52 protein-coding genes and 1 tRNA gene (2 of these 53 cut by a window edge) are annotated in these 57671 nt (G+C 39.1%); 20 read left to right on the forward strand and 33 right to left on the reverse strand.

Features of this window, described 5'->3' with window-relative positions:
• The 5 genes from rpsB to pnuC all read right to left on the reverse strand — a co-directional run.
• Positions 1-551, reverse strand: partial view of a 30S ribosomal protein S2 gene (gene rpsB, locus ACFSR6_RS11475; protein WP_183767340.1) — the 5' portion only. Its footprint begins 283 nt before the window's first position; 551 of the gene's 834 nt are visible here — the first part of the coding sequence; it begins with the start codon at positions 549-551; the stop codon falls past the left edge of the window.
• A gap of 18 nt (positions 552-569) precedes the next feature.
• A complete protein-coding gene (gene rpsI, locus ACFSR6_RS11480; RefSeq protein WP_183767342.1) occupies positions 570-956 on the reverse strand; it encodes a 30S ribosomal protein S9 in 387 nt (128 codons plus the stop codon).
• A 3-nt stretch (positions 957-959) separates the two neighbouring features.
• Positions 960-1403, reverse strand: a complete 444-nt coding sequence (gene rplM, locus ACFSR6_RS11485; RefSeq protein WP_183767344.1) for a 50S ribosomal protein L13 — start codon at positions 1401-1403, stop codon at positions 960-962.
• A gap of 283 nt (positions 1404-1686) precedes the next feature.
• Positions 1687-2226 (reverse strand): ORF6N domain-containing protein, encoded by a 540-nt coding sequence (locus ACFSR6_RS11490; RefSeq protein WP_379078858.1) that lies wholly within the window; start codon positions 2224-2226, stop codon positions 1687-1689.
• Between the two features lie 87 nt (positions 2227-2313).
• Complete coding sequence (gene pnuC, locus ACFSR6_RS11495) at positions 2314-2976, reverse strand: nicotinamide riboside transporter PnuC (RefSeq protein WP_379078861.1); 663 nt, start codon at positions 2974-2976, stop codon at positions 2314-2316.
• A gap of 140 nt (positions 2977-3116) precedes the next feature.
• Here pnuC and ACFSR6_RS11500 point away from each other — a divergent pair, with 140 nt between their 5' ends.
• Entirely contained in the window at positions 3117-4196 is a 1080-nt protein-coding gene (locus ACFSR6_RS11500; RefSeq protein WP_379078864.1) for a mechanosensitive ion channel family protein, read from the forward strand.
• Between the two features lie 56 nt (positions 4197-4252).
• Here ACFSR6_RS11500 and ACFSR6_RS11505 read toward each other — a convergent pair whose 3' ends face one another.
• From ACFSR6_RS11505 to ACFSR6_RS11560, 12 genes are all read right to left on the reverse strand, one after another.
• On the reverse strand, positions 4253-6541 hold the full coding sequence (locus tag ACFSR6_RS11505; RefSeq protein WP_379078867.1) for a Tex family protein: 2289 nt from the start codon (positions 6539-6541) through the stop codon (positions 4253-4255).
• 137 nt (positions 6542-6678) lie between these two features.
• Complete coding sequence (locus ACFSR6_RS11510; protein ID WP_379078870.1) at positions 6679-7050, reverse strand: iron chaperone; 372 nt, start codon at positions 7048-7050, stop codon at positions 6679-6681.
• 43 nt (positions 7051-7093) lie between these two features.
• Positions 7094-7663 carry a pentapeptide repeat-containing protein gene (locus tag ACFSR6_RS11515; RefSeq protein ID WP_379078873.1) on the reverse strand — a complete coding sequence of 190 codons (570 nt, stop codon included), beginning with the start codon at positions 7661-7663 and terminating at the stop codon, positions 7094-7096.
• Between the two features lie 25 nt (positions 7664-7688).
• Positions 7689-8165, reverse strand: coding sequence for a hypothetical protein (locus ACFSR6_RS11520; RefSeq protein WP_379078876.1), 477 nt, complete (start codon positions 8163-8165; stop codon positions 7689-7691).
• Positions 8166-8500: 335 nt separating this feature from the next.
• Positions 8501-9487 (reverse strand): pyruvate dehydrogenase complex E1 component subunit beta, encoded by a 987-nt coding sequence (locus ACFSR6_RS11525; protein ID WP_183767358.1) that lies wholly within the window; start codon positions 9485-9487, stop codon positions 8501-8503.
• 389 nt (positions 9488-9876) lie between these two features.
• The gene (locus ACFSR6_RS11530; RefSeq protein ID WP_379078879.1) at positions 9877-10434 is read right to left on the reverse strand and encodes a GNAT family N-acetyltransferase; all 558 of its coding nucleotides are present in this window, start codon (positions 10432-10434) and stop codon (positions 9877-9879) included.
• 175 nt (positions 10435-10609) lie between these two features.
• Positions 10610-13465 (reverse strand): PD-(D/E)XK nuclease family protein, encoded by a 2856-nt coding sequence (locus tag ACFSR6_RS11535; protein ID WP_379078882.1) that lies wholly within the window; start codon positions 13463-13465, stop codon positions 10610-10612.
• 9 nt (positions 13466-13474) lie between these two features.
• A complete protein-coding gene (locus ACFSR6_RS11540; RefSeq protein ID WP_379078884.1) occupies positions 13475-14545 on the reverse strand; it encodes a PDDEXK nuclease domain-containing protein in 1071 nt (356 codons plus the stop codon).
• Between the two features lies 1 nt (position 14546).
• Complete coding sequence (locus ACFSR6_RS11545; RefSeq protein ID WP_379078887.1) at positions 14547-17765, reverse strand: UvrD-helicase domain-containing protein; 3219 nt, start codon at positions 17763-17765, stop codon at positions 14547-14549.
• A gap of 69 nt (positions 17766-17834) precedes the next feature.
• Positions 17835-18359, reverse strand: coding sequence for an endonuclease domain-containing protein (locus ACFSR6_RS11550; protein WP_379078890.1), 525 nt, complete (start codon positions 18357-18359; stop codon positions 17835-17837).
• A gap of 131 nt (positions 18360-18490) precedes the next feature.
• Positions 18491-19285, reverse strand: coding sequence for a tRNA threonylcarbamoyladenosine dehydratase (locus ACFSR6_RS11555; RefSeq protein WP_379078892.1), 795 nt, complete (start codon positions 19283-19285; stop codon positions 18491-18493).
• 128 nt (positions 19286-19413) lie between these two features.
• Positions 19414-20073 (reverse strand): TatD family hydrolase, encoded by a 660-nt coding sequence (locus ACFSR6_RS11560; protein ID WP_379078895.1) that lies wholly within the window; start codon positions 20071-20073, stop codon positions 19414-19416.
• Positions 20074-20327: 254 nt separating this feature from the next.
• On the opposite strand from ACFSR6_RS11560, the gene ACFSR6_RS11565 reads away from it, so the two are divergent.
• Entirely contained in the window at positions 20328-20861 is a 534-nt protein-coding gene (locus ACFSR6_RS11565; protein WP_379078897.1) for a thioredoxin family protein, read from the forward strand.
• Between the two features lie 62 nt (positions 20862-20923).
• Here ACFSR6_RS11565 and ACFSR6_RS11570 read toward each other — a convergent pair whose 3' ends face one another.
• The 7 genes from ACFSR6_RS11570 to ACFSR6_RS11600 all read right to left on the reverse strand — a co-directional run bounded on the left by ACFSR6_RS11570 (position 20924) and on the right by ACFSR6_RS11600 (position 26873).
• Entirely contained in the window at positions 20924-21133 is a 210-nt protein-coding gene (locus ACFSR6_RS11570; protein ID WP_379078900.1) for a hypothetical protein, read from the reverse strand.
• Positions 21134-21287: 154 nt separating this feature from the next.
• Complete coding sequence (locus tag ACFSR6_RS11575; RefSeq protein WP_379079632.1) at positions 21288-22907, reverse strand: glycoside hydrolase family 3 protein; 1620 nt, start codon at positions 22905-22907, stop codon at positions 21288-21290.
• Positions 22908-23108: 201 nt separating this feature from the next.
• Positions 23109-23684 (reverse strand): nicotinate (nicotinamide) nucleotide adenylyltransferase, encoded by a 576-nt coding sequence (nadD, locus tag ACFSR6_RS11580; RefSeq protein WP_379078903.1) that lies wholly within the window; start codon positions 23682-23684, stop codon positions 23109-23111.
• Positions 23685-23745: 61 nt separating this feature from the next.
• Entirely contained in the window at positions 23746-24000 is a 255-nt protein-coding gene (locus ACFSR6_RS11585; RefSeq protein WP_456238602.1) for a four helix bundle protein, read from the reverse strand.
• A 234-nt stretch (positions 24001-24234) separates the two neighbouring features.
• A complete protein-coding gene (gmk, locus tag ACFSR6_RS11590; RefSeq protein ID WP_379078906.1) occupies positions 24235-24801 on the reverse strand; it encodes a guanylate kinase in 567 nt (188 codons plus the stop codon).
• Between the two features lie 58 nt (positions 24802-24859).
• Entirely contained in the window at positions 24860-25723 is an 864-nt protein-coding gene (locus ACFSR6_RS11595) for a YicC/YloC family endoribonuclease (RefSeq protein WP_379079634.1), read from the reverse strand.
• Between the two features lie 421 nt (positions 25724-26144).
• Positions 26145-26873, reverse strand: coding sequence for a lysophospholipid acyltransferase family protein (locus ACFSR6_RS11600; protein ID WP_379078909.1), 729 nt, complete (start codon positions 26871-26873; stop codon positions 26145-26147).
• A 222-nt stretch (positions 26874-27095) separates the two neighbouring features.
• Here ACFSR6_RS11600 and ACFSR6_RS11605 point away from each other — a divergent pair, with 222 nt between their 5' ends.
• Complete coding sequence (locus ACFSR6_RS11605; RefSeq protein ID WP_379078911.1) at positions 27096-27812, forward strand: hypothetical protein; 717 nt, start codon at positions 27096-27098, stop codon at positions 27810-27812.
• Between the two features lie 6 nt (positions 27813-27818).
• Entirely contained in the window at positions 27819-28529 is a 711-nt protein-coding gene (locus ACFSR6_RS11610) for a hypothetical protein (RefSeq protein ID WP_379078914.1), read from the forward strand.
• A 162-nt stretch (positions 28530-28691) separates the two neighbouring features.
• Here ACFSR6_RS11610 and rnc read toward each other — a convergent pair whose 3' ends face one another.
• The 3 genes from rnc to ACFSR6_RS11625 all read right to left on the reverse strand — a co-directional run bounded on the left by rnc (position 28692) and on the right by ACFSR6_RS11625 (position 31027).
• The gene (rnc, locus tag ACFSR6_RS11615) at positions 28692-29420 is read right to left on the reverse strand and encodes a ribonuclease III (RefSeq protein ID WP_379078916.1); all 729 of its coding nucleotides are present in this window, start codon (positions 29418-29420) and stop codon (positions 28692-28694) included.
• Between the two features lie 95 nt (positions 29421-29515).
• Entirely contained in the window at positions 29516-30769 is a 1254-nt protein-coding gene (fabF, locus tag ACFSR6_RS11620; protein WP_183767391.1) for a beta-ketoacyl-ACP synthase II, read from the reverse strand.
• Between the two features lie 21 nt (positions 30770-30790).
• Positions 30791-31027: an acyl carrier protein gene (locus ACFSR6_RS11625; RefSeq protein ID WP_008508386.1), complete on the reverse strand. Its 237-nt coding sequence runs from the start codon at positions 31025-31027 to the stop codon at positions 30791-30793.
• A 158-nt stretch (positions 31028-31185) separates the two neighbouring features.
• Here ACFSR6_RS11625 and ACFSR6_RS11630 point away from each other — a divergent pair, with 158 nt between their 5' ends.
• The 6 genes from ACFSR6_RS11630 to ACFSR6_RS11655 all read left to right on the forward strand — a co-directional run bounded on the left by ACFSR6_RS11630 (position 31186) and on the right by ACFSR6_RS11655 (position 37903).
• Positions 31186-31605, forward strand: a complete 420-nt coding sequence (locus ACFSR6_RS11630) for an IPExxxVDY family protein (protein WP_379078919.1) — start codon at positions 31186-31188, stop codon at positions 31603-31605.
• A gap of 151 nt (positions 31606-31756) precedes the next feature.
• The gene (pyk, locus tag ACFSR6_RS11635; RefSeq protein ID WP_379078922.1) at positions 31757-33187 is read left to right on the forward strand and encodes a pyruvate kinase; all 1431 of its coding nucleotides are present in this window, start codon (positions 31757-31759) and stop codon (positions 33185-33187) included.
• A gap of 90 nt (positions 33188-33277) precedes the next feature.
• Positions 33278-33364: transfer RNA gene (locus tag ACFSR6_RS11640), tRNA-Ser, on the forward strand.
• A 733-nt stretch (positions 33365-34097) separates the two neighbouring features.
• On the forward strand, positions 34098-35858 hold the full coding sequence (locus tag ACFSR6_RS11645; RefSeq protein ID WP_379078924.1) for a serine hydrolase domain-containing protein: 1761 nt from the start codon (positions 34098-34100) through the stop codon (positions 35856-35858).
• A gap of 203 nt (positions 35859-36061) precedes the next feature.
• Positions 36062-36607: a helix-turn-helix domain-containing protein gene (locus tag ACFSR6_RS11650; protein ID WP_379078927.1), complete on the forward strand. Its 546-nt coding sequence runs from the start codon at positions 36062-36064 to the stop codon at positions 36605-36607.
• 384 nt (positions 36608-36991) lie between these two features.
• Positions 36992-37903, forward strand: coding sequence for a retropepsin-like aspartic protease (locus tag ACFSR6_RS11655; RefSeq protein WP_379078930.1), 912 nt, complete (start codon positions 36992-36994; stop codon positions 37901-37903).
• A gap of 286 nt (positions 37904-38189) precedes the next feature.
• On the opposite strand, the gene ACFSR6_RS11660 is transcribed toward ACFSR6_RS11655, so the two are convergent.
• Positions 38190-39488, reverse strand: coding sequence for a S41 family peptidase (locus tag ACFSR6_RS11660; protein ID WP_379078932.1), 1299 nt, complete (start codon positions 39486-39488; stop codon positions 38190-38192).
• 142 nt (positions 39489-39630) lie between these two features.
• On the opposite strand from ACFSR6_RS11660, the gene ACFSR6_RS11665 reads away from it, so the two are divergent.
• Positions 39631-40290, forward strand: a complete 660-nt coding sequence (locus ACFSR6_RS11665; protein ID WP_379078935.1) for a winged helix-turn-helix domain-containing protein — start codon at positions 39631-39633, stop codon at positions 40288-40290.
• Between the two features lie 395 nt (positions 40291-40685).
• On the opposite strand, the gene ACFSR6_RS11670 is transcribed toward ACFSR6_RS11665, so the two are convergent.
• Both ACFSR6_RS11670 and ACFSR6_RS11675 read right to left on the reverse strand, forming a co-directional pair.
• On the reverse strand, positions 40686-42347 hold the full coding sequence (locus ACFSR6_RS11670) for a hypothetical protein (RefSeq protein WP_379078938.1): 1662 nt from the start codon (positions 42345-42347) through the stop codon (positions 40686-40688).
• A gap of 70 nt (positions 42348-42417) precedes the next feature.
• Positions 42418-43260, reverse strand: a complete 843-nt coding sequence (locus ACFSR6_RS11675) for a helix-turn-helix domain-containing protein (protein ID WP_379078940.1) — start codon at positions 43258-43260, stop codon at positions 42418-42420.
• A 289-nt stretch (positions 43261-43549) separates the two neighbouring features.
• Here ACFSR6_RS11675 and ACFSR6_RS11680 point away from each other — a divergent pair, with 289 nt between their 5' ends.
• The 7 genes from ACFSR6_RS11680 (at position 43550) to ACFSR6_RS11710 (ending at position 53368) form a co-directional block, all read left to right on the forward strand.
• On the forward strand, positions 43550-44119 hold the full coding sequence (locus ACFSR6_RS11680; RefSeq protein ID WP_379078943.1) for a helix-turn-helix domain-containing protein: 570 nt from the start codon (positions 43550-43552) through the stop codon (positions 44117-44119).
• 85 nt (positions 44120-44204) lie between these two features.
• Positions 44205-45095, forward strand: a complete 891-nt coding sequence (locus ACFSR6_RS11685; RefSeq protein WP_379078945.1) for an alkaline phosphatase — start codon at positions 44205-44207, stop codon at positions 45093-45095.
• A 97-nt stretch (positions 45096-45192) separates the two neighbouring features.
• Positions 45193-45873, forward strand: a complete 681-nt coding sequence (locus ACFSR6_RS11690; protein ID WP_379078948.1) for an HAD-IA family hydrolase — start codon at positions 45193-45195, stop codon at positions 45871-45873.
• On the forward strand, positions 45873-47198 hold the full coding sequence (locus ACFSR6_RS11695) for a DUF5690 family protein (RefSeq protein ID WP_379078950.1): 1326 nt from the start codon (positions 45873-45875) through the stop codon (positions 47196-47198). Before ACFSR6_RS11690 ends, ACFSR6_RS11695 begins: the two co-directional genes overlap by 1 nt.
• 85 nt (positions 47199-47283) lie before the next feature.
• The gene (locus ACFSR6_RS11700; RefSeq protein ID WP_379078952.1) at positions 47284-48447 is read left to right on the forward strand and encodes a TIGR03364 family FAD-dependent oxidoreductase; all 1164 of its coding nucleotides are present in this window, start codon (positions 47284-47286) and stop codon (positions 48445-48447) included.
• Between the two features lie 106 nt (positions 48448-48553).
• Positions 48554-51784, forward strand: a complete 3231-nt coding sequence (locus ACFSR6_RS11705) for a SusC/RagA family TonB-linked outer membrane protein (RefSeq protein WP_379078955.1) — start codon at positions 48554-48556, stop codon at positions 51782-51784.
• Positions 51785-51802: 18 nt separating this feature from the next.
• On the forward strand, positions 51803-53368 hold the full coding sequence (locus tag ACFSR6_RS11710; protein ID WP_379078958.1) for a SusD/RagB family nutrient-binding outer membrane lipoprotein: 1566 nt from the start codon (positions 51803-51805) through the stop codon (positions 53366-53368).
• Positions 53369-53458: 90 nt separating this feature from the next.
• On the opposite strand, the gene ACFSR6_RS11715 is transcribed toward ACFSR6_RS11710, so the two are convergent.
• The 3 genes from ACFSR6_RS11715 to ACFSR6_RS11725 all read right to left on the reverse strand — a co-directional run bounded on the left by ACFSR6_RS11715 (position 53459) and on the right by ACFSR6_RS11725 (position 55914).
• Positions 53459-54841, reverse strand: coding sequence for a serine hydrolase (locus ACFSR6_RS11715; protein ID WP_379078961.1), 1383 nt, complete (start codon positions 54839-54841; stop codon positions 53459-53461).
• Between the two features lie 50 nt (positions 54842-54891).
• Positions 54892-55254, reverse strand: a complete 363-nt coding sequence (locus tag ACFSR6_RS11720; RefSeq protein WP_379078964.1) for a response regulator transcription factor — start codon at positions 55252-55254, stop codon at positions 54892-54894.
• A 222-nt stretch (positions 55255-55476) separates the two neighbouring features.
• Entirely contained in the window at positions 55477-55914 is a 438-nt protein-coding gene (locus tag ACFSR6_RS11725) for a winged helix-turn-helix transcriptional regulator (protein ID WP_379078967.1), read from the reverse strand.
• A gap of 261 nt (positions 55915-56175) precedes the next feature.
• On the opposite strand from ACFSR6_RS11725, the gene ACFSR6_RS11730 reads away from it, so the two are divergent.
• Positions 56176-57111, forward strand: coding sequence for an aromatic alcohol reductase (locus tag ACFSR6_RS11730; protein ID WP_379078970.1), 936 nt, complete (start codon positions 56176-56178; stop codon positions 57109-57111).
• A gap of 300 nt (positions 57112-57411) precedes the next feature.
• Positions 57412-57671 carry the 5' portion of a phosphoenolpyruvate synthase gene (ppsA, locus tag ACFSR6_RS11735; protein ID WP_379078973.1) on the forward strand. Its footprint extends 2362 nt past the window's final position, so the window shows 260 of its 2622 coding nt (coding positions 1-260); its start codon is at positions 57412-57414; its stop codon lies beyond the right edge, outside the window.

Below are 57671 nucleotides of genomic sequence, written 5' to 3' on the forward strand. Positions count from 1 at the left end.
AAAGTAGGGATGTTTAATTTTAACGCTTCTGTTACCGCGATATGCTCTTTCTTAACATCGATTAAGAATAAAGCTGCAGGTAAACGGTTTAAATCAGCAATACCACCTAAAAGGGATTCTAATTTAACACGCTCACGTTGGATCATTAAACGCTCTTTTTTAGAAAGGATAGCATAAGTACCGTCTTTAGTCATTTTATCGATGTTAGACATCTTTTTGATTGACTTGCGAACAGTAGCAAAGTTAGTTAACATACCACCTAACCAACGCTCGGTTACGAAAGGCATATTTACTTTTTTAGCTTGCTCAGCTACGATTCCTTTAGCTTGTTTCTTTGTTGATACGAATAAAACTTTACGTCCTGATTTTACGATTTGTTTAATCGCAGCCGCAGCTTCTTCAGTTTTAGTTAATGTTTTATTTAAATCTATAATGTGAATTCCATTACGCTCCATGAAAATGTAAGGAGCCATTTTTGGATTCCATTTACGGGTAAGGTGACCAAAGTGTACACCTGCATCCAATAAGTCTTGATAAGTTGTTCTTGCCATTGTCTTTGCCTCCTGTGATTAACGTTTACTGAATTGGAATTTCTTACGGGCTTTAGCACGTCCTGGTTTTTTACGCTCAACCATACGCATATCACGCGTCATTAGGCCTTTAGCACGTAATGCAGGTTTTTTCTCCGCATCTAGTTCAACAATCGCTTTAGCAATAGCTAAACGAACAGCTTCTGCTTGTCCTTTTACTCCGCCACCTTGTACGTTTACGGTAATATCGTAACGGCCAACTAGTTCAGCAACTTCTAAACTTTGGTTTACGATATATTGTAAAGGTAAAGTAGGGAAATATTCTTTGTGATCTTTACCGTTAACGGTAATTGCGCCAGCACCATCTTTTAAGTAGATACGTGCTACAGCTGTTTTTCTTCTTCCTGAAGTGTTAGTAACTGACATTTCTTAAAGTTTAATGGTTTTTGGAGATTGAGCTGCATGAGGGTGGTTTGCACCAGCATACACAAAAAGATTAGTGTATAATTTTTTACCCAATTTAGTTTTCGGTAACATACCACGTACCGCTTTCTCGATTACACGTTGAGGGTGTTTCGCCATTAACTCTTTTGGAGAGATAAAACGTTGACCACCTGGATAACCAGTGTAAGAAACATACTGCTTTTCGCTGAATTTGTTTCCTGTCAATTTAACCTTGTCTGCATTGATAACAATTACATTATCACCGCAGTCTACGTGTGGGGTGTACTCAGGCTTGTTTTTACCACGGATGATCATAGCGATCTTCGATGACAAGCGCCCCAAAATCTCGCCTTCCGCATCAACAACAACCCACTGTTTGTTTACAGTTTTAGCATTGGCCGAGACAGTTTTGTAACTTAACGTATTCACTTGCTTGTATTTAATTTATTAAACAATTTATTATTCCCATTAAAATTGGGACTGCAAAGATAGAGAGAATACTTTTATTATCAAATAGTTGGAAAGAAAAATTTTTATCGTAATAATAGCTTATTAACTGTCATGCTGAACTTATTTCAGCATCTGCACACTCGCATGACAACTTTCTTGCTCCAATGTCATTAAAGTGCTCAAAGTATAGAGTTTTGTTGAAGCAGGTCTTGAAGTCGCAATTTGCGACTTCAAAAATCTATATAGTCTCTTTTGCACCAAATCACAGATCGTCTGGCATAAAACCAATTCTTTTCCTTAGCTTGCTTTTCTGATCGATCAGTTTATCTAAGTAGCCAAAAACCAGTTCGATATTTTTATCATGGTTGCTTAGTTTCTTTTTTATTTCTTCTATTTCCAGTTTAAGCTCAGTATTTTCTGAAAGCAACCGGCGGATACGAGTAAAGATTCTTACAATTTGAATGTTTACCTGGATAGCTTGCTTACTGCTCAATACACTCGAAAGCATCAGGATACCATGTTCGGTAAAAACATGTGGTAAATAGGTTCTTCCACCCCTTCCTTTTTTTGAGGTCACAATTTGTGACCTCAATATTTCCCATTCGTCAGCGGTTAGCTGGAACATGAAATCAGTAGGGAAGCGTTCAATGTTTCTACGGATGCTTTGATTTAAAACTTTAGTCTCCACACCATACAGCGCTGCCAGGTCACTGTCGAGCATTACTTTGTGGCCCCTCAGTTCGTAAATTTTATTAACCAGAATATTGTCAGGGATGATAGGAAGCAATTGTTTAGCTGTCATATCATGTTGGAGTTTACCTGAAGATACGAATCAAATCACGCTTATCAAAGAAACAAATTAAATAATTTCTTCAAAGGAGGAGGGCAACTAGTTTGATTTGCTGTAACTTCTATATTCCTTAATCCAGTTCCATAATGCAAAGCCGGCAATGATGGTAAAGATAAAATATTCGACCCCCATAAATTTAATGCCCTTTAAGAAGTAGAGATAAGTGGCTACGATATCAATCATCAGCCAGATAATCCAGCACTCTATCCTTTTCTGGATCATTAAAAAAGTAGTGATCACACTCATTACAAAAATAAAAGAATCAACAAATGGGTAGGCGCTGGGTAAATTAAACAATAAGGGTAGCCAATGGTGGAGTTTGCTGGCTAAAGTACCGATAAGCAATGTGCCAATAACACCCAGAGTAAATAAAATCAGGAACTGCTTTAGCGGCATAAAACTGATTTTGAGCTCTTTGTTTTTATCTTCTTCTTCCGGTTTAGGATTGGCCCACCTCCACCAACCCATAATATTGGTAATGAAAAAGAAAACCATGAGGAACATATCGGGGTAAAGCTGGGTTTGGTAATATAAAAAGGCTGAGAGAAACACATTAATAATACCCGCAGGCCAGCTCCATATACTGGCTTTTGCAGAGAGGATCACCGAGATGATTCCGGTTATTACGGCAAAGAACTCGAGATAGCTCATTTTGTAATCCAGAACCGTAAAAAATATACTTTGGGCATTGAAAAAATCCATAAGCTGATAATTTCATAAATGTAAACCCTAAAATATGTAAAATTTAATGGGCCTCACTGATGTATCAATAAACAAAAATTAAATGGTGGATGTTAATTCATTAGTTAATGCCTTTCGGTTGTATTAATAATCCAGTTTCTATGCAGTACTTAGATCATTTATACGGTTCACCCATTCCCTTGTTTTTGAAAAATATCATTATTGGCTTGTTTGCTGTTTTACTGGGTATGTCCATTAAGTTTGTTGTTCATAAAATCTTTATCTTACTCTCGCGCTGGTGGAATTTTATCTTCATAAAATCCATTATCAAACATCTGCGTCATCCTGTTGGTGTGTTTATCCCGCTTTTGTTGTTAAATTTTTCTTTATCGCTGATGCAAATGGCACCGGTTTACCGCGTTCCGCTGGAAAAGGCTTTAGAAATTGCGTTGACCATTAACTTTGCTTTGATTCTGGTGCGGACTGTTAATGTGCTTGAGGATTATTTTTACTTCAAATACGATTTAAATAAGGAAAATAATCTAAAAGAGCGTAAAATCAGAACACAATTGCAATTTGTACGCAAATTTATTGTTTCATTAATTGTTCTTGTTACAGTTGCCATTATCCTGCTGAGTTTTGAAAGCATGCGTAAAATAGGAGCCGGCTTGCTTACGGGTGTAGGTATCGGCGGGATTATTATTGGTTTTGCGGCACAAAAATCGCTCGGTAACTTATTGGCGGGCTTTCAGATCGCGTTTACGCAACCCATCCGTATCGATGATGTTTTGATTGTAGAAAGCGAATGGGGCAAGGTTGAGGAAATTACCTTAACTTATGTAGTGGTTAATATCTGGGATCAGCGGCGGTTAATTTTGCCGATTACTTATTTTATTGAAAAGCCTTTTCAAAACTGGACGCGGGTTTCGGCAGATTTATTGGGTACAGTTTTTCTTTACCTCGATTATACAATCCCCATTGAGCCCATGCGGGAGGAACTTACCAGGTTATTAAATGCAAACCCAATTTGGGATAAACGCGTTAATGTGGTACAAGTAACTGATAGTACAAAAGATGGCACTATAGAAGTACGTTTTTTAATGAGCGCAGCCAATTCCTCAAAGGCTTTTGATTTGCGCTGTTACGTAAGGGAAAAAATGATTGCCTTTATTCAGACCAATTACCCGGAAAGTTTGCCAAGAAGGCGGTTGGAGTTTAGAGGTAAGTTAGAACAGGTATAAAAAAAGTCTGTCGAAGACCATGAGATACTTCGACAGACTCAGTATGACTGCTTGAACTATTTAAACATGCCTTTAAGCTTGGCTAGTTTTTCCTGTAAATCGCCATCGGCGTCTTTTGGTTCATTACGGGGCTTAAAATTTTGCTTATTGTTGTTTTTAAAGTCTTGCTTAGGTTTTTGCTCTCTGGATTCCCGACTGCGGGCTTCTGACTTTGGACCTGCTTCAGTTTTCATCGACAACGAAATCCTTTTGCGGGCCACATCTACTTCCATTACCGTAACTTCTACCTTTTGATGCACTTTTACCACATCATTTGGGTTAGCTACAAAACGGTTTGCCAATTGGCTGGTGTGTACCAATCCGTCCTGGTGTACACCGATATCAACAAAGGCACCAAAATTGGTAATATTGGTTACAATACCCGGTAATTTCATACCGGTTCTTAAATCTGCAATTTCATTAACGCCTTCAGTAAAGCTAAAAGCTTCAAACTGCTCACGCGGATCGCGGCCGGGTTTGGCCAGCTCTTTTAGAATGTCGTTAAGGGTAGGTAAACCAATTTCGTCTGTAACATAGTGTTGTGGCTTGATCTGTTTTTGTAGCTGGGTATCTTTCATCAGTGCTGAAACAGTTGTGCCCAGGTCTTTGGCCATTTGATCAACTACGGCATAGCGCTCCGGGTGTACTCCGCTGGTATCCAATACGTTTTCTGCATTGCGGATACGCAGGAAACCTGCTGCCTGCTCGTAAGCTTTATCGCCCAAACGCGGAACTTTTTTCAGGCTTTCGCGGTTTTTAAACGCCCCATGGGTATTTCTGTAATCGACAATATTTTGTGCCAAAGCTGGTCCTAAACCCGAAACGTAAGCTAAAATTTGTTTAGAAGCCGTATTTAACTCAACACCAACGGCGTTTACGGCACTGATTACGGTATCATCTAAGCTGGCCTGTAATTTATTCTGATCTACATCATGTTGATACTGGCCAACACCAATCGATTTTGGATCGATTTTTACCAGCTCTGCCAAAGGATCCATTAATCGGCGACCAATAGATACTGCACCACGAACGGTAATATCCTGTGTTGGGAACTCCTCGCGTGCTACTTCAGAGGCCGAATAAATCGAGGCTCCACTTTCATTTACCATTACAATTGCAATGTTGGGTAGATTTAAACCTCGAACAAAAGCTTCTGTTTCCCTTCCAGCAGTTCCATTACCAATAGCAATGGCCTCGATATCATATTTTTCGCAAAGCTGCAGAATGGTGAATTCGGCATTTTTAACATTCCCCTGTCCGGTATGCGGATAAATGGCTGTATTTTCTAATAATTGTCCTTGCTTATCCAAGCAAACTACTTTACAACCGGTACGGAAACCCGGATCGATGGCCAATACATTTTTTTGGCCCATTGGTGCCGCGAGTAAAAGCTGACGTGCATTTTCAGCAAAAACACGGATGGCTTCTTCATCGGCTTTTTGTTTGGTGAAAACACGTAATTCAGTTTCCATGGCTGGCTCCAGTAAGCGCTTGTAACCATCTTCTAAAGCTTGCTGCACTTGTTTCGAAGCTGCATTATTGCCTGTAATAAACTGGTTTTCAAGTAAAGCAATGGCATCTTCGGCAGGAGGGAGGGCATCTAAACGTAAAATCAGTTCTTTTTCGCCGCGGCGCATGGCCAATACACGATGCGAAGCCGCGGTTTTAACGGGCTCGTTCCATTCAAAGTAATCTTTATATTTAATCCCTTCCTCTTCTTTTCCTTTAATCACTTCAGATTTAAATTCAGCCTTTTCCTGAAAGTAAGTACGCATTTTGGTACGTGCTTCTGCATTTTCTGAAATCATTTCTGCAATAATGTCCCTTGCCCCGGCCAAAGCTTCTTCTAAACTATTTACGCCTTTTTCGGCATCTATAAATTTTTCGGCTTCGGTATCCAGATCAAAATTACCCTGATCAAAAATCTGTAAAGCAAGGGGCTCCAGTCCTTTTTCTTTAGCAACTGATGCACGTGTTTTACGTTTAGGTTTGTATGGCAGGTAAATATCTTCTAAAAGAGAAATGGTTTCGGCCTCATTAATCTGTTTCTCCAATTCAGGGGTAAGCTTTCCTAAATCGGTCATCGATTTTAAGATGGCCTCGCGGCGTTTATCCAGGTCGCGTAACTGTAAAACACGGTCACGTATTGCGGCTACTTCAACTTCATCTAAACTGCCGGTCAGTTCTTTACGGTAACGGGAAATAAAAGGTACTGTTGCACCTTCATCTAACAGATTTATAGTAGCAGTTACCTGCTTTTCTGCTACGTTCAATTCTGATGCAATTATTTTATGGTGGGTTAACATATTCTAAAGGTAAAAATTAAAGGAAGCAAAGCTAATGAGGATTTACGGGATTTAATGATTTTTAAAATGAAGTTTTCCACCAAAATGTGTGAGTAAATTTTGTAGAAAATTGGGGTAGTGCAGCCTCGATAGGTACTTTATTTCTTTTTTGAGGCTTTTTGCAAGTCGCGCTCGGCTTTAAATTGGGTTATCCTCTTAATCAGCTCTAAGGGTAAAGGTTTATTTAAGGGAAACTGCACCGCGCCCTTGCTCCATTTATAACCACTAAATTCATCTTTAAAGGCTTCGATGCCCGAACCTGTTGGGTAAAAACCAATGTGTTTGGCATAACCTGCAAAGTAAACTAAAATTCCTTTTTGCTTAAATGCAGGCATGCCATAACTAATTACTTCTTTAGCCTGGGGCACAGCAAGGTGAATGGTTTCACGTACTTGTTGCAGTAATTTTTGTGTTGCAACTGGGAAGTTGGCAATGTATTGGTCGATGTTTTCCGGTTTTGGCTGTTCCATAAATTATCTTGTTATGAAATTACAAAGATTCCCGGATAAATCATTAACTGATTAGAATATCGTATTTGTGCAACAAACCCGCTAAACCCGATTGCGAGAATTTAGCTTTTTTTATCCGGTTGTTATCGGGGTCGATTGAAAAATTATAAGCTGTCCTGAAATCAACTTTTTCTAACATCGTTCTGTCGAATGTGGCATTAAGTAAATCGCAATTTTCGAAAGTTGAGCCGGACAGGTCGGTTTCTGAAAAGTCTACCTCGTGAAGCTGCGCATTTTTAAAGGTTGTTTTTTTTAATTTGAGTTTATAGAAAGAACAATGATCCAGTTTTGAATTGCTAAAGTTAAACGACAAACCAAAATCATTACAATTTTCGAACCTTAGGCCTAGCATTTTACAGTCGCTAAAGTCTATCTCGTTAAAAGTTGTTTTGCTAATATTAGCCAAACTCAGGTTGCAATGGCTAAACTGACAATCCAGAAACTTAACACCGCTTAAATCTGAACCTGAAAAATCGCAGTTGATAAATTTACAGTTTTCATATTCTGCTTTGGGTAAGGCACGTATGGTAAAATCGGCTTTTTCGAAGGTTTGGTCAGCAATGTATTCTGGCATAATGATGTGTGGATCTTGAATGAAGTTATTGATAAAAATTATTTATTGCATCATACAATGGCTTAGTGTCATGTCCTTGGTTTAAACTATTATAAAGTTCATTATTGATCGATTTTTCGAGGACGTTACCTTCCTGAATTCTTAGAAGATAAGGAAAACCTACCTGATTGCGGATGTTGTACAATAACATTGAAGTAAATTGATGCGGATATTCTGAAACTGGAAATCTTCCATCAAGAAAGATCAATTTTACATCTTTTGGTAAGATTGGCATAATCTGTTTCTCTATAAATTCCTTTGTATGTTTTCTATTGTTATAACAAAAGAGTTTATGGCCATCAATTTTTAGAAGGTATTGCCTGTATTCCTCTTCAAGCGTTTTGCTTTCAATTTTATTAATAAATGTTGAAATGAGAATCAATGGTGAAAAAAGCAATAATATAATTAACCCAAAGAAGGCAAATAGAGTAAAAAGGATAGTATTGCTCAGCTTTTTCCACATGCTGCGATCAAATTATATAAAATTATCCTTATCATCAATTTTAGTTTGATTTTTGAATCCTTCAAGGTTTATGTGGACTCTTTTTAGAGGCAATTTGTGGCGTTTGATTTCGCGGTAGGGATTGTAAGGGTTTAGTACCAGTTCTTTATTGCTACCGGAACGAAGTACAGCCCTGAAAAGCCTGACAACTTGCACAGCTTGGGTAACGTTCAAAAATAACTGATTGTTTATCTCATTTCTAAGTCGGTACGCGGTAAAAGGTCAAAAAAAATCCTCCAAAGTAATTTGGAGGATTTATATCTTGGAAGATCTTTCGCTATGCGCGGAATGACCATTTATTTTGTTGCGTACATTACTTCTTTTACGGCTTTAATTACGCGTTCTGCATTTGGTAAGCTGGCTGCAATTAAAGTTGGAGAGTATGGAAGCGGAACATCTGCACAAGTGATACGTAAAACCGGTGCATCTAGGTAATCGAATGCATTTCTTTGTACATTGAAAGCAATTTCTGAAGAGATAGATGCCAATGGCCAGGCTTCTTCAACCACAACCAAACGGTTTGTTTTCTTAACCGATTCGATGATGGTTGCATAATCGATTGGACGAACAGAACGTAAATCGATTACTTCTACATTGATTCCTTCTTTGGTTAATTCTTCTACAGCCGGATTTACCACACGGGTTAACATTTTACCAAAAGTTACGATGGTTACATCGGTACCTTGTTTGGTTATATTGGCTTTTCCTAATTCGATATAGTACTCTTCGGCAGGAACATCACCTTTATCGCCGTACATTACCTCCGATTCCATGAAGATAACCGGATCAGGGTCAAGGATTGATTGTTTTAATAAGCCTTTTGCATCGTAAGGTGTAGCCGGAACTACCACTTTTAAGCCTGGGGTATTGGCGTACCAGTTTTCGAAGTTTTGAGAGTGTTGTGCACCTAATTGGCCAGCGTTACCTGTTGGGCCACGGAAAACCATAGGGCATGAGAACTGACCTCCACTCATTGATAAAATTTTAGCAGCACCATTGATAATCTGATCAATAGCTACTAATGAGAAGTTGAAAGTCATAAATTCAACAATCGGAATAAGGCCTGCTGTTGCGGCACCAGTTGCAATACCTGCGAAACCTAATTCGGCAATCGGGGTATCGATAATACGTTTCGCACCAAACTCGTCAAGCATACCCTGACTCACTTTGTACGCCCCGTTATATTCTGCTACTTCTTCACCTAATAAAAAAACGCGGTCATCTTTACGCATTTCTTCGCTCATGGCTTCGCGTAGTGCTTCTCTAAATTGGATTTCTCTCATTGTAAATTTTTATAACGGGGGCAAATATAATTATTAATCGCTTTGAAACCAAAGGCTAAAATGCCTATGTTTTGTAATAATTATGGGTGTTTTAATTCATTATTTCGCACTTTTTTGGCTATATTTTTTGTTTATCCGTTTAAAGAAGAAATATTATTGGGTAATTGTGTTTTTGTTAAGCTTTTTGTATCAAAGCTTAGGCTTTTTCCGAAATATCTTCTCCAAAATGGATGATGTCGTCCACTGTTGCCTAAAATGAAAAACTGCATCATGCCCCAGGGCATATTTTTTAAATCCCAGTTGTCACAAAAAGTAAAACCCATTTTCCCGTATAGGATTTTACGGTTTATTCTGCATTTAAGGAGGCGGGAACCAGTGTTACGCTTTATTTAATGGTTTGGGTTCAACAATCCATAAATCTCGCTGTCAAGAAATTGGCCCCTAAAATAATAATCTTGTTTAAAATGCGCTTCTTTCACAAAACCATGTTTAATCAGCATTTGTCTTGAAGCATCGTTTTCTACATTAATGTTTGCACTGATGGTATGTAGGTTAACCTCATTAAAACCGAAATCAATTGATCTTTTTAAGGCTTCAGAGATAATTCCCTGCCGCCAATAATCAGGATGTAACATGTAACCAATCTCGGCCCTATGGTTGGCAAAGTCGGTTCGCCAATAACCTACAGAGCCAATCATCTTATCGGGAGTTTCTTTTAAAGCAATTACCCAAGCCAGGTTGTCGCCATTCTCATAACCATTTCTAAAACGGGAAATAAAATCTTTAATCTCAAAAATATCTTTTGGTCTTTCTCTATCAATGTATTTCATTACTGTTTCGTTAGTGCGCAAAGCGAAAAGGGCTTCAGCATCATCAAGATCGTGTTCTCGAAGGATTAAGCGTTCGGTTTTCAGTACAGGAAATTTTGTGAAATTTAAGGTTAGCATTTTTAAATTTAAGAGATTAAGCGCAAAGCCAGAAAGTTTTTTACCATGGAGAACACGAAGTTGATATTTTTCAATCTAAAGCTGCGTACTCTGCGACTTACTTTGTTTGCTCTGTGGTTATTTTACTAAGTACTTGGTGTCCTTTGCAATTTACTTTATTTCTTTACGGTTGGAACTATTTCCCAAACAAGGTTTTATAAATAGAATATTTGTAATTATCCTCAACAATACTGGCCACAAAATAGGGTGCTTCGAACAGTTCAGTCAGTTTTTTTCTGAGTTCCGCCAAAAATTCCGGTTTTATTTCTTCCAGGTATTCGCCTGAAAGGGTTTGCCTGCCGGATTTAAACCAAACGCCGTCTACGCTCATGGTTTTTACCACATACAGATTCGGTTCCACAAAACTTTTTCCCGAAAACTGCTCATAAGCATAAGTGTATAACAGGGTTTGAATCAGCGCTTTATTAATGTGTTTGCCATCAGAATTAAACAACTCTGGAATATCTTTAAAAGTTAACTTGTCGCTACCGGTTTTGTAATCGATAATTTTGGTTATGCCATCTTTTACATCAACACGGTCGATAAAGCCGAATATCTTCACACTAACCTCTTTTCCCTTTAACGGGAAGCTGATTTCGGCCTCTACTTTTTGTTCAAGACTAATGATATGGAATGGGGTTTGTGTTTCATCCTGGTTTAAAATGATATTCACATAGGCATCCACAATGGATAAAATAACCTTTTGCATGCCTTTGTATTCCATTACCGTATCGGGATTTTTGAACATCACGGCATTAAAGGCTTTTTGTATCAGTGCAGGAATCTGTTTGCGTTTTTCCTTAATGCGCTCAGCAGTAATTTCGCCCGATCTTAAATCCTCGTAAAAATACTCCATTACCTTATGTAAAATCGACCCGATTTCGTTAGCTTCTACCACTGCACTTATTTCTTTAGGCTCCTTAATCCCAGCAATATAATTGAAAAAGAAATCAATAGGGTTGGAGATGTACTGGGTAATTGCGGAAGGTGAAAGGACCTTTTTTTTATTGAGATATTTTTGAAGTGTTTCCTGGATAAAGGCATTATTGGTTTTATCGATCTTTACCTCTTTAAAAGCTTCGGTTTTTACTTCGAGATTAAGTTCATTGTAGCTGAAATCGAAACCGCTCTCATACTCGAGCTGTTTTAAAATCCTGCTGGCTTCGCCGGAAGTGTATTCGTCGGTTAAGCTGTTATAGACAAAATTAATATTCTTTGCCCGTTGTAATAGGCGATATACCATGTAAGAGGAGATGGCATCGAGATTTTCCAGTACCGGAAGGCCATAAACACGGCGTATGGAATCAGGTATAAAGCTGTTGCCAATTGATGATTTGGGAATAATCCCTTCATTAAAACCTAAAAATACCACTTTATCGAAATTTAAGTTCCGGGTTTCGAGTAATCCCATTACCTGTATACCGTTGAGCGGATCGCCCGAAAGTGGTACTGCAATGGTCTGCAGTGATTTTTGAACAAGGTAAATTACAAAAGGGATTTCTTCTTTACCGATGTGGTTGCTGAATGTATCGTGCAACCTGTTTAATTCCTGTATGGTTTTTACAAAGAGCTCAGCATCTATCTTTTTTAGCGTTTTAGCGTTCGATAGACGCATGAGCACATAATCGAGTACATCTAAAAGATTAGTGACCACATGCTGCGGATCATCAATTTTTTTATAGAAAGTTTCAAACAGCCCGCTTTGACGCAATAAACGTTTATGATCGATCTCTACCTGGTTTTCCTCCAGCAGGGCAGTTAACACTTTATCGCGCATTTTTTGTGTTAAACCAGTTAGAGGATGGGTTAAAAAAGCTTCTACATTTTTATAACTTACCTTATCGCGCTGTAAAATTTCCAGTTGACTACCTAACCATAAATCAACCAGCCCAAAAATACTGGAGGTCGACAGGGCAAAACCCATGGTTACATTCAGGTCGATTTGCTTGCCGTTAATGTTGGTTGGGATGGTTTGCAGTGTTGGGATCAAAAGGCTTTCGTCAGCCAAAACCACCACTGTTTTTCCAACGGCTTCTGCTGATTTATAATCTTCTTGCAAAATGTTATTGAGTATTTTGGCCTGAGCCGATTGCCCCTGAACTTTAAAAACATTTACCTGGTGCGGTACTGATTTCATCAAACTTTCCTGCCCTTCAAATTCATTTTTCAATCCAAGCTGGTTGATGTTTTTACGTAAAAACAGACCTGCCTCTTGCGAAACATCATCTAAATAATAGCTATCGGCATCGAAATAAAAGAGTGCGTTACCGGCTTCCTGCAACTGTGTGAATATTTTGGCTTCTGCACTGCTTAAAGCATTAAAGCCAACAAAAATGATCTTGCCGTTTTTAAAATTGGCATTGAACGCCTGGTGCTGGGCGATATTATCTGAAAGATAACGGTAAACCGAGCCATTAGTTAGGTAGCCCTTTTCCTTCAATGCAGCATGAAACTTATGGTAAAGTTTAGGCATTCTTCGCCACATTTTAATGAACAGTTCTTGTTGCTTTTTATGTTTCCCCTCCGAATAGGAAGTCCAGAACTGGGCAAGAAACTGGTATTGCTCGGGACTTAAATAATCAAAGTCTTTATTGATCGTTGAAATATCTTCCAGGTCACGGTATAATTTCTCAGCATCTACAAGATCGGCATCAATCTGGTTAAAATCGCTTAGGATGATCTTGGCTAAAGGAAAAAACTTGTGACTTGATATGTTTTCCAGTTTCTCTTCTGCCAGCAGTTGATTATAAATGCTGTGAAGGGTAAAAAACTGCAGGTAAAAATCGGCTATTTTATAGCTGGTAGAACTGGCAAAGAATTCCTGTATGGTAAAAAATGACGGGCTGAAAAATGGCTTGCCGATAATATCGGCAAAGTGTTTCTGCAAATAAGCTGACGGGCGTTTATTGTTAAAAACAATGGCACAACTTTCCAGCTGATTGCCAAACCGGGCAACTAAATCTTCTGCAACTTCCTGTAAAAATGGTTTCATGTAGATCTTTTAATCGTTCCCTTGGTTTTTTAATTGCAATTCGATAATTGCTTTATTGTTTTCGATCCAATCTGCCAGCTGTTTCTCCGTTGGTAGATACATTTGATATTTTGAGGCAAACAACTGTTTGCTATCCTTCAGCATAGAATATTTAACAACCGTTTCCTCTTTATCAGTACAAAGGATAATGCCAATTGTTGGATTATCGTTTTCCTGTTTTTTTAAATCATCAAACATTTTGATATACATATCCATTTGGCCAACATCTTGATGGGTAAGTTTATTGGTTTTTAAATCAAATAGCACAAAACATTTTAGAATATAATTATAGAAAACAAGATCAATATAAAAGTTACTGGTTTCGGTGCTTATTCTAAACTGCCTGCCTACAAAAGAAAATCCTTTACCTAGTTCTAATAAAAATTGCTGAAGATGATTAATTATCCTGGTTTCTATGTCCTTCTCTTTTAATGTTGATGATTGTTCGATTTTTAGAAACTCTAGAACATAAGGATCTTTAATGAAATTTTCAGAAAGTTGTATATTATGGTTAGTTGGGGCTACTTCTTTCTGATTCGATAATAGCCGTTGAAAATACGATGAGTTAATGTTTCTTTCTAATTCTCGCGAACTCCATTGTTGATGTTCTGCTTCATTTAGATAATATGCTCTGGCCTGAGCATCATCCACCCTCATAATTAGCCGATGATGTGTCCAGCTTAAATTGCTACGCAGTGCGTATGATATTTCATTTTGTTGATTATCAGCATTATAAGAAGTGATACGCACTGCGTAGCAAATTTGTTCTTCGGGATAGGTTAGGTAAAATTGGCGAAAATTTCTCAAGTTAGAATATGAAAAGCCTTTACCAAAATCTGCTGATAATTTTTTAGATAATGATTGTAAAATTTCTTCTCCATAAGCTGCTTTTACATTCCCTCCTTGCTCATTTTCAACTATTTCCTTCCCGATTTGCCAATAAGAAATTACCATGGCCGTGTTAATGGCTTTGTAAGCTTCGGCTCTGTATCTTTTCAGTATATTTAATATATTCTTGTATAAATCATTTGCTTTTTCCATATCACACTAATTTTAATTTGCCCTTAACTGCGTAAAAAAGGTAAGTTTTGATATTCTGATAGCCCATTTCCGAAAGTAAGGCTTTGTAGGTATGTACCTGCTCAATGTGTTTATCGCTCTCTTCTAGTGTAAATTTATAATCAAGAATAATAACTTCTTCTCCATTTACCAGCACCCTGTCTGGCCGGTGGCTTTTTCCTTTTTCATCAACAATGGTTTTTTCTATGATATTTTCGCTTGTTTTGCCTAAAATAGATTGTAATTCCGGATTATTTAATACTTCCAAAGCAGACCCGATCAGTTTTTGCTTTTCCTCATCTTTAATAATGCCTTGTAAAACCAATTGATCGGTATAATCTTCCACTTCTTGTTGGTCGCGGGCACTGGCAAGTATATCGTGCAGTAATGAGCCTTTCCGGCCAGATTTTTCGATATTGACCAAATGTTTCAGGTGTTTTTCTTCTGATGGAATATAAAGTTCGGATAAACGGGTAGTAGTAGGATAGCTTTTCAGGTCGATAAAATTAGATTGTTCGGTTTTGTTTTCGACCCTTACATAATCAACAATTTCGTAGATCCCATTCTCGTCAAACTGCTCTTCAAAAGTAAAATTGATGACATCGCCCATGTTTGATAATTTCATCTCCTTTTTACCCATAGTAGCAATGTACAGGTAATCTTTAGAACGTGTAGTGGCCACATAGAGCATATTCAGTGCATCCATGTTATTGTAAAGCAGTTCTTCGTAATATGCCTTTGCAATTGCCGAATCGGCCAAAGCTTCATTATATTTTAGGGGTATGCCTTTCAGTTCTTGATAAACCGTTTCTTCTGATGAAACCCAGAAAGTGCCATTGGGTTTGCCTTTTATTTCCCAGTTGCAAAATGGCACGAAGACAGCCCTGAAAGCCAAACCTTTCGATTTGTGAATGGTAATGATCTGAATGGCATCTGCACCTTCCGGAGAAGGTAAAGACTTCTTAATCCCATCTTCTTCCCACCAGGTTAAAAATGCGATAATGCCTTTTTCTCCAAGTTTTCCGGCTAATGCTGTTAAGTCTCTAAATGCCAGCAGGTAAGGTAAATTGGCCGTGAGGTCTTTTAAACCATAGCTTTCAATCAGGATTTCGACCAGTTCTGGCAAGGGCAACTGTAGCCAGCTCTGCCAGTTCAGGCATAAAGCGGTGGGTAAAACTGCCGTTAGTGTATAGAGCGGTTTTTGACTAAGGTTAATGTAATGGTTGGCATCGGCATCTCTTCCGTGTAAGGAATGGTAAAGCGCGATGCAATTGGCTTTATACAATGCCGTTTGACTTTCTAATCCTATTAGGGTTTTTAAGGTATTAATAATCAGTTGTATGGCCGAATTATTTGAAATCAACAAGGCATCTCCTGACAGAACGGGCAAGTTATGTTCCATCAGTTTTTTTACCGTTAACAGGGCTTCACTGTTCGATCGTACCAGGATAGCAATGTCTTTTAACGCATATTGCTGCTCATTTTTGAGCTGATTAATTTCTTTAACCATATCATCAAGAGCAATATCCCTAAAAACAGTTTCGGTAAAACGGGCCTCTTCTGGGGCATGGTCTTTACCAAATTTCTTGATTTTAATGGTACCACCTTTTAAAGTATTGGTAGCGAAATTCTGGGTAGAGCCGCTATAAATGTCAGTAATAATCTGCTGGTAATTTTGTTCCTGCCACCAATTAAGGATATTTTCAGGTTTAGAGGCCAGGTTTTCGTTCAGCTCATTCTGCAAAGTAAGCGGAATGGCTTTGTAAAGAAAATTATTAAAAGTGATGATATTTTCTGCACTTCGGTAATTTTCTTCCAGACTTTCTTCGAGAACATTTTTAGCACCAACATCTATTTTAGCATGTTTATGCAGGATGTTCCAGTCGCCATTACGCCAGCGGTAAATAGACTGCTTGGTATCGCCGACGATGAGGTGGTCGATTAAATCCTGACTTGGCGTAGCCATTGCATTGGTCAATAATGATTTAAAACTTCCCCATTGACTGGTAGAAGTATCCTGAAACTCATCAAACAGGAAGTTGCGGTACCGATTGCCCACTTTTTCCCAAATGAAAGAAGGGTTATCGCCAGCATCTTCTGTGATTCCCGAAATCAGCTTTTGTGCATCACTGATCAGCAGGTTATCGTTTTCGGCCCTATACTCTTTAAGAAGAACGGCAATTTCCTGCATTAACCTTAAATAATAGAGGTTTTTATTAAAGGCGATAGCCAGTCCGTAATTGGGCAGATGTGTTAAGTAATGCGTTTTTAGCTTTTTTAATATCGGGTTTACCGTATCGTAAGCTTCAGGAAAATTTGCATTTTTCTGGAACCATTCATCCGGCTCATCAATTAATTTAAAAAGCAGTTCTATTTTTGAAAAGTCGCCCCTGGCTACTAAAATGATTTTTGCCAGCGGACTTCTTGATTTGCCTTTAAGGTGATCGTTTTCTACGCCGATTACATTAAGGGCTTCGTTGGCTTCAGTTGCCAATGCCACCAGTTCTTCTTCGAAGTTTTTAATTTCCGATTTGGTAAGCTGTATGTATTTTTTAAAGAGTTCATCGATGTTTTCAAGTCCAAGGGCATTTACCGCGTCTTCAAAAACCTGGAAACGCTCTGAAAATATTTCCCCGATAAGATTATAGAGCTCGAATTTATAGTTCCAGCTTTTGTTATCGCTAATGCGTTCGATGGCCAGATCGATGATCCACTGCAGGAGCTGTTTATTGTGATCCAGGGCTTCGTCTAATTTGTTAACCAGATCGTCCTTCACTTTATCATAATTCATTTCTAAATTATAATCGGCATTAAGGCCGAGCTCAAAGGCAAAACCACGGATTACTTTTTGCACGAAACCATCGATGGTGCTCACCGAAAAACGGCTATAATCGTGCAGAATTTTGCGGTAAATCTTATCGGCTTTGAACTGGAGTTCCTGGGTGCTTAACATCAGATAAGCCTTTAAAATAAGCTTCCGATAATCGTCGATTTTTTTTGATCGATCATCTTTTGCCAATCCAAGCAATACCTCTAATATCCTCGTTTTCATCTCTTCGGTAGCTTTGTTGGTAAAAGTTACGGCTAAAATTTCGCGGTATTTATGATCTCCACTGAAGAGCAACGTAAGATAATGTGCAGTTAAACTGAACGTTTTACCGGAACCGGCAGAGGCTTGAAGGATTTTGAGGGGTTGGGGCATAGGTGTCTTTTATTCCCCTCCTTTGGAGGGGTGCCCGCAGGGCGGGGTGGTTAATTATTATCTCTAAATTTATTTAATTAGTGGCGGTTGATTTCCATACGTTGTAATAATATATTCTTCCAAACCCATGATCACGAACTCCATTTGTTTCATTACGTCGTCAACTGTTATGCGGTAAATTTTTAATCCCAGAGAAATTAAATAATCTTCTCTTTGCTTATCATAATCTTGTTTGTCATCATGACTGCAGCCATCAATTTCGATTACAAGACCAAGCTGCTTGATGTAAAAATCAACTATATAATTACCTATTATACGTTGTCGATCAAAATCTATTTTGTGAAAGCGTTTTTTTGTTACCTGCATCCAGAATAATACTTCAGGTAAATTTTGCGCCTGATGTAATGCTTTTGCCCTTTCTCTTAATCGGGGTTGATAAGTTAGGTTAGCAATCGGTCTTGTGGTTAAAGTTATCCCGTTTATTACAATTTCTTTTTGCAAAGTATTTTTTAACACCCCGTCCTTCGGACACCCCTCTGAGAGAGGGGAATGCTGGGCGCCTAAACCGGCATCGGGGTTAATTTTTTTTTGCATTTTTTAGTTGTGTTATTCCTCCCGATACACCGGTAGATGCCCGCAGGGCGGAGTGGTAATTAATAGCTCAAGCTATTTTCTTGCCCTAACTTACAACAATTTAAAATTTTCCCGAAATCATGATATCAACATCAGGCCTTTTTCTTCTTCTTTTTCTGAATGGTTTTTAAGCTGATTCTTGCTGGCCGTTGAGCCATTTCAATAGGTAAATTAAGCAGGTCGCGAATTACAACTGATGCACAGGCCCCGCCAAAGGCTGCAGGTAAATAGGAAATGGTACCATAAGCCGAGCGTTTAAAATTGCTTCCGTCGGTCATAATCATCGAGTTTTTGTCTACTCCTTCAGTGGAGAAAACAGCTTTAATTTTAGCCGAATTTTCAAGTTTGTTCAACCGTTTGCGTACATAACTGGCAAAAACACATTGGTAGGTTTCGGGAAGTAAAGTAATTCTTAGTTTGGTTGGATCCATTTTGCCACCGGCCCCCATCGAACTTACGATCGGTATGTTTTTTTGAAGTGCTGTGGAGAGTAAAGTGATTTTTGGCATTACGCTATCAATACAATCCATTACATAATCGAAATCAGACTCCAGGATTTCCCTGCATTTTTCAGGGGTTAAAAAAGTGCTTACCACATGCAGTTTCAGGGCAGGGTTAATCGCCAGTAAGCGTTCCTGCATAATTGCAGCCTTGCTTACCCCATGATTGGTTGCCAATGCCGGCAATTGCCTGTTTCGGTTGGTGGGATCTACCACGTCGCCATCTACGATCGTCATTTCACCAATACCGGAGCGGCAAATAAATTCGGCAGCAAAAGAACCTACACCCCCCAAACCGATAACCAGAACATGTTTCGATTGGAGTTTTTCAATTCCATCATTTCCAACAAGGAGCGCAGAGCGCGAAAGCCAGCTTACATCAGACATATCAATTCTTGTATTTAACCACAGATGAAAAGCCTGCCCTGCCATTCAGGCGGGGATGGACACAACTTATAACTCAATGGATCTTGCATTAGCTAAGAAAACTTTCCGTGCTTTCTGCACATCCGTGGCTAGTTTTTTAAATTCAATTTATTCCAGTCGGCAAAAATACGAGCTTTAAGCTCATCAACGCTACATTTTTTTAAAATGGCTGCGGCCTGGTAAATTTCCTGAATGGAGATATCTGAATCGTCGGTTTCCAGGAAGAAGTGATCGGTGTTTTCAATCAGTTTTGCTGCGCCAGAAGCTGCTTTTAAAGCTGCTGTACCGAAGGAAAGCATAAAACCTTTATCTAATAGCTGTTTGCCAAGTGCTTCATTTTTATTAAAACCATGGATAATCATAGGAACTTTCACCTTTAATCTTTCTTTAACCGCGATTAATTCTGAAAAACATTTAACACAGTGTAAAATTAGTGGTTTCTGTATTTTTTCGGCGAGTTCGATCTGTTTTTCAAGGATGATGATCTGATTTTCCAGGTTTTCGCCCCTCAATCGATCTAGTCCACATTCACCGATCTGTTTTACATTCGTTTGATTGGCCACCACAGTTAAATATTTCATTTGAAATTCTAAGTGATCAATTTTGGCAAACCATGGGTGCAAACCAACCGAAATTGGCTTTGTTTTAGGCATAGCTAAAAAGATATCGTTTGTTAACGACAAGCTTTGAATGCTGGTTACCCCTTTTTGTATAGCAGTTTTATGGGTATGTATGTCTAAAAAATCCATGGAAATACAAAGATAAAGAAAATGGAATAGGGAAAATATTAAGATGGAAGGTGTAGGAAATGGAAAAATGACAAGCTTGATTAAACCTTTTGGCAAAAACAATTCCATTAATGACCAATGACCAATGACCAATGACCAATGACCAATGACCAATGACCAATGACCAATGAATGTTTCCCTTCTGTAAAGAATTTGCGAATAATCTATCTCATCACTAGACTTTATTAGATTTGTGTTTATTATTCTTAAAACTTATGAAACGATTAGTCATTTTATTAACCGCTTTATTATTTGCGACTACAACTTTTAGTCAAGCAAAAAAAGAAGGGGTTCATATTTATAACCCTCAGGCCGATGCCAAAGCAGATATTGCAGCGGCGGTTGCAAAGGCATCGAAAGAAAATAAGCATGTTTTATTACAGGTTGGCGGTAACTGGTGCAGCTGGTGCATTGCTTTCCACAATTTGGTTGATAGTACTGCTACATTGAAAAAATACATCAACGATAACTTCGAAACGGTATTGGTTAACTACAGCCCTGAAAATAAAAACGAAAGTGTTTTAGCCAGTTTAGGCTACCCACAACGTTTCGGTTTTCCGGTGTTTTTAGTTTTGGATGGAAAAGGAAAAGTATTGCACATTGAAAATTCTTCCTATTTAGAAACTGAAGAGGTTGGAGCTAACGGTAAAAAGAAAGTTGGTCACGATGTAAAGAAAATAACAGCGTTTTTAAAAGGATGGACCACCACTGCGGTTAATCCGGAAACGTATAAGCCAAAAGCAAAGTAGTTTTATAAAACTTTTGAATAAATGGCGGCAGATCATATTGTTAATCTAATCTGCCGCCTTTTTTAATCATCTAAATCATCATCCTCGTCTTCATCATCGAAGTTCAGCTCGTAAGACGCTCTCGAAGCCCTGTCGGCCTGTTCCAGCAGGTCTTTATCATGTTCGATACTGGTATCATCACCACTAATTTCGTTGATGTTTTCTACTTCGTCCTCTCTGCGCAGTGCATCGTTAGGATCGTTTGAATAATCGTCATCTTCCGGGTCTATCATAACATTGAGTTTTTATAATAGATTAATCGTTTTCAGCCTGAAATTGTTTTAAAAAAAGCAGAAAGGCTAAAGCGGAAAGACTAAAGTTTAAAGCGAAGGGGCCAAAACAATTGATTGCTAATTTTTATGCAATCTGTGCCCGTTTGGTTAAACACTATTGGCCTTCTCCAAATTTATAATTCGGCGCTACACTTACCGGTAATTTACCCGTTGGCACCAATCTGTTATTAATTACGGCTGCGGCCGAAATTTGCATGTAATCTTCTTTTTGATAGGCTACAACAAGTCCTTTGCTATTTTCCAGTCCTGGTAACCCTGCCAGGTTGTATGGATTAGCAAATAAGGCAAAAACAGCATTTTTTCCTGATAATTCTTTAATAAAATTCTTTACTCCTGCATTTAGTGGTATGTTGTTTGCGGGCCTTGATCTGCTATCATGTATACCTACAATAACCTGGTCAAAAGCGCTGATTTCGCGGGCAATATTCGAGATTTGTGTTGGGTTGGCATCTTTATCCAGGACATAATAAACCGAGTTATAGTAACCTTTGGCAATTTCTTTCTGGAAAGTGGTAACAGAAGGTACACCGATACTGATAATAGCCGTTCTTCTAATCGGTATTAACCGTTTTATGTAATCTTTACCCTTTAACAAAGTAACTGAAGCATTGGCGAGTTCCTGCACCAGTGCATTGCTGGCATTCCGGTTAACAGCAGCAACTATACCCTGTGTTACTATTGTATCTTTTTTGGCTAAACCCGCCCAGTATTTAGCGGTTAATATCTTGCGTACGCTGGCATCGATGTCTTTCATGCTTATCCGGTCTTGCCTAACCGCTTTACGCACAAGCTTAATGGCCCTGTCGCTGTTTTCAGAAAGCTCCAGAATATCGTTACCGGCAATAATACCCATTAAATCGGCTTCGCCGTTTTTGAAATATTTAACCACACCTTTCATGTCCATCGCATCAGAAATGATTAAGCCTTTAAATCCGAGTTTTTGCTTTAAAATGCCGGTAACAATGGGTTTGGAAAGGGTAGAAGGTAAGTTTGGTGTATTATCAAGCGAAGGGATATTCATGTGCGCTATCATCACCCCCGATGCCCCCTGCTTAATCAGTTCTCTAAAAGGGTACATCTCCAGGGTATCTAACCGGGTAGCTGAAAAGGTAAGCTGAGGTAAATCGTAATGCGAATCCACATCGGTATCGCCATGGCCCGGAAAATGCTTTAAAGTGGTTAATAAACCACCATCCTGCATACCCTTCATATAAGCTGCAACTTTGGTTGCTACGTTATATTTATTTTCGCCAAACGAACGGTAATTAATCACCGGGTTTTTAGGATTATTGTTAATGTCGGCATCAGGAGCTAAATTCATTTGCATGCCCATGCGCTTATAATCTTTGGCTACCTCTAGACCCATTTTGTATATAAGTTCCTTGTTTTGGATTGCACCCAGGGTCATTTGGTAAGGATAAGAAATGGTACTGTCTAAGCGCATACCCAAACCCCATTCGCCATCGTTAGCTACAATTAAAGGCACATGGCTCAATTTCTGGTAAGCATTGGTGGCAATGGCCTGCCGGCCCGGACCACCCTGAAAAAAGATTACCCCACCTAACTGTTCCCTTTTAATTACCTGGCCAACCGAATCGGTATATTTCTGGCCCAGATTGGTGTGTGCACGTACAAAGAACATTTGAGCAATGCGCTCTCTTCGATTTAGCTTATTAAAAACCGAATCGACCCACCTGGGCTGATTGGCTAACATTTCTAAATAGGTTTTTTGCTGTGCGCTGCCAGAAAATGCAGTTCCGCAAAGGGCAATGAGTATAAAAATATTTTTTTTCACTTATTTTGTTGTATCAGGTCAGCTAAATTAATAAACCAAAGCCGTATTAAACAAAAACTCGTCCAGGTAATCGATTTAATACAGTATTTTAATAAAAGTGCTGATTAAGCCGATATTAGCTTAAGACTTATACATCCCCTTGCCTTCAATAAAATTAATTACCTTATCGGGTAGGAAAAACTGTACATTCTTTTGTGCTTTAATTGCCTTACGGATAAAGGTTGAAGAAATCTCCATCAGGGGTGTTTGGGTAAAAGTAATGGCCGGATGGTTTTGCCATTCTGTTACATCAGCTCCGGGGCGGGGATATACGTAAATCTGGTAATTTTTTAATAATACTTCGTAGTTTTTCCACTTTTTGAAGGAAACCAGGTTGTCGGCACCCATAATCAATACAAATTGCTTCTCAGGGTATTTCTCGTGGAGATAAGTTAAGGTATCAATCGTATATGAAGGCTGTGGCAGTGCAAATTCAATGTCGCTCACACGGATGTGTTCGGCATTTTCGGTTGCCAGTTTGGCCATTTCTAAACGATCGTACATATTGGTTAAACCGTTTTTATCTTTTAATGGGTTATGCGGCGAAACCACCAGCCAAACCTCATCGAGTCCGGTATGGTTAGCCATGTAGTTGGCAATAATTAAGTGACCGGTATGGATGGGGTTATAAGAACCGAAGAAGAGTCCAGTTTTCATGTTTGCGGTTTTCAGTTGACATTTTTCAGTTGGATAATACTAATTAAAATTACTAAAACAGTTAAGCAACGCCATATTTTTCAGGATTGCTCATCATGTGGTTTAGGAGTTTTCCAATCTCATCACTTTGAGTAGTTAATTTTTCGTATTGTTCTTTGGTGAGGTATTTGCACTCGAAAGCAAATTTTAGCCAACCTCTAGTTTCGCTATTTTCCATGTCGCTATCCGAAAGTTTACTGATGAAATGAGCTTTATATCGACGTTTTCTATAAGCTTCAACTAAGCAAATGTTGGTAGAACGCGAAGATCTTCTGATCGGTTAATGAATAAATTTCTTCTTTGAGAAAAGATTTGCTGATTTCAAAAATATCTATGGGCAACTCAAATGACTTCTTATACACTAATAAATCAAAAAAATTGCCCATAAAATATCCTGAATCTGTTATTTAAATGTTTGTTTCGCTGCTTTTATCTTTCCAATACTGCAAACTATAAATTTCTCTATTTCCAGACCAGTGTTTGCCTGCTGAAAACTGCAAATCGCAAACTGCTAACTTTTCAAGAAATCCCCAACCAACTGCTCCGCTTCTGCACAGGCGGTATTAAGATCGAAATTTTTTAAGACTACATCGAATTTATCTGCATAAAGTAATTCTTTTTCGGCTTTAATAAACCGTTCCTGCAATTTTTCAGGGCTATCTGTTCCACGGCCGCTTAAACGTTCTTTCAATACTTCCAATGATGGTGGCTGAACAAAAATGGCCAGTGCATCCTCTTCGTATTTTCTTTTTAAACGTAAACCACCTTCTACATCGATATCGAAAATTACATGTTTGCCTTCATTCCAGATGCGGTCTATTTCTGAACGCAGCGTGCCGTAAAAGGTTCCGTTATAAACCTCTTCAAACTCTACAAATTCCTGGCGGGCAACCCGGTGTAAAAACTCTTCCTTGCTAATAAAATAGTAGTCGTTTTCGTGTGTTTCATCTCCACGTAGCTCGCGCGTTGTAGCAGAAATAGAAAAGCTCAGTTCAGGAAACTTTTTTAATAAATGATGTACTATAGTCGTTTTACCTGCTCCTGATGGTGCTGAAAATATAATTAATTTGCCTTGCATTTTTAAAAGTTTTGCGATTGGTGTTAGGCGTTAAGCGCTTATCGCTCTCCGCCTGACGCTACAACACATTCAGTAATTGTTCTTTTATCTTTTCTAATTCCTCTTTCATACCTACAACAAACTGCTGCATCTGGGCATCGTTCGCTTTTGCTCCCATGGTATTGATTTCGCGGCCAATTTCCTGTGAAATAAAGCCTAATTTTTTGCCGTTTGCTTCTTTGCTGGTTAACGTTTGCAAGAAATAATCGCAATGGCTTTTTAAACGAGTTTTTTCCTCTGTGATGTCGATTTTATCTATGTAATAGATTAATTCCTGCTCAAAACGGTTCTGATCTATATTTACCTTACCAACGGCATCATCCAAAAACTGACTGAATTTATCGCGGATGGCCGAAATCCTTTTAGGTTCCAGTTCCTCAACAGATTTAAAGTAAGAAAGAATATTTTTAATCCTCAATTCCAGATCGGCCTTTAATACAGCCCCCTCATCTTCCCTGAATTTATTGAAATTGGCCAGGGCTGAGGTGAAAATCTGGTACAACTGGTTCCATTCATCTTCGCTTATGCTTTCTTCCTTATAGCTGATTACATCGGGAAAAGTTAATGCCGTTTGTAATAAATTGCTGCTCTCTGCACCTAACTCTTCGTTAACGGCAATAAGTTGTTTGTAATAGTGGCTTAATAATGCCGTATTGATGGTTGCACCTGTAACTTCACCATTGGTGCGTTCTACATTGATGTTTAAGCTTACCTTTCCTCGTTCAATGTCTTTGCTGCAGATATTGCGCAAGATCAGTTCTTTATCAGAAAAAGCTTTAGGGTATTTTAAATTCAGCTCCAGAAATTTACTGTTGAGCGATTTGATTTCGACACTATACTTTGCGTTTGCATAATCGGCTGTTGCTAAGCCGTATCCTGTCATGGATTTTATCATGCGCAAAGATAGGGTTTTAAGCCGAAAGGAGAAATAATAATGGTCAGTGCCTCAGAATTGTGGGTAGTTGCAAATAAAATATAATGTCGCCGATATTTTGAAAACCAAGGTTCAGTCTTTTATCGCAGAAGCCGCCCCGCTTTACGCTTTACTTCGTGTTCGCTGCAATTGGGTTTAGGTACAAAGTGGAGTAGCTTTTGGCAGAGGCTTGTTGCCTACAGAATGCAGAACCTCAGTTTTTAAACCTGACAGTAACGGCAGCCTCCGATTTAAGCACCGGTTTATGTTATATTTTGGTGTGCTTGCTTGTTTCACAGGTCTTCTATCGGAGCTACAGTGGATGGCAGGGCTGGCTAAGCCAAAAGTTCCGGAGCATTCGTTTCCTAATAAAAATAAAAAGAATCTGAGGTTACTTTTCCAACATCCCCAAAATAGCATTAAACGTTTTTTGTTTTAATTTTTCCAGATCCTCTGCTCCTAAACCTTTTACCTCAATAGCTTCGCTAAATACAGTTTTAGTCAATCCAGGGTTTAGCAAAAGCGGATCAGTACGGGGTAAATGTGCCCTGCTGTTCAATATGGCAAAAGGTAAAACCGGTGTCTGCGTTTCTATGGCTAAACGGAATGCCCCATCATAAAATGGATTCAAAGGTAATTCAGATCTGTTCATGGTGCCTTCAGGGAAAATCAAAATTGACTGTCCCTCGGCCAGGTCTTTTCGAAGCTCGGCTACAGAATGGTCGCGGCTTTCTCTGCTGCTCCTGTCAATCATCACCACCAAACGTTTATAAATCCATCCAAATACGGGGATTTTGAGCATTTCTATTTTCCCCAGCGGACTAAAAGCCTGTGGTATACAGATTACAATGGCAACAGCGTCTAAAAACGAACTATGGTTGCCAACATAGATATAAGACCGGGAAGTATCAATTTTTGCGCCGTTGGCCGAAAACCATAAAAAGGTAAACAGGCTAAAACCCCAAGCCCAGCATTTTAAAAAATAGAATGAAATTTTTCTACCGGTTTTCTCTTTAAAAATGCCCATACTGATGATAATAAAGGGGCAAACAATAAGCATGAGCAGGAAAAATACACTAGCTGAATAAAATAAATACAATCCACCTATTAGTTTTCTCATGATTATTAACGTTTATTTAACAGTTTTCAAGGATAACAAATGTTAATTTTACAAAAATATTGGCAGATAAGAAATTATTTTAATCCAGTTTACAGTGGCTAAATAGTTTTCTGCTTAAGATGTAACAATAAAGGCGGCAGACAAACAACAAAACCAATCTGCTGTTAAGGTATAAACCTGGTCTGTGCGCTATCAGATAATTTAACTTGCCATTTTAAAATAATGAAGCATTTGAAAATTATTCTTCTACTGATCGTTTTAATACAAGGCTTTAAAGTATGCGCCCAGGATTTTGTATTGAAAGGTATAGTGATCGAAAGAGGTTCTAATGTCAGGATTGCCTTGGCTGGTATTACCAATCTCCGTAGTAAAATGGGTACAACCAGTAACGATATCGGAATGTTTCAGCTAAGTAGCCGGATCGGTGATACGCTGTTAATTCAAAAAAGAAACCTGAATGAACAAAAAGTGGTGGTTAAAACGAATGATGACCTGGTTGTTTATTTGGTTAGGGGGAACACAATGTTAGAGGAGGTTACAGTTAAAGGGCAAACCAAGAAGCAGGAAATGGAAGATATTAAGCACGATTTAAGGCATAATGGCTCTTTTTATGCGGGTGAACCACCATTAATTCTATTAAATCCATTTGGTGGCAGCCCTATAACGTTTTTTTACGAGCTTTTTGGGAAAACACCCGCAAGAGCGCGTAATTTTAACCGTTATTATAAAAAAGAGTTAAGTTTGATCGAGGTAGACAAGTTTTTTAATAAAAGTTTAGTCTTGAACAATACTACATTGACAGGGAAAGATATTGATAAATTTCTGCTAGACTATTACCCGACACGCAGCATGACAATTAATTGGAACCATTACGATGCTGTTAAATACATCAAAGAATCGGCTAAAAAATATACCGATACTTTGAAGCAAACAAATTAACACCCCATGAGAAACTTTAAATTTGCCCTAATACTCTTCGTTTTTACAACAGTTGGCTTTTTCGCAAAAGCACAGGATTTTATTGTGAAAGGTGTGGTCATTGAGAAAGGCTCCAATATCAGGATCGCATTATCAGAAATCACCAATTTGCGTACTCGAATCGGAGTTGGGAGTAACGATATCGGTATGTTCCAGTTAAAAGCCAGGATTGGCGATACACTCCTGGTGACTAAAAGAGACCTGATTGATCAGCATGTGGTGGTGAACAGTGAAAAAGATCTGGTCATTTACCTGGTTAGGGGAAGTACTACATTGGCAGATGTAACCATTGTAGGGAATACCAAAAAGCAAGACCTGGACGAAATTAAACGAGAGTTTAAAAAGAAGGGTGTGTACAATGGTGGTAAAACAACATTTCTATCGGCTATATTTAGTCCATTAAATGCGCTATATAATTTAATCGGTAGCGATCCGAAAAATGCCCGAAGATTTAGCCGTTATGCCGACAATGAGATCAAGCAATCGCAGATTGATGTTTATTTTAACCAAACGATCATTAAAAATAATACTGAATTAAGGGGCGATACCCTGGAGAAGTATATGCTGAACTGTCGCCCTGAATTTGACAAGGCCCAGTATTGGAACAGCTACGATTATATTAAATATATTAAAGAATCTTCGAAAAAATTTACAGATACACTCGGGAAAGGGAAGTAGAATTTAGTGTGGAGTCCTTAGTCTGGAGTCTTGAGTCATTTGGGTGTTAGTTACAGTTGCTCATGATTGATTAGGAATTTGGATTTCAGTTAACCAGTTAAATAAATACAGTTTACAGTAAGCGGCTTGCGGTTACAAATAAACCAGTAAACTAATAAACCTTTAGATACTCAAAGCTTCGCAAGCCTTCTCTGCAGCTAGTTTTTCTGCATTTTTCTTGTTGTAATCTCTTCCTGTGCCATATTGTTCGCCCTCTACAATGGCACTGATGGTAAACAGTTTTGCACTTTCGCCATCACCGTTCTGTACCAGTTCAAACATTACATCCTTACCGTGGCGCTGGCACCACTCGATGAGTTTACTTTTAAAATTGGTTTCAGTAAGTTCGAGGGTATGGATATCAATGTGCGGTTTTACGATCCTGCGCAATAAAAACTCTTTGGTAAAATTGTAGCCCTTATCCATATAAATAGCGCCCACAATCGCTTCAAAGGCATCACCCAACATCGAATTGTGCTTGGTTTGGATACTTACCGAGCGTTGATCAAACTGGATAAGTTTGTCGAAACCAATTTTTTTGGCCAGCTGGTTTAGATTAGCCCGGTTTACGATTTTAGAGCGCATTTCGGTTAAAAAACCCTCCTCTTTGTACGGGTAGTGTTTAAAAAGGAGCTCTGCTATTACTGAACCCAGAACAGCATCGCCTAAAAATTCTAAGCGTTCATTGCTGCTCCTGCTTCCGTTTTTCAGGATTTTTGCTGCAGAGCGATGTCTGAACGCCATTTTATAAAGCGTAACATTGCCTGGAACAAAGCCCAAAATATTTTTCAGCTTTTTAACAAACTCCTTTTCAGGAGAGAAATAAAGTTTATATAATTTTAATATCGGCATTAAATAAACAACACAATTAACGGCTAATTAGCATATTTAACTAAGTTATCTATTTTTAATTAGCATACAAAATTATATAGTAGCGCTGTTTTAAATTAATCTTCGTATTTCTTGAAAATCACAGAAGCGTTATGGCCACCAAAACCGAATGTATTACTTAAAGCAGCCCTAACAGTACGTTTTTGCGCCTTGTTGAAAGTAAAATTCAATTTAGGGTCAAATGCAGGATCATCTGTAAAATGATTGATCGTTGGAGGAACAATATCATTTTTAACAGAAAGAATTGCTGCAATAGCCTCAATAGCTCCGGCTGCACCTAAAAGGTGACCAGTCATCGATTTGGTAGAGCTGATGTTTAACCTGTAAGCATCTTCACCAAACAATGTACCAATGGCCTTGGTTTCACTGATATCGCCCAGCGGCGTAGAAGTACCGTGTACATTGATATAATCTATATCGGCAGTTGTTAAACCAGCGTCTTTTAGTGCATTGGTCATTACCATTCTGGCTCCCAAACCTTCAGGATGTGGTGCGGTGATGTGATTGGCATCGGCACTCATTCCACCGCCAACAAGTTCTGCATAAATTTTTGCACCCCTTGCCTTTGCATGTTCAAGTTCTTCTAAAATAATGGTTCCTGCACCTTCACCGGCTACAAATCCGTCACGGTCTTTATCAAAGGGACGTGATGCTGTTGCCGGATCATCGTTACGTGTAGATAATGCATGCATGGCATTAAAACCGCCCATACCTGCCTCATTGATGATGGCTTCAGATCCCCCGCTGATGATTACATCGGCCATACCCAAACGGATATAGTTGAATGCATCGATCATGGCGTTTGTTGAAGAAGCACATGCTGAAACAGTTGCAAAATTTGGCCCACGCAAGCCGTATTTGATAGAGATATGCCCTGGAGCGATATCAACGATCATTTTAGGAATAAAAAATGGATTGTATCTTGGTGTACCGTCTCCTTTGGCGAAATTTGAAATTTCATCCAAAAAAGTTTTTAATCCACCAATGCCTGCACCCCAGATAACACCAATACGGTTGGTATCTAATTTTTCAAAATCAAAACCACCGTCTTTCACCGCTTCTTCTGTTGATACAAGGGCATATTGTACAAACGGATCTAACTTACGGGCTTCTTTTTTATCCAAAAAGTCTTCGGGATTGAAGTTTTTTACCTCGCAAGCGAATTTAGTTTTAAATTTTTCAGTGTTAAAACCCTTAATAGGAGCAGCGCCACTCACCCCTTTAGTCAACCCTTCCCAAAAATCTGGAACATTATTGCCTATGGGAGTGAGCGCACCCAACCCTGTTACTACTACTCTTTTTAATTCCATTTATACTGAAAAAGCGTAATTCTATTTAACGTTTTTTTCCAAATAAGCAATCGCTTGACCAACAGTACCGATGGTTTCAGCCTGATCATCAGGAATAGCTACATTGAATTCTTTTTCAAATTCCATAATCAACTCTACGGTATCTAAAGAATCTGCACCTAAATCGTTGGTGAATGAAGCCTCTGGCGTAACTTCGCTTTCGTCAACACCTAGTTTTTCTACGATAATAGCCTTAACTCTTGAAGCAATATCAGACATAATTTTATAATTTAATGGTTAAATAATTCTGTGCAAAGAAAAATAAATTCTTACAATTTTCAAATGTTTTTATTTCGATACGTAATTTTGCCATCTCAATAACACAGCGAATATAGAATTAGTTTTTTAATTTCGTTCTGTAAATAATTTATTTCGCTTTGAATAAGACATACCTAAAACTTACCTTAGACCTTGATTTTATACTAATTGCGATAACAGCTCCCCTTAAAGACTATGTACTTTGCCACAAAATTAATACCCGGCTAAATACGCAGTTCGAAAAAATAGATGACCACGAAATATTTTTTAATGTAGATGAGCCCGCCTGGTGTTTCTCCAAATATTACTTTTTTGTAGAGCAGGGCGAGGTAGAATATTACCTGATATGTAATAAAAGCAGCGATGGTTTTTTGGTGCCCGAGATGAATAAGGTAGATTTTTTTATTATCATTAAAGAATTTATTGATAAAGAGGATTTAGATTATCTTATAAACGGACTTAATAAACTGCCTGATATTCAGGTTGCTGCAAAAATAGACCCCACCAAGTTGAAGAGCAAGGAGAATTTGGTAATATAAAAATTATATACTTGGTGTATTAAATACACTATATTTGACAGTTACAAACCAAGAACAAAAGAACAAAATATATAAATTTTAATGCAGTTTGATTAATTTAGATCATCATTCAGTGTTCTAATAACTGCATAGCTAAAAATCAATTAATTAAATGAAACCTTTTCATTCGAGAACCAAAATTGTAGCCACGCTTGGGCCAGCATCAGCAAAACCAGATGTATTATACAGTATGTTTAACGCAGGTTTAGATGTTTGCCGTCTAAACTTCTCGCACGGATCACAAGCAGATCACCAGGCGGTTTTAGATACCATCCGCGATTTAAACCAGAAATACGAATACAATGTAGGTATCCTTGCCGATTTACAAGGGCCTAAAATCCGTATCGGTTTAGTAAAAGAAGGCGGTATCAACCTAATCAATGGCAACAAAACCATCATTACCACCAACGAATGCATTGGTAACGAAGAACGCATTTATATTACCTACCAAAATTTCCCTCAGGATGTTCAGGCAGGAGAAATTATCCTTTTGGATGATGGAAAACTTCAGATGAAAGTGTTATCTACCAACTTAAAGGATGAAGTGGTGTGTGAAGTAGTTCATGGGGGCATTTTAACTTCAAGAAAAGGGGTTAACCTTCCAAATACCAAAGTTTCCATCCCTTCTTTAACGCCTGAAGACCGTGAAAATCTTGATTTCGTTTTAGATAATGATGTGGAATGGATCGGGTTATCTTTCGTACGTAAAGCGGAAGACATTGTTGAACTGAAAAAAATTATTGCCGAGCGTGGAAAAACAGCACGTGTTATTGCTAAAATAGAAAAACCAGAGGCGATTGCCAATATCGACGAAATTATTGCTGCAACAGATGGTATCATGGTTGCCCGTGGCGATTTGGGCGTGGAGTGCCCGATGGAAGAAGTGCCATTATTGCAAAAAATGATCGTTGCCAAATGCAGGGCGGCATCTAAACCGGTTATTGTAGCCACCCAGATGTTAGAGAGTATGATCACCACCCCTCGTCCAACCCGTGCAGAGGTGAACGATGTGGCCAATTCAGTACTGGATGGTGCAGATGCCGTGATGTTGAGCGGTGAAACATCAGTAGGGGAATTCCCGTTGATCGTTATCGAAACCATGCAGAAAATCATCCAGAATATCGAACAGAATAACTATCCGTTCAACCCTGATAAATTCTTAAAACCAAAATCGCCATCTTTCCTGAGCGATGCCATTTGCGATTCGGCTTGTTTCCTTGCAAAACAGACCAATGCGGTAGGTATTGTATCGATGACATTAAGTGGTTATACCGCTTTCGAAATTTCAAGTCACCGTCCGGAAGCCTTAACCTTTATTTTTACCAGTAACAAGGCATTATTAAATGCGGTAAGTTTACTTTGGGGCGTTAGGGGCTTTTATTACGATAAGTGGGAAAGTACCGATAATACCATTATTGAGGTAAACGAATTCTTAAAAAGCAAAAAATTGGTTAAACAAGGCGATATCGTCATTAATACTGCTGCTATTCCAATGGAAGCAAAAGGAAAGACCAATATGTTAAAAATTACAGTTATAGATTAATTTCTAATATCATAGTATATAAATGCTCCCGATTTTAACCCGGGGGCATTTTTTTTATCAATAAAAAATATATTTTTGCAATCCCAATACGGAGAGGTGTCTGAGTGGTCGAAAGAGCAAGCCTGGAAAGTTTGTATACTGGCAACGGTATCGAGGGTTCGAATCCCTCTCTCTCCGCGAATGAACTTTTTTATGCCAAAAATCACGTACCACGGATTCACGTGTGGAAATCGTGTGAAATTGGCAAAAAAATAAAAAAGTCCTTGATAGACGGCCATTTCGGGCTTAGGTTCGAGACCCTCTTTCTCCGCACTGAGTTGTAAGAAAGGTCTTTCTGTATAGGAAAAGCCTTTTTCTATTGGGCCTTCTTCTTTTTCTATCCCCGAAATTTCTGCTAAAACTTTTCAAATTTTTCAATTTTACTCAATGTTTTCATGTGGAAATCGTGTGTAGTTGCTTTTTTGTGAAAATTACACACGAGAATACGTGTAAGATATTGATTGTCAGATAGTAAAATCATTGTGCATCTTGATAATTATGAACGCTATTCAGACCTTTAAAAACTGAAAGCTGAAATTTCGGATGAACTTTTATCTTTGGTACAGATTGAATCAAATTTCCCTGGATCCAGGGACTAAAGCCGGGTGCACACTTTGGATTGAAATCCGGTGTCTACTATCCCTGAAATCCCCAATGGTGGGCTGCATGTTCAGAAGTTTTGATAAGATTTATATTTCAGTATCATGTTAAAGACAGAAAATGGCTAAGCATTTATTAAACTGCAAGAAATGCAAACTGATAACTAATTGCAAATCTAAATCGTGCTGCGAAATTTATTCTTCTTCTGTTAATTGGAGGTGTCAAGCCTTGTAAGATTGATGGATGCTTGAATAAAATGATGAGAGGGTAATTGCAATTTAACTTTGAAAATGTTACCTTTCACGACATGAAGCTGTGGTTAATGTTCCTTGTGCTAATAACTATCAGTGCTGCCGCGCAGCAACCTGTCAACCAGGCCAATCTTATCAAAACTTCTGAACAATATTTCCAGGAAAAAATGGTATCTGACCATATAGTTGGACTGAGTGCTGCTATCATAATTGACGGCAAAGTGATCTGGGAAAAGGGCTTCGGTTATGCCGACCGAGAAAACAAAATTGCGATGACACCCCAAACCGTGGTCAATATCGGTTCCATAACCAAAACCTTTACTGCATTAGCACTAATGCAGTTGAATGAACAGGGGAAGCTGGATATCAATAAACCATTAAAAAACTACTTGCCGCAGTTTCGCCCAATGGTTAGGCCGGGCATCAGCCCGAGTAAGATCACCTTGAAAGCGGTAATGACGCATACCTCTGGTATACAATCCGACATCTGGAAAAACTCAGATCTGGAAAGCGGAAAATATACTGACGTTCCCGGCTTTGTCAACCAGACCTACTTGTTATACCCTGCTGGCATGGTAGGACTTTATTCGAATGCTGGTTACAATCTGCTGGGTAATGTCATTAAGAACGTCAGTAAAGAGGACTATGCTGGTTATATTCGCCGCCACATTCTTGCCCCACTAGCAATGTCGCATAGCGGATTCGCCATGGACAGTCTTAAGAACCGGAGTAAGATATATGCATATGGGCAAAAATTCCAGGAGTTTGAACTCCGCGATATCGCCTCTGGGGGCATTTATGCGGATCTGAATGACTTTACAAAATACGCGACCGGCCTGCTAAAGGCTTACCGGGGTGAAACGAATACTATTATTAAAGCAAGCACTCTGCATGAGATGTTCAGCCTTCAGAATGCGTCGGTACCGATCGAGAGCAACAAAAAAGGCTTGGGCTGGTTTATGTTCAAAAATGACTCAACTTTCGCCGTTTATCACGCAGGTAGCGCTGGTTTTGCCCAGGCCAAATTACTGCTCTTTCCCCAAAAGAATGCCGCAGTTATCGTGATGACCAATACAGCCGAGGGTGGGCAGGCAGCAGAAGACTTCTGCTTTAACCTACTACCAAGGTTCGGCCTACGTATTTCTGATCTGTTCCCCGCTCCGATAACCGGATTGGTTCGTGATACTGGTCATATTGTTCAATTGACACCTGCTGAGCTAAAGAAACACGCTGGCAGTTATGCTAAAGCCAACTCTTACGCGACTATTTCAGTAGCGGACAAATATCTCAAGATGCTGGAGAATGGTAAAACAACTATTTTAAAACCGCTCAGCGCAAATCAATATGCCCCTTATGAGATCAAAGGAAATGATACAATTATGAAAAAAAGTGACCAGCGTTTTTTCTTTACCAATATCCAAGGCTATCATTATCTGATTCAGCGGGCCGGCCAAAGGGAGTATAATTGGGGCTATCAACTAAAACCGATTGATATTGGTCTTTGGCAAAAGCGGATAGGATTATATCAGCAGTATGGTTACCAGATGCTCATCGGCGACAGCAAGTTTAAAAGTATTGAGCTATATATTACCGCTGATATGGTGTTGATGTGCAGGCTCAAAACAATGGGTAGTACCAACGAAATCCCTTTGGATGTGATTGACAATAACCATGCGCTTTCCTCGGGTGTTAATGCCGGATTTGGCGGTTTTACAGTTACCTTTAGCACTAGTAAAGGGGAACAATTGGTCGATTTTGCAGGTATTACCTTTCGGAAATAACCAGCACCGTTTAAAATTCTATAACCTTTAAAAAACACGAGTGTCTATCAGTCCGCAACTTTTGTACACTCGGAACCAGAACTAACCCAATATTATTATGAAGCGGGCATAATGTATTTCCAAGTAAGTAAAGACTAAACAGATATTGTATAAATAAAAGCTTGTTTTTATAAATTAGTAAAAGTATTATAAAGGAAAATAAGATGTCGAAATTAACAGAGCAACGGGAAAAGCTTCGTCTTACACAAGATGAATTGGCCGAAAAATCTGGTATTTCCGTGAGAACCATTCAGCGGATAGAATCCGGGCAAATGCCAAAAGGTTTTACACTTAAGGCTCTTGCTAAAGCTTTGCAAGTTGACGAATCGTACTTTGAAAGGAAAGAAATTCCTGAAAACAACAATCAAAATATGCTTACATGGAACAAGATTGTAAATCTTTCTGCGTTGCCATTTATTTGCTTTCCACCGTTAAATATTCTTATTCCACTCGCTCTTATTCTTTGGAAGAAACAGCAAAATCCAGTCAATAAGCAACTGCTCTCGATACAGGTCATCTGGACGCTGATCGGTATTGTATTGTTCATTTTTGTCTTGATTTTGAAGGACTGGTTTGGGGTAGAAAGTAACATAAAAATGCTTATCCCTGTACTTTGGATTGGTGTAAATGGGTTTGTCATCATCCGAAATTCACTCGTTTTGGGAAAAGGGAATCCGAATTGTATTTTACCTAATATCAATATGTTATGATTGTTGACAGTTTCCTGACGGGTAATTGACGTGACATTGGCGGGCTTCATTTTCGTATTTTACAAAACGACTGCATTCCTTTGCACAAAAAAATACGGAATGGTAGCAACAAGTTTGAATCAGCAGTTATTAAAAATTTTCTTGATTTTTATTTTAGGAATAAACACCTGCTTTGGCCAGCAAAAAATCAGAACCATCAGATCTGCTTCAGAGAAAGCCTGGATCAGTGATGGAAAGAACGTTAAAATGGATTGGCATTTGGAACCTGGAGCAAATCCTGATATTTATTACGTCAATATTCCTTCCAAGAAAAGTGTCATAAAATTCAAAACAGACCAGGACGAACTGATCATCCGTACCAAACCTCAAAAAAAATATGATTTTGTGGTTTTACTAAATGATAAAGATAGTTGCCACATTCAGATTGCGTCTGTTTTGCCTCCTGATATCGCTTATTTTGAAACAAAAAATATTTATCCAATTAAAATGCCTTTCAAACTGATTAAATCAAAGATTTTTTTTGATGGACTGGTCAACAACAAAAATGTGCTTCTGCAGTTTGATCTGGGAGCAGGAACCAGCGTGATTAACAGAAAATCTTCTGAAAAAATCGGTTTAGAATTTTCTTCACACAAAATGATAAGCAATACTCATGGACTAAACAAGGAGAGAACCAGTGTGGATAATCAAGTGAAGATATCTGGCTTACAATGGAATAATATTGAACTGACTGAGGTTGGAAATATGGATGATTTTGAAGACGTCATCATCGGAAACGGATTTTTCCGGGACAAAATTATCGGAATTGATTATGATAAGAAGGAATTCATGATTTATGAAAACCTGCCCCCTGAAGCCAAAGCCTATAAAAAAATGCCTGTTTATTATGTGCAAAACCGGCCGATGTTTAATGTAGAAATTGTACATAACAATAAAAAATATAGCTCTTGGTTTCTTTTTGATACCGGCAGAGACGGATCTATGCTGATCGGGAATGATTTTACAGGATTAGAAAACAATTGGGAGGAATTGCAACCTCTTACTGTAGTCAATGGAAGAAAAATAATTCGCCTTGATGCTTATATTGGCGGTGTGGAGTTTAAAGATATTGTGACCAACGCTTCCGATCCTTCAGTCCCCAACGCCAAAGCAAGTTTGTTTGGTAACCAGATTTTGAAGCACTTCAATGTGATTTTAGACAACAAAAAAGGAGCATTATACCTGAAACCAAATTTACTCACCAATGAACCTTATTTCAACTATGAAAGTTATTTGAGACAAATATCAAACAAATAGATGCCAAATATTACCGTCAAAACAGTCTGGCATAGCAGCTAAGTCTCAAAAGAAATTTTTGTGGCATTTTGATTACCTCAATAGCTTTTTCCATAGCAATAGCCCCTATGTAGAGATTCCTGTGGATATGGCCGATCGATAATTAAACTTAAAATAAATCGATGAGAAACACCCTGAAATATATTTCATTACTTCTGCTTTTAATCCGATGCCATAACATAAATTCACAAAATACAGCAAGATTATAGATGCTTATCTTAAAAACTGCTTTTATAAGTTGTAGATCCTAAGATTTTTCTGGGTTAGCCGACCTTTTGATGGTATCGACCCATCCATCTGGCCAGTATAGTTTGATCATACTAAAATTGCCTGACTGGTCCTTTATGAATTCGACCAGCCACTGGCTGCCCCTAAAAAGATTGTTGCCAAGATAAGCCAGGGTATAAGGCTGATCTTTCCGGTCTGCTGTTCCACACAGTTGCCCTTCTTTTACGAAAAACGTAAATTCCTCAAAACTTCCGCAATACATGGGGAGATCTTTTTCCGAAACAGGCAAAGCCGTTCTGAGGTCATTCAGCAGCCAGGTAAATTTTCGTATCTCCGTGCTGTCGGTTGTGGTATGGAGAAACTGACGGTAAATGATCTCTTTAGCAGAGACCAATGCCTTGGTATCTGAGCTTGTGTCATCTGGAATAACGCCGTTACCTTCCCAGTCTGTATGTGATGCCGCATTCTCACTTCGGGTAAAGGGGATAAAAGCTACGTAGCCCTGCCCAAGTGCAAAGCTGCGTGTGGCATGTGCCCCGCCTGCAGTTGGTTGCCCAATAATCCTTGCCTTTTTCAACTGTTGCAATGTGTAGGCAAAACCTTCAGCCGCTGAAAAAGTATGCCTGCTGGTCAGGAAATACACCGGCATGGATAGGGATAGCCCTCCTGTTACCGATGGCTCATTAACAATCCATTCGTCCTTCCAGCTATTCTCGATCCGATTATATTGCCGTCCTAAATAGGTTTTGGAAGGAAAGAAATAGCTTAATATCTCGCTGGCCATAGCCGTACTACCGCCAAAGTTAGCCCGAAGGTCTATGATCAGCGCATCGGTGTGGGCCACAAAGGTAAAGGTAGCCCTTACAGTCTGACGCGAAAGTGCATTGGTATCCGGAAAATTGCTGAAATCAATGTACCCAATATTACCTGGAAGTATCTCCGCCTTTCTGAAAAAGAAATTCTGCCGTTGTTCACGCCTGATTGAGGTTGTATCTTGTTTCCTGGTCTGGCTGAAGATGCTAATCCTTTTTTCGAGCTGGGGGTCATAACGGACTAACAGGTGACGGTCGGCATAGACCGACCGAAGGTCTGAGGTAAGCATGGTGGCTAAATCTCCAGGCTTGCCGAATTGTTCATATTTTCCTGCCTTCTGTTTTTTCTGGATAAGGTTGCTCATCCCCTCTGCTTTTTCAGGAAAGACGTAGACATGCCTTAAAAGGATGGACACGCTGTCGGTAAGCTTGCGAGTAGATTGTGCGATAGCTGAGTAACCGGTCAGCAGCAGGCATAAGATGGCAAAATACTTTTTTTTGTTCATGGCAATATTTTTCTTCAAACCTATGCCATGTTGAGGCTAAACCCGTTAAAAAATACCTATGGATTTGCTATAGATTTTATAAGTGCTGGAAATGACCGTTTATTTTGAATATTTTAGCAGTATGTAATCCAATTATAAAAAGATGGATAGCCCCGCTTATATTATACGTAACCGTTTTCAGATTTACCCGGAGTTGCACCTGATTAGAGATAACTTTTCCGGTGTTGACACCAAACTTGAGCCTCGCCTGATGCAAGTGCTGGAGCTCTTGTTGAAAGATGCCGGCAACCTGGTTTCAAGGGAACTGCTAATCAGGGAGGTGTGGGATAATTATGGCGGTGCGGGTGAGGCACTGAACCATGCTATTGCACTGCTCAGGAAGACCTTGCAGGATACGGAAAAAGACCTTATCCGGACGGTGCCTAAAAAAGGCTACACGATTGGGACAGGTATTAGTTATCCTGCCAGTGCTTCACCTAAAAGATCGAAAATATTATTTGCCGCAGGAATGGCCGTAGTGCTGGGGATGTTGGCTGGTTTCTGGTGGTATGCCAGGCCTGCGTCTGAAAAAGGCGTATTATACGAAAAAGTAAGCGCCGCACCAGAGGAAACTGCGGAGAATACCATTGAGACTTCCGCTCCTGACGGTACACAGTACAAGCTGGTGTCCATTGGAGATGGACCGCCTTCTTTTTACATTAATGGCAGGTTGCAGGTGCCAGACAGCATGGAAAAACACAGAGTGTTGATTCATCAGTTGAAACAGGAATTATCGGTACGGCGCAAATCGAAACGGAACTGACCGGAGAAATTGATCTGTTCCCACAATAGACCCTTTACATTATGAAAATCACGTTTATACTTAGCACGTGCTTTCTTTTGTTGACATTAAAAAGGGATAATGCTGTGATGGAAATGTCTTTTACGAAAGAATATATTTTCTCAGCCACTGTATAAATCAATACTGCTAATGTTTTTTGGGCGTCCCATCCTAAAATTCTTATAGTACCAAGCCCGGTAAAGATAATTCTGAGGCAAATGATATTGCTAATTTCAATGGCAATGCCTTTATACCGTTGGATGAACTTATTTTTTTAATAGCATGAATAATCCAATGCTTTTTTCAAAAGGTGAAATCACGAACGTATTAATCGTTGACAAAACATCCAATTAGAGGTTTTGTTATCTTATGCCTTGTTATTCTAACTCAACTTTAATCTTTTTTACGATAATCAGATCACGGTCTTTTGTCTTAATAAATTCATCTACTATTGTTTCCTTATCGATAACAACCTTTTTTGTCCATACAGCGTTTCCATTCACCGTAATTGTAAGAGGTTTATTTAGATCTATCATTTCGGGAGAAACATAAATGGTGAATGCTTTTACTCTCGATACATGAACTGCTATAGTATTGCCATGCCAAGTGGCGGTTATTGCTCCTGATTTGTGCGGATTAAAATTATATTTAGCTGTTCTGGCATTGATTTGTGTTGCTGGTGGATTATATTCTTTATGCCAGGTTGCTTTGTTCTGAAGCGTATCCAATTGCGTGATCTCAAGCCAATAAGCGCGCCCGTTTTTTACGTCGTCTGTTTCCCATTCGATATGTTTTGGGAAAGGTTTACGAATATGATTAAACAGGCTGTCATAAGCAAATGAAATGCTGCCAGGCTCATCAAATGGCATTCCATGCTCGCCCGGCAATGTAAAACTGTGCCAATTATCTCCAATGCTCGAACCATAATTTTTGATATTAGTGACGCTTGCGATATTAAAAGTGCCGTCATCTGTTGTACTGATCCCATAAAATGGAGTATTATTTTTTAAATTGGCTAAGCAGGTATTATTGAAATAAGACATAGGGAAATAATTTAATCCCAGAAAACCTGCAAATGGGTAGGATTTATGTGTAGCCATCCAAAATGTGCCAATGCCACCATCAGAATGGCCACCAAGAAATACTTTGTTATCATCAATATTGTATATTGATTTCACAAAACTGATTTCTTTCAGTATGGTTTCAAATGCTGAAAGATTATATAACCAGTTAAAACCTTTTTTGGCGAGTGGGTAAATAATAATTGCTCCATCATCTATCGGTTTTTGGAGCGCTTTTCTGTGCTGATCATCAGGCGACATAGGAGCGGAATAAAATGCTGGCCGCTGACTTACCGCACCATGTAAAAAAACAAACAATTTATTTTTTTTTGCCGGATTATAACTTTTAGGTATGTAAACCAAGAAAGGTACAATAAGAGAGTCATTTACCTTTATTTGATAAAGTGTACTGTGACTTTTGACCGGCGGGTTTGGGAAGCTGTTATAATTTTTTATCCATGCAATAGTTTGCTGCGCCGACTTATTTTTGAGAAACTTAACGATTTTGATTGGGTCGCTTAGTAAAGAGCTATTCATTCTCTTTGTACTGTCATGAATGCTTTTGAGGTAGTTTGCACGAACGACTTGGGCTGAATCGTATTTCGGTTTCATGATGGAAAGATAATGCTTCCAATCAGGAGTGTCACTAAAGCACTTGATCAGGGTGTCAGTTGCGAAATACTCATAATTATTATAATCCATGAACTTTGCGAACCCTTTTTTGTAATAATCTATAGCCTTTTCAGTTTGTCCTGCCTGGCAAGCGCATTGTGCGGCATTGTAGTAAGTATAATTACCATCATTCCCTTCTTTAATGGCCAAATCGTAATATTTCAAAGCTATTAAATAGTTCTTAACTGTTCGCTGATAGGCGACCGCCGTATCTAAATACCTGTTGGCAAGTGATGAAGATTGAGCCAAAGAATAAAAAGCCTTAAATAATAATATGGCAGTGATTACAATATATTTTCTATTCATAGTTTCACAAAGTATTGTGTTACTAAGTTATTGCTATCGAACTGAAAAAAATTGTATTTTTCAGCCAATACTAAATATATTTGAATACCAGGTGTGTATCGCCAATCTGCCTAACACTCTGAAAAAACTTTTTAGGATTTGAGCCAGAAAGTTGCTTATATAATTTGTTAAAATAAGCCTGATCATAAAAGTTACTATTGTAAGCAATAGTAGTTAGTTTCTGAAATTGTTCGTCAAAAAGTTTGTTCTCCAACGAATGTCTGAAACGTGCAATCTGTCTGTAGCAGGCCGGCGATACACCAATATGTGATTTGAAATGCCTGTTGAATGACCGAAGCGGCTTACTTACTAAGGCTGCGATTTGACTGATGCTTCTTTCGTTGTTGAAATCAGATAAATAAATTAATGAAATTTCAATTTCAGTTAGGGAGATCGGGTTTAGAATGGACAATAAGAATTGTTCCAAATATGCAATGCGTTGGCTAATGGGAATTTCAATAAAAAGATTTCTCAACATTTGTCTATAAAACTTTCCCTGCCATTCACTAAAGACACGTGGCGCAGTTCCCATTAATTTGCTTAATGGTTTGTTCACAAACTGGTTTAGACCCAATGGTTTAAAAATGATTGTAATACGTGCAAATTTGCCATTTAAATCAACCAACAGTGGTTTAGTACGCTTCCCCTGCAGTATAACAAATGGTGAGCCATTGTCATTGCCATTAATTATTATTTTTTCTTCTTCGATTTGATAAGAGCCATTGCTATATATCGTTATGGCATTATATGTATGAGGAAAAGAATAATGCATATTTTTAAAATCACCATCTGTTCCTTCAAAAAAATAATAGCAGTAAACGTATTGCGCAAGTGCCCCAGAATACGGGTAAAGTGTTTGAATATTGGGTGCCATACATATCATATAAGGATACAAATTATGGTGCATTCGTTACAATTATATCAATTCTTTATCATAAAAACAACGTTTATTAAGGTTCGAGGTTGCTCAAAAGGACGTATTTTAAATGGAATCCACACCTGATTAAACTCTGAAAATATCCGGCACCACGTTCTAAACCGCCTTGGTATCTGCGATATTAATATGCCAAAGCCAGTTTGCGATTCCTTGTAATTAATCTAATTGTTGATGCAGATTACAGGAATAAAATAATACATTAGCGACATTAACCCCATTTTGTGCCATGCAGGAAGAAATTCTTCTACAGATAAGTCTTAAAATTAAAGAACGACGCAAAGAACTTGGTATCACCGTTCAGGAACTTGCCGATAAGGCAGAGGTAAGCAAAGGGCTTATTTCGCAAATAGAAAACAGCCGGACTATCCCCTCGCTAATGGTCTTGATGGATATCATAAAGAGTTTGGAAATAGACCTTAACAGCTTTTTCAAAAACATTAATTTCCATAAAAAAGATGCCCCGGTGCTGGTCAAAAGAAAAGATCAGTATCAAAAATTTGAAAAGGAACAGGCTGCAGGGTTTAATTATTCGCGGATCCTCACCAAGAACATTAAATTTTCTACTGCCGATTTTGTACTGCTTGAGTTGGAAGTTAATGCCCACCGGCCTATGGTTAAAACCGAAGCTTTCGAGTTTAAATACATGATAGAGGGTAAAGTGGAATACCAGTTCTCCAAAAAGAAAGTGATCCTCGAAAAGGGCGATTCGATGCTTTTTGACGGCCGGCTTTCCCATACCCCTGTAAACATAGGCAATACCAAAGCACTCATGCTGGTTGTTTATTTCTTTGAGTAGTTAGTAAACAATGTTTATTAATACTTAACAAATTTTTCTTCATATTCATAAATAGCCCTTACTTTTGAGGATAAACTGTATGATTATGAAAAGTTATCTAAGAACAACCCTGCTTTTGCTTTGCCTGTCGGTAGTTGCTCAGGCTCAGGTTAAAAAAGCTAAACACATTATTTTAATAGGCTGCGATGGTTTTGGCGGTTATGCATTAGCAGATGCGAATATGCCTAACCTTAAGGCCTTGATGCGCAACGGTTCGTGGACGGCGGAAGCTCGCTGCGTACTGCCTTCATCAAGCGCAGTAAATTGGGCATCTTTATTAATGGGGGCTGGTCCAACTGAACACGGTTATACCGAATGGAACAGCAAAGTGCCCGAAATCCCTTCGGTAACCAAAACGGCTTATGGTTTATTCCCTGGTATATTTAGTGTAATCAGGGATCAGAAAAAGCAAGCTAAAACGGCGATTGTTTACAGCTGGAACGGTATTGGCTATTTATTTGAAAAGGAAGCGGTAAACATTGTGGTTAATGGTAAAGAACAGGACGATTTTTGCGCAGATACTGCTGCCTCTGTCATAAAAAATGAAAAGCCTTTTTTCACTTTTGTGCACTTTGATGAGCCCGATGGCACAGGCCATAGTATAGGGCACCGTACACCGGCCTATTACAAGCAGCTGGAATTGGTAGATCAGCGCATCGGCAGGATTTTGAAGGCGGTTCAGGATGCAGGCATAGCAGATGAAACGATCGTCCTGATCACGGCAGACCATGGTGGCACAGGCAAAGGCCACGGAGGGAAAACACTGGACGAAGTTCAGATTCCATGGATTATTGCCGGGCCGGGCATTCGTAAAAACCACCACATAAAAGATGTAATCATTACTTACGATACCGCGGCCACTCTTGCCTGGATCATGGGTTTAGATCAGCCGCAGAGCTGGCGGGGCAAACCTGTTAGCGAGGTATTTGCAAAATAGTTACCGGCCATTTGCGGTTGGACTTAACAATTTGATAATGTAAACTTTGTTTACAAATAATAAACAAAGTTTACTATTGTGGCATAAAATATAAGTTATGTCAATTAAGTTAGTGGTGTTCGATATGGCGGGCACAACCGTTAAGGATGAAAACTATGTAGGCCTTGCTTTCCAGCAGGCCATGAAAAACCACGGATATGAAATTCCGCTAAAGAAAATCAATCCGATTATGGGCTATGAAAAACCTTTGGCCATCAAAATGATGCTGGAGGTTTACGAGCCAGACGCTGAACATATAACAGACAATCTGATCCAGGTTATTCACCATGATTTTGTAGCGAACATGCTGCAATTTTACCGTACCTCTGATCAGATTGTTCCTCTTCCCAACGCAGAAGAAACTTTCAAAGCGCTGCGTAACCAGGGCATTAAAATCGGTTTGGATACCGGTTTTTCAAAAGACATTGCCGATCTCATTATTCAAAGGCTGAGCTGGTCTGATAAGGTAGATGTGGTTATTGCCAGTGACGAGGTAGCGAATGGCCGCCCTTACCCAGACATGATTCATAAGATGATGCAGCAACTGAACATTGTTGATGCAGCAGAAATTGCAAAAGTTGGCGATACCGAGGTTGATATTAACGAAGGAAAAAATACCGGCTGCAAATATGTGATTGGCATTACCACAGGCTCGTTTACCAGAGAGGAACTCGAGCCCTACAGGCCAACGCATATTATAGACAATTTAACACAGGTGCTCGACATTATAGCAAGTTAATGAATTTGCTGCATGTTGCCCGTCAAAAAGCCGCTAAATGGCCTTATTGGCTCATTACCGTGCTTGGTGGTATGGCTGCCTTTGGTTGTTATACCAGTATGTATGCTTTTAGAAAAGCATTTGCTTCGGCCACTTTCGAAAACCAGGAAGTGCTGCATATCGATTATAAAGTGTGGCTGGTTATTGCACAGATGGTTGGTTATGCCTTAAGCAAATTTTATGGGATCCGCTTCATTTCAGAATCGGGTAAAAGCAACCGGGCAAAAAGCATTATTTTGTTAATGATTTGTTCATGGCTTGCATTATTGGGCTTTGCGTTGGTACCAGCGCCATATAATATTGTTTTCCTGTTGTTAAACGGTTTCCCTTTGGGCATGATCTGGGGACTGGTTTTCAGCTACCTGGAAGGGCGGAAAACAACTGAATTTATGGGTGCATTAATGTCAATCAGCTTAATTTTTGCCTCTGGTTTTGTTAAAACAGTAGCCCGTACATTAATGGCCGTTTTTTCGGTAAGCGATTACTGGATGCCTTTTCTTACCGGGCTGATTTTTCTATTGCCCTTATTTTTCTTTGTCTTTTGTCTTGAGGCAATGCCTGCGCCTTCAAAAGAAGACCAGCAATTGCGTACCAAACGTGTGCCGATGGATCAAAAGCAACGAAAAGAATTTATCCTGGCTTTCCTTCCCGGAATTGTGCTAACCATTATTATTTACGTGCTGCTTACCTGTATCCGCGATATGCGCGATAATTTCGAAGTAGAAATATGGAATGGTTTAGGTATTCATAACAACCACATTTATACACAGATAGATACTGTTATTTCGATAGTTGTGCTTGCCATGATGGGATTACTTATCCTGATTAAAGACAACCTAAAGGCCTTTACAGTTATTCACCTGATGATTATCGGCGGTTGTTTTTTGGTTGGCATTGGCACTTTTCTTTTTGATCGGGGGCACATTGATGCTGTTAGCTGGATGGCGTTGTTGGGCATGGGGCTTTACATGGCCTATATCCCCTATAATGCTATATTTTTTGAGCGTATGATTGCCAATTTTCATTACAAAGGCAACATTGGTTTTATTATGTATGTAGCTGATTCGATAGGCTATGTAGGAAGTTTTTCGGTATTGATGCTTCACGAGTTTGGTGAAACAAATATGGGCTGGATGCACTTTTTTAGGCAATGCCTATTGGCTGTGCCTTTGGTTGGCGGTGTATCGGGGATACTTTCACTCCTTTATTTTAGGCGAAAAACGTTAAAAAAAACCAAAAAGCTAGTTAAAAAAAACAGGCCTGCTTTAAAAAGAGCCTGGTCATGATGAATTAGAACTATAAAACAAAGTATTTAATAAATTCGTGCATGCTGAAGCTGGCTTCGGTTGTGCGCAACTTACAAAAAATAAAATGAGCGATAAACATTTCGATCTTATTGTAATAGGCGGCGGGATATTAGGCACCTTCCATGCCTACCACGCCTTGCTTGCCGGAAAATCTGTGTTGCAACTGGAAAAAGATAATTATCCGGTAGGCGCTACAGTGCGCAATTTTGGCCAGGTAGTGCCATCGGGCATGGAGGCCGAGTGGTTTGAATATGGGGTAGCCGGACTGGAGATCTACAGAAACATCCAGCAGGAATTTGATATTTCTATGCGCAACAACGGAAGCGTTTACATTGCATCTGACGAAGGTGAACAGACCCTTATCAACGAACTGAAAGCACATTACGATTTGATCGGTTATCAGGCTGCATTGCTAAGCAAGGAAGCGGTACTGGCCCAATATCCGGCAATAAAATCGGGCTATGCCAAAGAGGCGCTTTATTTCCCTCAGGAAATTAGTGTAGAACCCGAATTGATGATCCGCAGGCTACACCAATATATGCAGGCAAAATTTACCAATTACCGCCTCCTGTATGATAGTCCGGTTACCACCTGCGAAGCTAAAGGCACTGGTGTGGTAGTTGGCTTGCAAAATAAGGCCGCCACCTTTACCGCCGAAAAAGCAATTATCTGTAATGGTTATGAATTTAAATTGCTGTATCCCGAATTGTTCAGCGAAAGTGGCATTGTGGTAAGCAAGCTGCAAATGATGCGTAGCGTGCCAATGGCCAATGTAGCGCTCGAAGGAAATATCCTTACCGGTTTAACCATTAGAAGGTACGAGAGTTTTGAGCATTATTGCCCTTCTTTTAAAAGTATTCCTACGCCCGATGCTTATGAGGAACTCAAAAAATGGGGTATTCATATCTTGTTTAAAAAGGCCACTGATAACAGCATTATCATCGGCGATTCGCACATCTATGCGGGAGTGAACAATTTTGACGACCTGGGATTCGATTTAAGCCATCATATTAACGAACTGATGCTGAAAGAAGCTGAAAGGATTGTTGATTTCGATGTGAGGAAGCTGCAAACTACCTGGGCAGGCTTTTACCCTCAGCATCCTACCAAGCACATTGTAGCATACGATTTGGATCAGAAAATTCACATTAGAACGGCCATTGGTGGTAAAGGTATGACCGCGAGTGCCGGTTATGCCGCAGCAAGTATTAAGAAAATATACAGTTAACAAATACTAAACAGAAATAGGGTGTTTTGTTAACTGAAAGTTGGTTTAATGCTAACATGCACATCTTATTATTGCCTTCGTAAACCTTCATACATTTTATTGATAAATGAAATATCTGCACAAGTTAAAATTGGGCATAATGGCTTTGCTGTTTCTATGCCTCTCGCCTTACTTTGTATGGGCACAAACAAAAATTACGGGTACGGTTAAAGACGAAACCCAACAGGTTATTCCAGGAGTAAGCGTACTGGTAAAAGGAAATAAAAAAGCTACATCAACCGATTTGTCGGGGCATTTTAGCATTGATGCCAAAACTGGCGAAACCTTGGTTTTCAGTTCTATTGGCTTTATTTCGCGCGAAATCCAGGTATCCGGACCAAACTTAGAAGTAGTTTTAAAAACAGATTCGAAAAACCTGAACGAGGTTGTGGTTACGGCACTGGGTGTCCGCAAAGAGAAAAGGAACCTTGGTTACGCCATTCAGGAAATTAAAGGAGCAGATTTGGTTAAAGCCAGAGAACCAAACCCGGTAAACGGCCTTGTTGGTAAAGTAGCGGGTTTAACCGTTGGTGTATCATCTGAGCTTTTGGGCAGATCGGCGCTCTACCTTCGTGGTAACAACGTAAATCTGGTGGTGGTAGATGGAGTTCCTATTAATTCTGATACCTGGAACATTAACCCTGATGATATTGATACCTATACTGTGCTAAAAGGACCGGCTGCGGCTGCACTATATGGCTACCAGGCTTATAACGGAGCCTTATTGATCACCACTAAAAAAGGTAAATTAAACGATAAAAACATTGAGGTAGAATTTAACTCGAGCACACAGTTTAATAAAGGATTTATTGCCTTGCCTAAAAGTCAGGATGAATACGGACCGGGTGAGCACAGTGCCTACGCTTTTGGCGACGGAAAGGGTGGCGGTTTAAATGATGGCGATTACGACATCTGGGGGCCAAAATTCGAAGGCCAGTTGATTCCACAGTACGATAGCCCGGTGGATGCAAACGGCGTACGCCAGGGAACGCCATGGGTAGCCAGGGGAAAAGACAACCTCAAGCGTTTTATTCAAACCGGCTTATTGTCGACAAACAATATCGCATTGTCTTCAGCTACAGATAAATACAATTTGAGACTTTCGATATCCAACAATTACCAAAAAGGAATTATTCCAAATACCCAGCTCAATATTAACAACTTTAATGTGAGCGGTTCTTATAATATTAGCCCGAAATTAAGGGCCGAAGCCTATATCAATTACAGCCGTCAGTTTTCCGATAATATTCCGGATGTAAATTATGGCCCGAACAGTGTGATTTACAACATGACGCTATGGGGCGGGGCCGATTGGAATATAGACGATATGAAAAACTATTGGCAACCGGGTAAAGAAGGCATCCAGTCTGTTTATGCCGAATACCAAAGGTATCATAACCCTTATTTCATGTCGTACGAATGGCTGCGCGGACATAAAAAGAACGACGTTAACGGTTATGCCTCTCTGAACTATAATTTTACAAAAGGTTTGGATGTGATGCTTAAAACACAGATTTCTACCTACGATCAGCTAAGAACAGAAAAAATGCCGTTCTCTGCACATCCGTACGGTCGTGAGGAAGGGCTTGGCGATTACCGCGAAGACCGCAGGAGCATGTTCGAGAACAATACCCAGTTGATTGTAAAGTTTAACAAAAATATTGGCGATTTATTTGAAGTTAGCGCGTTTGGTGGGGGTAATGCCCGTAACTTTAGCTATAATTCCAGCTTCACTACTACCGATTACTTAAACGTTCCGAACGTTTATAACTTCTCCAACTCTAAAAACCCTGTAAAAGCGTTTGATTTTAACTCAAAAATGTTGGTGTTAAGTGCATTTTATTCTGTTGATATCAGCTTTAAAAAATACCTGAATGTTAATACAACAGGCCGTATAGATAAAAACTCGGCACTTCCACCTGGAAACAATGCAGCATTTTATCCTTCCGTATCTTTAAGTTCGGTCGTGTCTGATTATGTTAAGATGCCAAGCTTTATTTCATTCGCCAAGCTGAGGGTTTCTTATGCAAACGTAAAAGATCCTGGTTTGGGTACACTAGAGTATATCGGCGCAACGCCATTGCAAACTTATCCTATAGGTTATGGTGCAGAATATACTTCCTCTTATGGTGGCCCGGGTTATGGCCTTTCATCGCCATATAGCGTCAGGCCAACCTATAACAACCAAACAGGTGCTTATTATACCAATAACCTGATTGATCTCAATGCAGTTAAGGCCCAGAGCAGAACGAACTATGAAGGGGGTATAGACCTTAAGTTCATCAAGAACAGGTTAGGTTTCGAGGCTACTTATTTCAGGTACATCGACGGACCAAAAATTATCAAGCAGAACATTTCGCCTGCTACCGGTTATCAAACCAACACCATCAACGGTCGTAAGACCCAAAACAGTGGCGTTGAGTTAAGCTTATCTGGTGCACCAATTATGACCGAGAAATTTGGTTGGGATGTAATGTTGAACTGGTCTACTTACAAGCAGATTTATAAAGAGCTTGCTCCTGGCGAAACCTATGTTGACCAGTTCTTTAAGGCCGGCGACCGTATCGATAATATTTATGGTTCTGTATTGGCTAAAACACCGAGCGGACAAGTGATACATACCTCAAGCGGTACTCCTATTTCTTTACCGGTAAATCAGTTGTTGGGGCACGCCGATCCGAACTGGGTATGGAGCATCAACAATAAGTTCAGGTATCAGAATTTCTCTTTCAGCTTTCAGTTGGACGGAAAAGTGGGTGGCGTAATGCAGGATTATGTGAGGCTTAAATCTTTCCAGGGTGGTCGTCAGATCGAAACTGTTCAGGGTAAAATGGGCGAAGCCAGGTACCAGGACTATTTGCATGTAAACGATAAAAATTACAAGGGAACCTGGGTAGGGGATGGTGTAGTGGTTGCAAATGGAGCTAAACTCAATTTCGATCCTGTTACAGGCGTAATTACCAATTATGGCGATCTTGTCTTTGCTCCGAATACCACACCACAATTGCTTCAGGATTATTTGGGCGTTTTTTACGGTGCCAAAGAAAATACAATGATGAGCCGTACTTATGCAAAATTGCGTGAAGTAACCATTGGTTATCAGTTGCCTAAAAAATTATTGGAGCGAACATTTATCAAATCGGCTAACATTTCGGTAGTGGGACGCAACCTGTTGTACTTTATCAATTCTACTTATAACGATGTGGATGTAGACCAGTATTCGGGTAGAGAAGGTACTTCTACGCTGCAAACGCCAACTACAAGAAGTATAGGCTTTAACCTTAATGTTACTTTTTAATCCTAAAATATTAAGATCATGAAATCATTATATAAAATCCTGTTTCTTTTCTTGGCTGTTGCTGTTGCCAGTGGCTGTAAGAAAGATTTTGAAGAGAATTTTAAAAATCCCAATCAGGCCGAACACGTACCACCAAATTTGTTACTCAACGGCATCCTTTACGATATGTACGAGGCACCATTCTCGAGCACGGAAAGATGGGACCAGTATACCGCAGCCAATTACTATTATTATGCCACCAATAATTACGATTGGACCGGCGCTTCTCTAGATTATGCCACCTTAAAAAATGTGGTAAAAATGGAAGAAGAGGCCAACCGCCTAGGCGGTGCGGTAACTAAACCTTATCTGGCCCTGGCTAAATTTTTTAAGGCCTACTTTTTTGTGAAGATGAGCTTAAAAGTTGGCGATTTGCCCATGAACGATGCGTTAAAAGGTTTCTCTAACCTTACACCAAAATACGATACCCAAAAAGATATCTTCAGGCAATCGTTAACCTGGCTGGAAGAGGCCAATAATGACCTCACAAGCCTAATCGCAGCAGGAAACAACGAATTGAAAGGCGATATTTACCTTAAAAACGACCTTGCTGCCTGGCAAAAAGTTGTAAATACCTTCCGTTTAAGAACCCTGATCCAGTTAAGCAACCGGGTTGATGATGCCGATTTACAGGTAAAGCAACAGTTTGCATCTATAGTAGCCAATGCTGCAAAATACCCGCTAATGAGCAGCATGGCTGATAATTTACAGTTTGTATACAACGAAAGCTTTAACAAATACCCTAATAATAAAGATAATTTTGGTAATGATGCCCTTCGCTATAACATGGCAGGCACCTATTTGAATACGCTTTCGGTCTATAAAGATCCGCGTGCTTATATGGTTGCAGAGCCTGCAAGGGGTATTGCCGAGGCTAATGGTTATGCCATTACCGATTACCGCAACTTTGTTGGTGCAAATTCTGGCGAAGACCAGGGCGTAATGCTGGATAAAGTACAGAAAGGCCTGTACTCACTTATTGGCCGTTATAGATATTATAGTGGCTACACCGCAGAAAATACGTTTATTATTGCTTATCCCGAGTTGTGTTTCATCATGGCTGAAGGTATAAACAGGGGCTGGACTACAGGTGATGCCGAAAGCTGGTACAAAAAAGGAATTCAGGCTTCTATTGCTTTTTATGGCATTCATGATGGCAATAACGTAGTAACTTTCCTTAAAAAGGATGGCAAGCTTGGTGAATTTGAAAACTACAACGTTAATTTCACTTTCGAAACCGATTATTATGCGCAACCTGTTATTAAATATGCAGGTAATAACACAGATGGTTTAAAGCAGATTTTAACCCAAAAATACCTTGCCTATTTTCGTAATTCGGGATTTGAAGCCTATTATCAATACCGCCGCACTGGAATTCCTCAGTTTCTAACCGGATCTGGAACGGGTAATAGCGGCAGGATTCCCAAACGGTTTCAGTATCCTGATATTGAAAGAACAACCAATGGCGAAAACCTTAAGCAGGCATTGATGCGCCAATTTGGTGGAATTGATGATATTAACCAGGCTCCATGGATTGTTAAATAGCTTAAACACAAGCGCTCTTGTAAAAAAGGGCAGATTACCTTTTCCGGGTAGTTTGCCCTTTTTTGTTTTTCCCAGCAGGATAATCTCTTTTTATTTTCCCAGTTTTTTTATCATTTCTGCCGAATTTTTGTTCATTGGATTTAAATCAAGCGATTTTTGATAGTTGGTAAGCGCCAGTGCCGCTTCCCCTTTACTATAGAAACATTCTCCTATCAACTCATAACCATAAGATAAATCCTCTTTACGGGCTTGCAGTGCTACAGCAGTATTAAATAGCAGAATGGCCTCGTCGATTTTTTTTCTGCGCTGAAGATATTTGCCTGTACTGATCAGGTCTCCAATTTCAAAGCTAAAATCAAATTGTTCCTGGGCTTCATTCTTCAGTTTTCTGTAGTAAGACATTCCAGAGGCTGTATCTGTAAGCATCCTGTCGCGGATGGCAAGGTAAAGTGATTTTTTGGGGATGGCGAAATTCTGTCTTTCGAGCGCCTGTACTATAGCTGTCTTCAATGGCCATACTTTCATTTGCTGATTGTTGGTCATCATGACGATAACGATGCTATCCTTCACATTACTATAATAAGCTGCTTCATAATTGCTGTTAGAGCCCTGATGCTGATGCCACAATAACGTATCGTTCCTGAATTCGGAGGTTCCGAGGCTGCTCTCTCCACCCGGAAACGCTTTAGAAAGTTCGCGAAAGGATGAGGGGCTGATAATTTTATTATTGTCCAATGCGGCAATCCATTTATACAGGTCGTTTATAGGTAATCTTACCCAACCTTTTGTTTGTTGTTCATAAACGGTAGTCTTACCTTGTTCATCAAAAGCATGAGCCATACCTTTTGCATCCACCGGATAGTCGACCAAAGAGAAGCGCATACCTGCAGGTTTGAAAAGGTATTTTTCCAGGAATTTTGCATAACTCAATCCGCTCACTTTTTCAATGATCTTTCGTTGAAGCGATACGTTAACGGCATTATAGATATATAAACTACCCGGTGTACTCTTAAGTGATTTCATCCGGAGTAAACTCTGGTAGATTAAGCTATCGTTACCATCTCCGGCCGGCCCGAAAACCGGTATGCCACTGGTGTAGTTAATGAGATGCCTGATTCTAACCTCATTGGCCCAGCTTGGAAACTCAGGGAAATATTTTGAGAGTTTATCATCAAGCGAAAGTTTTCCTTTTTCGTTCAATAACATAATGGCTACCCCATTGAATTCTTTACTCACAGATCCAATGTCAAATCGTAAGTCCTTTTTCATAGGCAGGCTTTTGGCACCATCTGCGAAACCGAAGGATTGCTCATAAATCACCTTTCCTTGCTTGGCGACTAAAATATTCCCATTAAAAATACCCCTTTGGTAGGCCACTTTCATAATGGAATCGATAGGCTTGTTTACGTTAACTTGTGAATACCCAAAGGCAGTGACTAAGAAAAAAACTAGGGAAATGATCAATTTCTTCATGGCATAATTTTTCTATAGGACGCACAAAGATCCTTTTTGTTGCATCCATCTTAGGCCATCATTTCTGAAGCACGCACAAGCAAGTCATCAATATTAAAGGGTTTATGCATAAAGCCATCTGCTCCGCACTCCCTGGCCAAAATATCCCCGTTTGATTCTGCAGATATCAGCAAGATGGGGGTTTTATCCTCTGGATATTGCAATTTGAACAGGCGGCACAACTCGTTGCCATTATATTTAGAACCTACAAGCCTGATATCCGTTATAATTAACTGAAAGTTTTGTTCACTCATGTACACGGGATCAGGCGCAATGGTAAGTAGGGTAGTACGGTAATCGGCCAACTCGAAGATGATTCCAAACAGTTCACTAATTTCCTGATCATCCTCTATGATGAGTACATGTTTTTCCATCGCTTTTCGATTTTAATTGATTCCAATACGGTCAAAGCGATCGATTAGTGAAGGCGATAAGAGTATCTCGGGTTATAAACGCTAAACTCCCCGGATAGTTTTAATGAATTTAATAGGTTGAATATTTGTCAATAAATTTGGGATTTCGGCTATGAGCGTTCTTTGTCGCTTTGCTGAATTAGCACTCCGATTTGATAGATATAGATAACATTCTTTATCAGGCTATCTATTCATATATTTTACATAATTTGATCTTGCATTATTAAGTTCATTACTGTGGCGGGCAATCCAAAACCAAAGCGGGGTAACCTGAACCAATAGATCCCGGCCTAGAGGTGTTAATTCATATTCAACCCTTGGTGGTACTTCAGGATAAATACTTCTGACAACTAATCCGTCCCTTTCCAGTTCACGCAGGCATTTGCTCAACATCCGTTGGCTGATTCCATTAATATGGTTTTCCAGATTCGAAAAGCGCATTCTACCGTCTATTCCTAAAGCGTGGATTACAAAAAGTGACCATTTATTGCCAACATGATTCAAAATGTCACGCTTGAGATCATCCTGGTCTTTGTTCAGTACCTTGCAAATATCATCCCAGGCTTTTATAATTTCTTCATCTGTCATAAGTCTTTCAATATAGTATATTTTAAAGAACATTTTGGCAGTTTAAAGATAGATTTTTTTAAATGAGAAAACTTTTATAAAAGAAAATTTTGTAATGTATAGATGATCTAAAGTGATAAAAATTTCAGCTTCTTTAAAATTAATGTAACTAAAAATCAAAAAACTAACATCGGTGTAAGTAGCTCACAACGAAGTACCTTATTGGTTCTGTTAGCCGAATAAAATAACTTTGCTCAAGAAAAGGAACTCGTTGTATCCGTTTAGATAAGCATTCCTAAGCTTAATTTTTTTAAAATGAATAATACATCAATTTTAATTTTAGGAGCAGGTGAATTAGGTATGCCTGTTATCCAAAATATAGCAAAAAAAGCTAAAAACTACAACAATGTAACAGTTACGGTTTTGCTGAGAGAAACAACAATCAACACTGAAGATACCAATAAGAAAAAGAATATTATGGAGCTCAAGGAATGGGGGGTAGAGTTACTTCCGGGTGACCTTTCTGCTCTGTCTTCTGAACTTATCGCTATTTTCAAAAACTACGACACCATCATTTCATGTACAGGTTATGGAAGTGGTGCAGGAGGTTTTCAACTAAAGTTGGCTAATGCCGTACTCAATGCCGGTGTTAAAAGATATTTTCCATGGCAGTTCGGAGTTGACTTTGAAGTGATAGGACGCGGCAGTGCGCAGGATCTTTTTGACGAACAGCTTGATGTACGTGAGCTGCTAAGATCACAAAGTGCTACAAAATGGGTAATTATTTCCACAGGTATGTTTACCAGCTATCTTTTTGAACCTTTCTTTGGCATTTTAGATTTAAAGAATAAGTCAATCAATGCCATTGGTGGATGGGATACAGCGGTTACCTTGACCACGCCTGATGATATTGGCAGACTAACCGCTGAGATATTTTTTACAGAACCACCTATCGAAAACGAGATCGTATACATTGCTGGCGATACGATCACCTATGGACAGTTAGCCGATATTGCCGAATTATTATCAGGTCAAAAGTATAACCGTACGCTTTCTGATATGACAGAGATCACTAATGATCTTAAAAATGATCCTACCAATTTTGTTAAAAAGTACCGTTCAATATTCGGAGCAGGAAGAGGTGTTTCCTGGCCATTGGAGAAAACTTTTAATTTTCAAAACGGTATTCAAACAACTTCTGCAGCTCAGTGGGCAAAAGATAATATTGACTGGAAATCTTTTAATAAATAGCAACCGGTTTCTTATAATGTATGGTGATGGAAGTAAGTTTAAAGTTCAAGTTATTTTCCTACCCATGCTGCGGTTCTAGCCCTTGTTTTTTTGATCACCAGAAATACTTTTGTTGTTATTGGAGCCAGAAAAATAACTCATTCGTTGTAAGGATAACGCCAACTGCATAAGCAATATTGCGTTTTGAAAAATATAGTTAAAAAACGTTGATTTCGTGGTTTTTAGCTTATATTTTTGGATTTGTCCCTTAAAAAAAAGACATAGAGGGGCAATATTTCTACCAGATAAAACAAGAAAAATATGGGCAATTACGTAATTGGTTTTGAGGAAATCGATAAGTCAGACATTTTAAAAGTTGGAGGCAAAGGTGCCAATTTAGGTGCACTGTCGAAAATTGAAGGTATAGTGGTGCCTGGTGGTTTTTGCATCAGCACTGAAGCCTACAGAAAGCTTGTAGAAAACCATCCGGAAATTAAGGTTTTACTGGATCAGCTGACAAATCTTAAGGCTGAAAACCGCGTGGCGATTACCGGAATAGGTTCAAAAATCCGGTCTGCCCT

The organism is Pedobacter vanadiisoli (assembly GCF_042684385.1).
Taxonomy (GTDB): Bacteria; Bacteroidota; Bacteroidia; order Sphingobacteriales; family Sphingobacteriaceae; genus Pedobacter; species Pedobacter vanadiisoli.

Coding starts and splice junctions, on each gene's coding strand:
- ACFSR6_RS11575 (WP_379079632.1), bottom strand. CDS start 22,907: ATGTTAGCCAATCAGCCCAGGTGGGTCGATTCGGTTTTTAATAAGCTA.
- ACFSR6_RS11605 (WP_379078911.1), top strand. CDS start 27,096: ATGAAGCATTTGAAAATTATTCTTCTACTGATCGTTTTAATACAAGGC.
- pyk (WP_379078922.1), top strand. CDS start 31,757: ATGAAACCTTTTCATTCGAGAACCAAAATTGTAGCCACGCTTGGGCCA.
- ACFSR6_RS11600 (WP_379078909.1), bottom strand. CDS start 26,873: ATGAGAAAACTAATAGGTGGATTGTATTTATTTTATTCAGCTAGTGTA.
- ACFSR6_RS11515 (WP_379078873.1), bottom strand. CDS start 7,663: ATGCCAGAATACATTGCTGACCAAACCTTCGAAAAAGCCGATTTTACC.
- ACFSR6_RS11570 (WP_379078900.1), bottom strand. CDS start 21,133: ATGATAGACCCGGAAGATGACGATTATTCAAACGATCCTAACGATGCA.
- ACFSR6_RS11650 (WP_379078927.1), top strand. CDS start 36,062: ATGTCGAAATTAACAGAGCAACGGGAAAAGCTTCGTCTTACACAAGAT.
- ACFSR6_RS11565 (WP_379078897.1), top strand. CDS start 20,328: ATGAAACGATTAGTCATTTTATTAACCGCTTTATTATTTGCGACTACA.
- ACFSR6_RS11550 (WP_379078890.1), bottom strand. CDS start 18,359: ATGCAAAAAAAAATTAACCCCGATGCCGGTTTAGGCGCCCAGCATTCC.
- ACFSR6_RS11525 (WP_183767358.1), bottom strand. CDS start 9,487: ATGAGAGAAATCCAATTTAGAGAAGCACTACGCGAAGCCATGAGCGAA.
- pnuC (WP_379078861.1), bottom strand. CDS start 2,976: ATGGATTTTTTCAATGCCCAAAGTATATTTTTTACGGTTCTGGATTAC.
- ACFSR6_RS11560 (WP_379078895.1), bottom strand. CDS start 20,073: ATGGATTTTTTAGACATACATACCCATAAAACTGCTATACAAAAAGGG.
- ACFSR6_RS11685 (WP_379078945.1), top strand. CDS start 44,205: ATGAAAAGTTATCTAAGAACAACCCTGCTTTTGCTTTGCCTGTCGGTA.
- ACFSR6_RS11555 (WP_379078892.1), bottom strand. CDS start 19,285: ATGTCTGATGTAAGCTGGCTTTCGCGCTCTGCGCTCCTTGTTGGAAAT.
- ACFSR6_RS11695 (WP_379078950.1), top strand. CDS start 45,873: ATGAATTTGCTGCATGTTGCCCGTCAAAAAGCCGCTAAATGGCCTTAT.
- ACFSR6_RS11660 (WP_379078932.1), bottom strand. CDS start 39,488: ATGAACAAAAAAAAGTATTTTGCCATCTTATGCCTGCTGCTGACCGGT.
- ACFSR6_RS11680 (WP_379078943.1), top strand. CDS start 43,550: ATGCAGGAAGAAATTCTTCTACAGATAAGTCTTAAAATTAAAGAACGA.
- ACFSR6_RS11690 (WP_379078948.1), top strand. CDS start 45,193: ATGTCAATTAAGTTAGTGGTGTTCGATATGGCGGGCACAACCGTTAAG.
- ACFSR6_RS11705 (WP_379078955.1), top strand. CDS start 48,554: ATGAAATATCTGCACAAGTTAAAATTGGGCATAATGGCTTTGCTGTTT.
- rnc (WP_379078916.1), bottom strand. CDS start 29,420: ATGCCGATATTAAAATTATATAAACTTTATTTCTCTCCTGAAAAGGAG.
- ACFSR6_RS11500 (WP_379078864.1), top strand. CDS start 3,117: ATGCAGTACTTAGATCATTTATACGGTTCACCCATTCCCTTGTTTTTG.
- ACFSR6_RS11530 (WP_379078879.1), bottom strand. CDS start 10,434: ATGCTAACCTTAAATTTCACAAAATTTCCTGTACTGAAAACCGAACGC.
- ACFSR6_RS11520 (WP_379078876.1), bottom strand. CDS start 8,165: ATGTGGAAAAAGCTGAGCAATACTATCCTTTTTACTCTATTTGCCTTC.
- ACFSR6_RS11505 (WP_379078867.1), bottom strand. CDS start 6,541: ATGTTAACCCACCATAAAATAATTGCATCAGAATTGAACGTAGCAGAA.
- ACFSR6_RS11730 (WP_379078970.1), top strand. CDS start 56,176: ATGAATAATACATCAATTTTAATTTTAGGAGCAGGTGAATTAGGTATG.
- fabF (WP_183767391.1), bottom strand. CDS start 30,769: ATGGAATTAAAAAGAGTAGTAGTAACAGGGTTGGGTGCGCTCACTCCC.
- ACFSR6_RS11490 (WP_379078858.1), bottom strand. CDS start 2,226: ATGACAGCTAAACAATTGCTTCCTATCATCCCTGACAATATTCTGGTT.
- ACFSR6_RS11625 (WP_008508386.1), bottom strand. CDS start 31,027: ATGTCTGATATTGCTTCAAGAGTTAAGGCTATTATCGTAGAAAAACTA.
- ACFSR6_RS11720 (WP_379078964.1), bottom strand. CDS start 55,254: ATGGAAAAACATGTACTCATCATAGAGGATGATCAGGAAATTAGTGAA.
- ACFSR6_RS11595 (WP_379079634.1), bottom strand. CDS start 25,723: ATGACAGGATACGGCTTAGCAACAGCCGATTATGCAAACGCAAAGTAT.
- ACFSR6_RS11725 (WP_379078967.1), bottom strand. CDS start 55,914: ATGTTCTTTAAAATATACTATATTGAAAGACTTATGACAGATGAAGAA.
- ACFSR6_RS11545 (WP_379078887.1), bottom strand. CDS start 17,765: ATGCCCCAACCCCTCAAAATCCTTCAAGCCTCTGCCGGTTCCGGTAAA.
- ACFSR6_RS11670 (WP_379078938.1), bottom strand. CDS start 42,347: ATGAATAGAAAATATATTGTAATCACTGCCATATTATTATTTAAGGCT.
- ACFSR6_RS11540 (WP_379078884.1), bottom strand. CDS start 14,545: ATGGAAAAAGCAAATGATTTATACAAGAATATATTAAATATACTGAAA.
- ACFSR6_RS11535 (WP_379078882.1), bottom strand. CDS start 13,465: ATGAAACCATTTTTACAGGAAGTTGCAGAAGATTTAGTTGCCCGGTTT.
- nadD (WP_379078903.1), bottom strand. CDS start 23,684: ATGAAAACTGGACTCTTCTTCGGTTCTTATAACCCCATCCATACCGGT.
- gmk (WP_379078906.1), bottom strand. CDS start 24,801: ATGCAAGGCAAATTAATTATATTTTCAGCACCATCAGGAGCAGGTAAA.
- ACFSR6_RS11715 (WP_379078961.1), bottom strand. CDS start 54,841: ATGAAGAAATTGATCATTTCCCTAGTTTTTTTCTTAGTCACTGCCTTT.
- ACFSR6_RS11510 (WP_379078870.1), bottom strand. CDS start 7,050: ATGGAACAGCCAAAACCGGAAAACATCGACCAATACATTGCCAACTTC.
- ACFSR6_RS11610 (WP_379078914.1), top strand. CDS start 27,819: ATGAGAAACTTTAAATTTGCCCTAATACTCTTCGTTTTTACAACAGTT.
- ACFSR6_RS11665 (WP_379078935.1), top strand. CDS start 39,631: ATGGATAGCCCCGCTTATATTATACGTAACCGTTTTCAGATTTACCCG.
- ACFSR6_RS11710 (WP_379078958.1), top strand. CDS start 51,803: ATGAAATCATTATATAAAATCCTGTTTCTTTTCTTGGCTGTTGCTGTT.
- rpsI (WP_183767342.1), bottom strand. CDS start 956: ATGTCAGTTACTAACACTTCAGGAAGAAGAAAAACAGCTGTAGCACGT.
- ACFSR6_RS11700 (WP_379078952.1), top strand. CDS start 47,284: ATGAGCGATAAACATTTCGATCTTATTGTAATAGGCGGCGGGATATTA.
- ACFSR6_RS11675 (WP_379078940.1), bottom strand. CDS start 43,260: ATGGCACCCAATATTCAAACACTTTACCCGTATTCTGGGGCACTTGCG.